The organism is Parafrankia elaeagni (assembly GCF_000374165.1).
Classification (GTDB): Bacteria; Actinomycetota; Actinomycetes; order Frankiales; family Frankiaceae; genus Parafrankia; species Parafrankia elaeagni.
Genome location: NZ_KB893694.1, coordinates 1 through 57671 on the forward strand (window position 1 = coordinate 1; position 57671 = coordinate 57671).

Sequence of the window (57671 nt, forward strand, 5' to 3'; positions counted from 1 at the left end):
GCGGTGGAGATCTCGCAGCCGGACGAGGTGTACAACCTGGGCGCGATCTCGTTTGTGGGGCTGTCGTGGAAACAGGCGGAGCTGACCGGCGAGACGACNGGTATGGGTGTGCTGCGGGTGTTGGAGGCGTTGCGGATCGCGGGCGGTAACGATCTGTCGCGGGTGCGTTTCTACCAGGCGTCGTCGTCGGAGATGTTCGGGAAGGTGCGGGAGACGCCGCAGCGGGAGACGACGCCGTTTCATCCGCGTTCGCCGTACGGGGTGGCGAAGACGTTCGGGCATTATCTGACGGTGAACTACCGGGAGTCGTACGGTCTGTTCGCTTGTTCGGGTTTGCTGTTCAATCACGAGTCGCCGCGGCGGGGGATCGAGTTCGTGACGAGGAAGATCTCGCGGGCGGTGTCGCGGATTTCGCTGGGGTTGCAGGAGTCGGTGTCGCTGGGGAATCTCGAGTCGCGGCGGGACTGGGGTTTCGCGGGGGATTATGTGGATGCGATGTGGCGGATGCTGCAGCAGGACTCGCCGGATGACTTCGTGGTGGCGACGGGGGAGACACACAGTATTCGCGAGTTGTTGGACGTCGCGTTCGCGCGGGTGGGGATCGAGGACTGGTCAGGGTATGTGCGGACCGACCCGCGGTTCTTCCGGCCGGCGGAGGTCGATGTGCTGGTAGGTGATGCGTCGAAGGCCCGGGAGGTGCTCGGGTGGAAGCCGCGGGTGGGTTTCCGGGAGCTGGTGGAGATGATGGTGGACGCCGACCTCGCCGCCGAGCGGGCCGAGGCGTCGCGGGCCGATCAGGACGGACTCGGCGGCGCGAAGTACCCGGCCGGTTCGACCGACCTGGCCGCCTCGACCGCCTCGACCGCCCCGGTCGGCCCGGTAGACCCGGCTGGCTCGGGCCGACCGGGCGCGCCGCGGGTGCCGGCCGTGCGCCGGGCGTCCGAGGGCGGGCTGGAGCGCAACGGCACGGCCGCCTCGTGACCCCGTCAGGCCCGCACGCGGTCGTCGTCGCCGGGGCTCGGCCGAACTTCATCAAGGTGAAGCCGGTGCTCGACGCGCTGGAGGCGGCCGGCGTGCGGACCACGCTGGTCCACACCGGGCAGCACTACGACGACGCGATGAGCGGGGTCTTCTTCGCCGACCTGGGTCTGCGTCGACCTGATCACCACCTGGAGGCCGGGTCCGGCTCCCATGCGGTGCAGACCGCCGCGGTGATGACCGCCTTCGAGCCGCTGCTGGACGAGCTGGCCCCCGACGTCGTCGTGGTGGTCGGTGATGTGAACTCGACGCTCGCCTGTGCGCTGGTGGCGGCGAAGTCGGCCGTCCCGGTGGCGCATGTGGAGGCGGGCCTGCGCAGCGGTGACCGCACCATGCCCGAGGAGATCAACCGGATCGTCACCGACCGGCTGTCCGACCTGCTGTTCGCACCCAGCCCCGAGGGTGTCGACCATCTGCTCGCCGAGGGTGCGCGGCCGGAGGACGTGCACCTCGTCGGCAACGTCATGGTCGACACGCTGCTGGCCTGCCGAGAGCGAGCCCACGCGCGGCCCACCCTGGCCGAGCTGGGCCTGCGGCCCGGTGGATACGGCCTGGTGACGCTGCACCGGCCGAGCAATGTGGACGACCCCGCGGTGCTGGAAGGCCTGCTTGCGGCGCTGGGGGAGATCGCCGACCGCTGCCCGCTGGTGTTCCCGGTCCATCCGCGGACCGCCGGGCGGCTGGCCGGACGGCTTCCGGCCGGGGTGCGCGCGCTCGGGCCGGCCGGCTATCTCGACTGTGTCGCCCTGCAGATGGGCGCGCGGCTGGTGCTGACCGACTCCGGCGGGGTGCAGGAGGAGTCGACGGTGCTCGGTGTGCCCTGTCTGACGCTGCGGGAGAGCACCGAGCGTCCGATCACGGTGACTGAGGGTACTAATCGGGTAGTGGGCTGTTCGCGGGCGGCGATCGTCTCCGCCGCGGTCGAATGGCTTGACAGTCCGCCGCCGCCACGGCGTCCCGCGCTGTGGGACGGGCGTGCCGGTGAGCGGATCACCGCGGTCCTGGTGCGCAGTCTCGGTCGCCGGCACGACGGGCAGCTGTCCTCAACCAGGGTCCCGGCAAGCAGGCCGATAGCGGAGCGTGACACGAACCCCTCGGTACATAGCTGAGAGTAGTTGTTGCGCCACACTGTGACTATGACTTCTTCGGGAAAGCTGGTGGTGGTAGGTCAGGGGTATGTCGGCCTCCCGCTTGCGATGCGGGCGGTCGAGAACGGATGGCAGGTGGTGGGCGTCGACGTCGACGCCCGGAGGGTCAAACGGCTGGCGGCCGGCGAGTCCTATGTCGAGGACATCCCGGATCGCCAGCTCCGCGCCGCGCTCGACTCCGGCCGGTACGAGGCAACGGCCGACTACGCCGCCGCGGCGGCCTTCGACGTCGCGGTGGTCACCGTGCCGACCCCGTTGCGGGAGGCCGCACCCGACCTCAGTTTCGTGATTGACGCCGCACGGAGCCTGGCGCCGCTGGTGACGCCCGGCGCGACAATTGTGCTGGAGTCGACCACCTACCCGGGCACGACGGAGGAGCTTTTCGGGCCGTTGCTGGAGGAGGGGTCCGGCCTGAGCGTCGGCAGCGACTTCCGGCTCGGATACTCGCCGGAACGCATTGATCCGGGAAATCGGACCTGGCGGCTGGACAACACGCCGAAAATCGTCTCCGGCGTGGACGCGCACTCGCTCGCGGCGGTCACGGCGTTCTACGACTCGCTGGTGGAGCGGACCGTTCCGGTCGCCTCGACCAGGACCGCGGAGCTCACCAAACTGCTGGAGAACACCTTCCGGCACGTCAACATCGCCCTGGTTAACGAGCTCGCCATGTTCGCCCACGAGCTCGGCGTGGACGTCTGGGAAGCGATTGACGCGGCCTCGACCAAACCGTTCGGCTTCATGCCCTTCCGGCCGGGGCCCGGGGTGGGAGGGCACTGTCTGCCCATCGATCCGTCGTACCTGTCCTGGCGTGTCCGGTCCCGTCTCGGGCGCAGTTTCCGGTTTGTCGAACTGGCGAACGATATCAATGACCATATGCCGGACCATGTCGTGGGCAGGGTCACCGACATTCTCAACCGGCAGGGCTGCGCCGTCCGCGGCAGCCGCGTTCTGCTGCTCGGCCTGGCCTACAAGAAGAACACCGGTGACTGCAGGGAGTCGCCGGCGACCAGGGTGGCTGCCCGGCTGGCTGATCTCGGCGCCGAGGTGCGCGCGGCCGATCCTCATGTCGACGCCGCGCATGTCCCGGGGCGGATCGCGCTTGTCGATGCCGACGCCACCCAGACCGCCGCGGCCGACCTGGTGGTGGTGCTGGTCGACCATGATGCCTTCAGTCGGGAGATCGTGCTCCGCCACGCCGGAGCCGTCCTGGATACCCGGTGCTGGCTGCGGGCGGAGTCGGCGCCGGAGCCGGCACTGGCTCCGACGTCAACACCGGCACCGGCCGGTGCCGGTGTTCCTCGGCAGCGTTCCCCTTCGGGGCCGGTGCTCGTCGAGTCCCTGTGACCGCGGTGGTCGGCGACGCCCCGCCTTTCCGTTCAACCTCCCCAGTGTCCTGACTCTATGTAGTAGAACTCTCTCTGTGTGTTGGAGAAGGTTGCCGGATGTCTGACTGGGAAGCTCAAGGTCTGGTGGCGCGCACGTGTGGTAAACGACTCGGCGGCAGACCGGCAGGTGGCATGCGAATGGGTGGCAGGGGCACGGCAGCGGGCCGGCGCAGGAACTCGACCGGCCTGGTCGACCGGTGACGGCCGGACACACGGTGGGCGGCGAGCAGGCCGCCGGACCGGCCGTCACCGACAGCCCCGGGCTCGGCCCGGCCGCCGGGGACCCCGGCAGGGTCGACCGTTCCCGAGGGACGGAGAGCCGCCGGGAGTCGGCGGCGACAGCCCCGGCCCGGCCCGGCCGCACCAGCCCGGTGACGGTACTCGAAGTGCTCCCGCGGATGGACCGGGCGGGGGAGACGATCCGCGCGGTCAACCTTCTCCGCAGGCTGGACCCGGCGGAGTACCGGCTGCTGTTCTGCGTCACCTCCGCCCACCACGGCTCGATGGACGAGGAGATCCGGGCGCTCGGCGGCGAGGTCTACCACTGCCCCGCCGGCCCGCGGTTCCCACTCGCCTTTCACCGGCTGCTGCGTGAGGTCCGGCCGGACCTCGTCCATGCGGGCGTGGGGGTGTTCTCCGGAGTTGTGCTGGCGGTGGCCCGGGCGGCCGGGGTGCGGCGCCGGGTCGCGCACTTCTTCACCACCACCGACCAGCGCGGTGACACCGTGGGCGGGCGCCTGCGGCGTACCGCCGGGCGGGTGTTGCTCGACGCCTTCGCCACCGACCTGCTCGCGGTCAGCGAGGCGGCCATGCGCGGCCAGTGGCGCGAGAGCTGGCGCCTGGACCCGCGGTGCCGCGTCATCTACAACGGCGTCGAGCTCGAGCCGTTCGGCGTGGCCATCGCGGGCCAGCGCCCCCTGCCCTCCCTCCCCGACCTGGACGACTTCGGGGACGTCGTGACGCAGCCGCTGACCGTCCTGCACATCGCCCGTCCCGACCCGGTCAAGAACCGGTCCCGCGCGGTCGAGATCGTCGCGGCGATGTGCACCCGCGGTTTCGACGCCCGGCTGCGGGTCGTCGGGCGGCAGTCCGAGGAGGAGACCGAGGGGCTGCTGACGCTCGCCCGCGGGCTGGGAGTATCCGACCGTGTCGAGTTCCTCGGGGAGCGCGGCGACGTACCGAAGCTCCTGGTCAACTCGTCGCTGCTGCTGGTGACCTCGCTGCGCGAGGGGCTGCCGAGCGTGGTGCTCGAGGCCTGCGCCGTCGGCACCCCGGTGCTGTCGTCCGACCTCCCGGGCGTGGCGGAGATCGCCCGGGTGCTGCCCGGGATCACCATGCTGCCCCTGAGCACCCCGAACGAGATCTGGGCCAGCACCGCGGCCGATCTCGCCATCGTGCCGCCCACCCTGGACGAGCGTCGGGAGGCGATGCGCCGGCTGCGGCGCTCGCCGTTCACCATGGAGAACTGGCAGCGCGACATCACCGCCGTCTGGTCGGAGCCGCAGTCGCGGCCGTAGCCGAGCGGTAGCGGCGGCCGTCCGACGGTCGTAGCGTGGCCGACGGGGACCGACGGTCAGGTCTGTCCCACCCGTCCAAGGTGGACCCGGCCGGGGTGGGACATCCCACCTTGTGCCGGGGTGCGTTCGGGGCGTGCCGGCAGGATGCCGAACGTCCCGTGCTGCCCGGCCGGTGGGCATGAGGTGCACGTCCGGACGGACCACCTGATATTTTTAGCGTTGCTAACTAAATGGTGACGCGGATGGCCGGGACCGTTTGCCGGTGTCCGGGAGGCGATGGTCACACTCCTGGCGGCCCTTGCTCGAGAGCTACCAGCCGCTCTGGCCGTCGCCGTCACCCCTGGGAGTGCCAGGATGGGGCGAGAGGTGGTCGACCGTGACGAACTCAGGGTCGGGCATCTGTGATCGCTGCTGGTGTCGAACCTCCCCGCCGACGAGAGGTGGGTGAGGTGACGAGGAGGAGACGAAGGCCATGGACAGCTTCGGCAGCACCGGCAGACTCGCGGTAGGTGATCGTACCTACACGATCAGGCGGTTGGACGCGGTGCCCGGGGCGGACCGCCTGCCGTACAGCCTCCGTGTTCTGCTCGAGAACCTGCTGCGCACCGAGGACGGCGCCAACATCACGGCCGACCACGTGCGTGCGCTCGCCGCCTGGGACCCGGCCGCGGAGCCGAGCCAGGAGATCCAGTTCACCCCGGCCCGGGTGATCATGCAGGACTTCACCGGTGTGCCCTGCGTCGTCGACCTCGCCGCCATGCGCGAGGCCGTCGTCGCCCTGGGGGGCGACTCGTCGAAGATCAACCCGCTGGCCCCGGCCGAGATGGTGATCGACCACTCGATCATCGCCGACCACTTCGGCCGGCCGGACGCCTTCGAGCTCAACGCCACCCTGGAGTTCCAGCGCAACCGTGAGCGCTACCAGTTCCTGCGCTGGGGCCAGGCTGCGTTCGACAACTTCACCGTGGTGCCGCCGAACACCGGCATCGTGCACCAGGTCAACGTCGAGCACCTCGCCCGCGTCGTCTTCACGAAGGAGACCGCCGAGGGCACCCTGGCCTACCCCGACACCCTCGTCGGGACGGACAGCCACACCACCATGATCAACGGTCTCGGTGTGCTCGGCTGGGGCGTCGGCGGCATCGAGGCCGAGGCCGCGATGCTCGGCCAGCCGGTCAGCATGCTGATCCCGACCGTCGTGGGCTTCAAGCTCACCGGCGAGATGCCCCCCGGCACCACCGCCACCGACATGGTGCTCACCATCACCGAGCAGCTGCGCAAGCACGGCGTCGTCGGCCGGTTCGTCGAGTTCTACGGCGAGGGCGTGGCGAACGTCCCGCTGGCGAACCGCACCACCATCGGCAACATGAGCCCGGAGTACGGCTCCACCTGCGCGATCTTCCCGATCGACGCCGAGACCCTGTCCTACCTGCGGCTCACCGGCCGGCCCGCCGAGCTCGTCGCGCTGGTCGAGGCGTACGCCAAGGAGCAGGGCCTGTGGCACGACCCGAGCCACGAGGCGAAGTACACCACCACCCTCGAGCTCGATCTGTCGACGGTCGTCCCGTCGCTGGCCGGGCCGAAGCGCCCGCAGGACCGGGTGCCGCTGTCCGTCGCGAAGCCGTCGTTCCGCAGGGCGCTCGCCGACTACGCGAAGCCGACCACGCTGGTGGACGGCGGCGCGGACGCGGCCGACGCCGAGTCCTTCCCGGCCTCCGACTCGGCCGCGGCGTTCGGCGACAAGCCGTCGGACGCGCCGGTCTCGGCCAACGGGGTCGCCGGTGACGTCAGCGGACGTCCGTCCAACCCGACGAGCGTGACCCTGGCCGACGGCACCACCTTCGAGATCGACCACGGGGCGGTCGCGATCGCGGCGATCACCTCCTGCACCAACACGTCGAACCCGCAGGTCATGCTGGGCGCGGCGCTGCTCGCACGGAACGCGGTGGAGAAGGGTCTGACCCGCAAGCCGTGGGTGAAGACCACCTTGGCTCCCGGTTCCAAGGTGGTCATGGACTACTACGAGCGGGCCGGCCTCGTCCCCTACCTGGAGAAGGTCGGCTTCAACCTGGTGGGCTACGGCTGCACCACCTGCATCGGCAACTCGGGCCCCCTGGAGGAGGAGATCTCCGCCGGGATCAACGGCGCCGACCTGGCCGTGGTCAGCGTGCTGTCGGGCAACCGGAACTTCGAGGGCCGGATCAACCCGGACATCAAGATGAACTACCTGGCGTCCCCGCCGCTGGTCGTCGCCTACGCGCTGGCCGGCACGATGGACATCAACCTCGACACCGACCCGCTGGGTACCGACACCGCCGGCGAGCCGGTCTACCTGCGTGACATCTGGCCGAGCGAGGCCGAGGTCGCCGAGGTCGTGAGCAGCTCGATCGCCTCCAAGATGTTCGAGGACGGCTACGGCGACCTCTCCGGTGACGCCCGCTGGCAGGCGCTGCCGATCGGCGACGGCGGCGAGGTCTCCCAGACCTTCGACTGGGTCGAGGACTCCACCTACGTCCGCCACCCCCCGTACTTCGAGGGGATGACCGCCAAGCCGGCGCCGCGCACCGACATCAACGGCGCCCGGGTGCTGGCCTACCTGGGGGACTCGGTCACCACCGACCACATCTCCCCGGCCAGCTCCATCAAGAAGGACTCCCCGGCCGGGCGGTACCTCACCGAGCACGGGGTGGCCCCGTCCGACTTCAACTCCTACGGGTCGCGCCGCGGCAACCACGAGGTGATGATCCGCGGGACGTTCGCCAACATCCGGCTGCGCAACAAGCTGGTGCCGGGCGTGGAGGGCGGCATCACCCGCCACCTGCCCGACGGCGAGCAGTTGGCGATCTACGACGCCGCCCAGAGGTACGCGGCTGACGGTGTGCCGCTGGTGGTCCTCGCCGGCAAGGAGTACGGCTCCGGCTCGTCCCGTGACTGGGCGGCGAAGGGGACCGCGCTGCTGGGCGTGCGGGCGGTCATCGCCGAGTCCTACGAGCGGATCCACCGCTCCAACCTGATCGGGATGGGCGTCCTGCCGCTGCAGTTCCCGGTCGGGCAGTCCGCGGAGTCGCTCGGGCTCACCGGTGAGGAGACCTTCACCATCACCGGCCTGGCCGACATCGACGAGAAGACCCCCACCATCACCGTGCAGGCGGGGGACGTCTCGTTCGAGGCCGTGGTGCGCATCGACACCCCCGGCGAGGCGGAGTACTACCGCCACGGCGGGATCCTGCTCTACGTCCTGCGCTCGCTGATCTGAGTCGCGTGCCGGGTGTGGCCCGGGGAGGCCCGATCAGGCCTCCCCGGGCCCACTCCGGCGCACCCGGGCAGCGGCGTCGTCCGGCGTCCGTGCCCGGGCCGGCCGGGAGTGACGTCAGCGCCGGCCGATGCCGCGGCCGCGTGGGCGGGCGTCCAGCATCCTCGGCTCGCCACCTCTGGGCACGGCCCGGCGGGAATCGACCAGCCTGCGCAGGTAGAACAGCGCCCCGAGGATCACCGCCACGTCGTCGACCAGCCCGACCGGCCCCAGCGGGAACTCGGGGACGGCGTCGACCGGCGAGACCACGTAGACCAGGCTGGTGATCGCCGCGGCCACCCCCTGGATCGGCATCCGGTAGCGCCGCAGCAGGTAGACGGTGCCGACGACCAGCACCACTCCCACCACCGCGATCACCCCGAGGATGACCACGAGCGTCGTGCCGAGACCGTCGCTCATCGACGTGCCGCGGCTCGACGTGCCGCGGGGCCGCGCCCGCGCTCCATGCGGCGCCCGGCGGGCCCGAACAGGCCCGGCCGCCGCCGTGTCCCTGGCTGGTAGGCCATCGTGATGCTCACCGTTCCTCCGTTGGAAGGGGAAGAGTGGGGGATGAGGGTGATCCAGGAGATGCCCGCCAGCACGCAGGTTCGAACATCCGCGGCGCCCCGATCGGATCTCCCGCCCACCTTCCGGCCGTGCCGGCGCGGAGGAGACCCGACGTCGCATCTCGTGGACGGAAACGGCAGACTGCCAGTATGAGCTCCGCCGCGGACGAGAACATCACGGTCAGCCTGCCCGAGGAGGACGCGGAGATCATCCGTTCCGCCGCGGAGGCCGAGGGCCTGAGCCTGAGCATGTTCGCGGCCGAGAGTATGCGACGCCACGCCCGCGACGTGCTGGCCGACCGCCGCCTGTTCCGCGTCTCCGACTCCGCCTGGGCGGAGCTGGAGGCCATGCTGCAGACACCCCCGGCTGACAACCCGCGGCTGCGCCGGCTCCTCGACGAGGAACCCGGCAAGGAGCAGCCTCCCGGCCCGCAGGACGCCTAGGACCGTCAGCGGTACCCGCTCACGCCTGGCGCCTGCTCCCGCGCCGCGCGCCGATACCGGTGCCGTGAGCGGCCAGCTCCACCACCATCTGATCGGCCATGGCTGAAGGGGGAACCGATCCGTGTCGCTCACGAAACCGTCGGCTCTGACGGAGAGTCACGACACGGTCGCGTTTGGCTGCGGCGATCCTGCTGTGGACAGCTGGCTGCGCCACCATGCGAAGGATCACCAGCAGGAACGGATCACCAACACCTTCGTGATCCTCGACGGGTCCACCATCGCCGGCTTCTACTGCCTGGCCACCGGGGCCATCGAACGAGTCTCGACGCCCTCCCGGTGGCGCTCACGCCGCCCTGCCGACCCCGTGCCGCTCATGCTGCTCGGCCGGCTCGCAGTGGACGTCCGTCACCAGGGCCGGGGCGTCGGCGCCCGGCTCGTCCGCGACGCCACGATGCGGGCGCTCACAGTGCGGCGCATGGTGGGCACGCCGCTGCTCGGCGCGCACGCCGTTGCACCCGCGGGCCAGGCCTTCTACCGGCACTTCGGTTTCAGACCCAGCGCCGTGGATCCCTGGCTCACCCTGCTGCCGCTGCAGAACGCCGCCGGCCCGCCGGCCTGACCGCGTCGGTCACCGGCTCCGGGGAGGGCTCGGGCCCACCGGTGACGACAGGACCGTCCACCGGTGACAGGTCAGGCCCGCTCGTTCGCCTGTAGACACATTCTCCGATGCTCCTGCTCGGGCCCCGGCGCGGCTATTGGCACGCCCGGCCCGGACGAAAAGGTGTGCGCGCTTCGTGGGCGCCCGATAGTGGATTTCCGTCGGAGCTTTTCCGTCCGGTTTCCGTGAGCGATATGCGCTTACCCGGGTCCGGGGTTAGACGGTTCTTTGGTGCCACTTCTGCCAAGTTTCCGTGGGTGGCTTTCCCGGCGGGTGGCTGGATTTTCCGCCGAGATGTCGGGTCCGGGTCGTGCGTCTTGACCTTAAAGCTGGTTTCCCACAGAAAACTAGGCGTCGCGTGTGGCTGGGGCGTATCGGGTCGGGGTGTTCTCGTGTCCGTCGGAATACTGCTGAAAGGGCGCTGGAGGAGCCCTGGGACACGCCTGTTTCGTCCTGCGATCGAGACGGCTCAGGACGGCTATGTTGTCCCCGAGTAGCTGAGGAAAATGATCGCCCTGAAAGGTTGAAGAATGACAAACAAGATGGGACGGCGTACTGCTGTTCTGGCCACCTCGGGGATGGTTTCTGTCGCGGTGGTGCTGGGGGCGGGTGCGGGCGTTGCGCAGGCTGCGCCCCAGGGCGCTGTGGCGGGAGTGCACAAACCGGAAGTGAAGAAGGACAGCATATCGATAAGCTACGAGCGCGTCCTGTGGTTCGACAACAAGGACAAGAAGGAGCACCCGAAGGAGAAGGAGTGGCCGTGGTACGACGAGGCGGCCGCCGGTCAGGGCGGTTATGACGACCCGGCCCTCGGCCAAGGGCCGGCCGATCTGGAGGAGCCGGATGCCTTCGTGGACTCGGTGCTCGACTCCGGCCTCGCTCCCGGCATCGGTGAGCCCTCCGCGGACCCGGACCCGAGCGCCACCTACGGCCCGCGGGACGATTACAAGAAGAAGTACAGCGAGATCTCGAAGCGCAAGGACGCCATCAGCTACGAGCGCGTCCTCTGGTTCGCGGATAAGGACAAGAAGGAGCACCCGAAGAAGGAATGGCCCAAGCACGAGAAGGACTACGACGAGGAGGACTACGACGAGAGGGACGGCTGGTCAGAGTTTGACGACGATTCCCTCGGCTACCCGGTCGACGCGGAGGACTCCGGTGCTGGCCTCGGTCCGGCTGCGGTCGAACCTGTCGCGGTCGAGCCGGCTGCCAGCGAGCTCGCTGCCTACGGCCCCGCCGCGTACAGCCCCGCCGCCTACGAGCCGGTCGCGTACAAGCCGGGCTACGACAAGCACGTGAACCTGCTGAAGAAGAAGATCAGGATCACCATCGAGCGGATTCTCTGGTTCGACTCCAAGAAGAAGCACGACAGGCACGACTCCAACCCGTGGAGCGGCCAGCAGTACCCGTACCTGCCTGAGCAGACGTCGACGCCGCTGATCTAGCAGCTGATCTAGCAGCTGAACAGCCGGTTGGGAACACCGGCTTTCGCGGCGCGAGCGCAAACGGGCGCCGCCCTGACCCAGGCGGCGCCTGACTGTGCCACGCCCGTTCCAGGAATACCCCCTCGGGGGCGCCGGACGCAGCTGGGATCGGAACCTGTCCTGCCGGGTTACCGGCCTCGTGCGGCGGGGGCCATCTCGAACTCCGAGGCGCCGCTCCGAGTAGAACCGAGCCTGGCCGCGGCTGTGTGTCGATGGGGTCCGTGTACGGCACGCCGGCACGGGCGGTCGGGCTACCGGGCCCGCCGCCCACGCCGGGTACCGTCTCCGCTGCCAGGGGAAGCGCGAGGGCGCTAGCCCCTGAGCAGGGCGCGGGACATGACGATGCGCTGGATCTGGTTGGTGCCCTCGTAGATCTGGGTGATCTTCGCGTCCCGCATCATCCGCTCGACCGGGAAGTCGCGGGTGTAGCCGGCGCCGCCGAAGAGCTGGACGGCGTCGGTGGTGACCTCCATCGCGACGTCCGAGGCGAAGCACTTCGCGGCGGCGGTGATGAAGCCCAGGTTCGGCTCGCCGCGCTCGGCGCGGGCCGCGGCGACGTAGACCATGTGCCGGGCGGCCTCGATCTTCATCGCCATGTCGGCGAGCATGAACTGGACGGCCTGGTTGTCCGCGATCGCGCGGCCGAACTGGCGGCGCTCCCGCACGTAGTCGAGGGAGGCGTCGAGCGCGCCCTGGGCGATCCCGACGGCCTGAGCGCCGATGGTCGGGCGGGTGTGGTCGAGGGTGGCGAGCGCGGTGCGCAGGCCGCTGCCGGGCTCGCCGATGATCCGGTCCGCCGGGATCGTGCAGTTCACGAGGTGGATCTCGCGGGTGGGGGAGCCCTTGATCCCGAGCTTGCGCTCCTTGGAGCCGACCTCGAAGCCGGGGTCGTCCGCGCGGACGACGAAGGCGGAGATGCCGTTGGCGGGCTTCGCCGCGTCCGGGTCGGTGACGGCCATGACGGTGTACCAGGTGGACTCGCCGGCGTTGGTGATCCAGGTCTTGGTGCCGTTGAGGACCCAGTGGTCCCCGTCGAGACGAGCCCGGGTGCGCATGGACGCGGTGTCGGAGCCGGCCTCGCGCTCGGAGAGGGCGTAGGAGGCGGTCGCCTCGCCGCTGGCGAGGGAGGGCAGGACCAGCTTCTTCAGGTCCTCCGAGCCGGACAGCAGGATCGGCATCGTCCCCAGCTTGTTGACCGCCGGGATGAGGGAGGAGGAGGCACAGACCCGGGCGACCTCCTCGATGACGATGCAGGTCGTCACCGAGTCGGCCCCCTGGCCGCCGTAGATCTCCGGGACGTGGACCGCGTTGAACCCGGAGCGGGTCAGCGCGTCCCGGGCCTCGCTCGGATACCTCTCGCGCTCGTCGACGTCCGCGGCGAACGGGGCGATCTCCTTCTCGGCGAGATCGCGGACCGCCTCACGGACAGCGTCGTGTGTGTCGTTGAGCCGGTAGGCGTCGAAGTTCGGATCCACGGCGGTGTCGTCCTCGTCCTAGGTCGGTCGTGACCGGTCCGGAAGCGTGACCGGTCAGGCGTAGCGGTGGAAGCCGCGGCCGCTCTTCTTCCCGAGCAGCCCGGCGTCGACCATGCGCAGGAGCAGCGGCGGCGGCGAGTACAGGGGCTCCTTGAACTCGTCGTAGAGCGACTCGGCGACGGCCTTGACGGTGTCGAGCCCGATCAGGTCGATGAGCCGCAGCGGGCCCATCGGGTGGGCGCAGCCGAGCACCATGCCCAGGTCGATGTCCTCGGGGGAGGCGAAGCCGGACTCCTGCATCCGGATCGCCGACAGCAGGTAGGGAACGAGAAGGGCGTTCACCACGAAGCCCGCGCGGTCCTGGGAGCGGATCACCTGCTTGCCCAGCGCGGAGGTGACGAACTCCTGCGCCCGGCTGAGGGCGGCCTCCGAGGTGAGGAGGGACGGGACGAGCTCGACCAGCTTCATCACCGGCACCGGGTTGAAGAAGTGCACACCCAGTACCTGCTCCGGGCGGCCGGTCGCCATCCCGAGCTTCATGATCGGGATGGACGAGGTGTTGGACGCGAGGATGGCCGCGGGGTCGACGACGACCTTGTCGAGCGCGGCGAAGATCTCGGTCTTGACCTGCTCGTTCTCCGCGACGGCCTCAACGGTGAACTGGCGGTCGGTGAAGTCGCCGAGGTCGGTGGTGAAGCTCAGCCGGCCCAGCGCAGCGTCCCGGTCGGCCTCGGTGAGCTTGCCGCTGCGGGCGCCGCGGTCGAGCGAGGCGGTGACCCGCTTGCGGCCGGCCTCGACCGCTCCCGCGTCCACCTCCCGGACCAGCACGTCGAGCCCTGCCCGCGCGCAGGCTTCGGCGATGCCGGAGCCCATGAGGCCGCATCCGACCACGCCGACCCGGCGGATCTCGGACGTCGCCTGCTCGGGCGAGGCCTGTACCTGCTGTGTCTCGGCCACCTGGCCGCCTCCGTTCTCGCGCTGCTCGTCACTGCGCCGAACCCCGTGCCGAGTGTCCACGGTCGGCCCGGCGTTTGCGACCCAGCGATACTCGTCCTATCCAACTATAGGACGCCCTTGTAGTTGGTTGCCGGTTCCACGATCCTGCGGGGGCCCACCCGGACGGTCAGGGATGCAGGGGGAGCGACCACAGCGCGAGCGTGCCGACGGACAACGGCACCCCGACGCCGACCAGGAGACTCGGCAGCGGGCGGGCCAGCCCGTACCGGTCGGCGAGGATCGCACCGGCCACCATGGGCGGCATCGCGGTCTCGAACAGCGCGACCCTGACGTCCGGGTCGCCGAACAGTCCGGTGGCCAGGTACACCGCAACCACCAGCGCCGGGGCCACGGCGAGTTTCACGCCCAGCCCCAGGGCCAGCTCCCGCCACCACTCGCGCACCGCGGGCAGTCGCAGCTGCAGACCGACGGAGAACAGCGCCAGCGGCGTCAGGGTGCCGCCGATCGAGGCGAGCGCCTCGTCCAGCCAGACCGGGTACTCGACCGGGCGCAGCGCCAGCGCCAGCACCAGGGCGACGAGGGAGGGGCGGGCGAGCGCCCTGCGGGCCACGGCCAGCGGTGACGTGGCAGTGCCGGCCGCGGCGGTCACCACGACCAGGACCACGGTGTTGAGGACCAGGTACGACCCGAGCTGGTCGGTCAGCAGCGCGATCGGCACCCAGGACTCGCCGAAGAAGGCGGTGACCATCGGGATGCCCACGAACGAGGTGTTCGCCACCGCGGTGGTGGCGATCAGCGCGGCCACGACCTCCCTCGACAGCCGCATCACCCGCGCCGCCACCAGGTAGATCAGCACCGTCACCGCACAGAGCAGGTACGGGGCCGCGACCACGAGCACGATCCTGGACGGGATCTCGACGTCGTGGAGGACGTGCAGGGTCAGGGCGGGCAGCGCGATGTCGAGCAGCCAGATACCCAGCGCCCGCGGGGCGTCCTCGGCGAACCGGTGCGCGCGCTGGGCGGCGATGCCCGCGACAAGACCGACAAGCACCACGACCAGGGCGGACACCGGCGCATCGTTTCAGCCCGGCAGCGCCGCGCCACCCGCCCCGCGACGTCGCCTGCGTCACTCGGCGGGGGCGTCGGGGCCTTCCGGTCGGCTTTGCTGACCTCTGGTGGTGGCTCGTCGCGCGATCCGGGTGCGGTAGAGCCGGTTGAAGGTGATGTGCACCACGAAGAGCAGCCCGGCGACGAGGTAGTTCACGTCGCCGAGCGACCGCTGACCCGGCAGGGGCAGGAGCGTGTAGGTGATCAGGACGGCGGCGGCGAGGAAGAGCGTGCCGATCGTGACGCCGCCGATCCACGGCGGCGCGTCCGTCATCGACCCGTGCGCTCGTGTCGCGGCTCGGGTGGCGCCGGGCGGCGGCTCGGTCTGCGCGGTCACAGGAACCAGTGTGCACCGCGCGGCCGCCACGGGTGAGTGGTGATTCACCGCGTGATGGGCGATTGTTCCTGTCGGTGGTGGGTGTGACACTGCGGTGACAGATCGGAACAGGCCCGGCGCGCCGGTGCCCGGGAGGGGCGTGACCCGCCCGGCATGCGGCCCGCGGCGGGCGGGCGGAAGGGCAACGGGAATGGCTGCACCAGTGCTGGTCGACCAGACCGGAGCGAAATGGCGCGACGGCAAGCGGTACATGTGGCTGACCGCGCTGATCCCCCCGCTCCTGCCGATCGTCTCCTTCGGGCTCTGGCACCGCACCGGCTCCGGCCTGCCGTGGTGGCTGACCCCGCTCTTCGTCTTCGGGCTGCTGCCGCTGCTCGACGCGACGTCCCCGAAGGACCCGGTCAGTGCGCCGGACTGGACGCGCCCGGCGCTGGACACCGACCGCTACTACCGCTGGTGCACCTACCTCTACCTGCCGCTGGCGGGTATAGCCCTGGCTCTCGGCTGTTGGGCGTGGGTGGAGGGCGACCTCTCGCCGGTCGAGCGGGTGGCCGTGGTCCTCGCTCTCGGCATCGTCACCGGGATCGGCATCAACACCGCCCACGAGCTGGGCCACAAGCGGGACCGGCTGGAACGTGTCCTGGCCAAGGCCATGCTCGCGGCCTCCGTCTACGGCCATTTCCATGTGGAGCACAACCGGGGCCATCACGTCCGCGTCGCCACCGCCGCCGACCCGGCGAGCGCCAGGCTGGGGGAGAGCTTCTGGCGGTTCTGGCCGCGCACCGTCGGCGGCAGCCTGCGCTCCGCCTGGGAGCTGGAGGCACGCCGGCTGCGCCTGCGCGGGCGCTCGCCGTGGTCGCGGCACAACGAGGTGCTGAGCTCGTGGGGCTACACCGTGGTGCTCTTCGCCGCACTCGCGGTGGCGTTCGGCGCACCGGCCCTGGTCTTCCTCGCCCTGCAGGCCGTCGTCGGCTTCTCCCTGCTCGAAGCCGTCAACTACATCGAGCACTACGGGCTTGGCCGGGCCCGGCTGGAATCCGGCCGGTACGAAAAGGTCGAGCCCCGGCACAGCTGGAACAGCGACGACGTCATCAGCAACCTGGCGCTCTACCATCTGCCTCGGCACAGTGACCATCATGCGTTTCCGACGGTGCGGTACCAGTCGCTGCGCTCGTTCGATTCCGCGCCGCAGCTGCCGGCTGGCTACGGATCGATGATCCTGGCTGCGCTCGTTCCCCGGTTCTGGTTCCGGGTGATGGACCCGCGGGTCGTCGCGCACTACGGCGGCGATGTCACCAGGGCCAACATCGAGCCCCGCCGGCGGTCACAGCTCCTTGCCCGTCACGGCGGCGCGGGGGCCGAGAACGTCCGTAAGGCCGAGGCCCGCCCGGTCGGCTGACCGCTGTCAACACCCTGCGAGAAAAGCCGGTAACCAGTAGGCACGGTCGCGGTGGATCATTCGACGCGAACGCGCGTAACGCGGTTTCTCGCTGGCCACGCCACCACGTCTGACCGCCGGCGAACGCGTGCCGCTTCTTTCCGCGGACCACCTCAGGATCTTCGTCTGCTGGCTATTCTCGTGTTGGTGGCCTTCACACGCCGCGGAACCTCGCGGTGGGGCGTGCCCACAAACCCGGACCGACGGTCGGTCGGAGTTTCGGGGGCCCGGGCATCCCGGTATCAGGGAGAGGGTCCGGGCCGGGTCCGCGTCACCTTCGCCGATCACAGTGTGCCCGGACGGCACCTGCGCGTCGGCATTCCAGGGCCCGGCTCGGGGGCCGGGCCGAAGGTACTTCGCGGTGGTGGGAGCGGCCGGCCTTGTACACGACAGAAGCGGCGACGATAGTGGCAGCCCCGGTGGCGCCGTTGTCGCATCATTGGTGAACTGCTGGCGGGTGTGCTGGTGGGCCCGTCACTGCGGTGGGCTGGTCACTGCTGTCGGTGGTGTCCACGATGGCCACAACCGGCGTGCGGGGTGGGGACATCGCCTGGCCGGTGCTGAGCGTGCTCGGCGTCATCGCCTTCGCACTGGTCCTGGGCCGGCCGCTGGCCCGGCTGGTGGTCGCGCTGGGAGATCTGGCCCATCAGCCGACCGGCGAGACGGATGAGGCGGGAGGGCGGGCCGCGGCGAATCCGGTGGACCTGGCGGCCGGCGCCGGTTCTCCCCGTGCCAGTGAGGCCGGACCCGCCCCGTCCGCCGGAGTGGCCTCTCCCGTCGGGCCCGCCTCTCCCGTCGAGCCCACACCGACCGCCGGGGCGGCCGGGCTGGTCAAGACCGGCAGCGGGACTGCGTCGGCCAGTGGTTCCCCGTACGGCGTCGCGGTCGCCGTCCTGTTCATCTTCGCCGCGGCGGCGGGAACACATGCGCTCAGGCTGGAGGCGATCCTGGGAGCCTTCGTCGCCGGCATCCTGCTCGGTTCGACGCCGACGATCGACCTCCGCCGGCTCGAACCGTTGCGGCTGGTGGTCGTCGGCGTCCTGGCGCCGATCTTCTTCGCCTCGGCCGGGCTGCGCATCGACCTGACAGCCCTGGCCGAGGCCGAGGTGGCGATCGCCGGAGTCGTCATTCTGGCCCTGGCGATCTTCGGCAAGTTCGCCGGCGCCTACATCGGCGCGCGGATCAGCCGGCTGGGGCACTGGGAGGCGCTGTCCCTCGGCGCCGGCCTCAACGCCCGCGGTGTGATCGAGATCGTCGTGGCCGGCACCGGGCTGCGTCTCGGTGTGCTCTCGCCGGCGATGTACACCGTGATCGTGCTGGTGGCGATCGCCACGTCGATCATGACGCCGCCCATCCTGCGGGCGACCATGCGCCGGGTCGAGCAGACCGCGGAGGAACAGCTGCGGGAGCTGGACCTCGCTGACCGGCGCAGCTTCGCGCCCGGCGGCGTGTAGCCGGCCCGCGTCCGCCCGGGCCCCCGTCCCGGCCTGCCTCGACCTGTCCCGCGGCCTCCGGCGGCCGGTCAGGCGGCCGGCGCCGCCTCGACGCCGAGAACCACCGCCGCGGCGGCGAACTCGTCCCGTAGCCGCCGCTTGCCGGCCTCGTCCAGGAAGGAGTGCTCTACCGCGGCGGCGGCCATCTCGAAGACCTGCTGGCGGGAGAGCCCCAGTGAGCGCAGGGCGTGCAGGTACTCCGTCCGCAGGGTCGTGTTGAACATCGGCGGGTCGTCGCTGTTCAGGTTCACGGCCAGCCCCTGGGCGATCATCTCGGGCAGCGGGTGCACCGCGTAACCGGCGACCGCGCCGGTGCGCAGGTTGGACGTCGGGGAGACCTCCAGCGGGATCCGGTGCCGGCGCAGATGGTCGACCAGGGCCGGGTCCTCCAGCGCACTGGTGCCGTGCCCGATCCGCTCGGCGTGCAGGAACTCCAGAGCGTCCCAGATCGTCCGCGGGCCGGTCGTCTCGCCCGCGTGCGGGATGCAGTGCAGTCCGGCGTCGCGGGCGGCGGTGAACACCGGGCCGAACTGGGGCCGCGGCACGCCCACCTCCGGCCCGCCGAGCCCGAGGGCGATCACACCCTCGCCACCGTGGGCCAACGCGAGCTCCAGGGTGCGCTCGCCGGACGTCACGTTGTCGGTACCCGGCAGCCCGGGGATGTCGGTGATCCAGCGCACCTGGATGCCGGCCTCCCGTTCGGCGTCGAGCCGGCCGGCCTCCACCCCGGCGAACACGGCCGCCGGGTCGACCCCGCGCTGGACGTGCAGCCAGGGCGTGAACGTGATCTCGGCGTAGCGCACCCGCTGCCCGGCCAGGCCGAGCGCGGTCTCGCGGGCCAGCAGGCGGAAGTCCTCCTCGTCCCGCAGCACCTGGACAGCGGCCAGGTAGACCTCGATGAAGTGGTCGAAGTCGCGGAACTCGTAGTAGGCCCGCAGGGCCTCCAGATCGGTCGGCAGATGGTCGAGGTCGTGGCGCCGGGCCAGCTGGAGCAGGGTGCCCGGCCGCATCGACCCTTCCAGGTGGACGTGCAGTTCCACCTTGGGCAGCGCATCGACGAACTCCTCGTCCGTGACCACCGCGCCGGTGTCGCCATCCCTCACGCCGCTCTCCGTTCCGTCGACTCCGCCGGCTCCAGCTCGCAGCCCCGGGCCTCGCAGCCCCGGGCCTCGTCGCCCCGGGCCTTGGCACCCCGGGCCTTGGCGACCCGGCACCAGCCGGTCCGCCAGATCCATCCTGGCGGACCGGGTCAGGGCGTGGGCCGCGCCGGTGGCTCCGGGGCCGACCCGCCGAGGTGGGCGGGCAGCCACCAGGGCGACTCACCGGGCGGCGGGTCCGGGTAGCGGCGCTGGGCGTCGTCCAGGATCTCCCTCACCGTCAGTTCCAGCAGCGCCGTTCCGGCTTGGGCGTCCTGCAGCGCCGAGGCGGGCACCGGCTTCCCGACTGTGATCGACACCGGAGTGCCGACCGCCGCCCGCAGGTTGCGCGGCCGGTCCTTGGTCAGGATCCGCTGGCTGCCCCACACGACCAGCGGGATGACCGGCACGTCGGCCTCGGCGGCCATCCGGGCCGCGCCCGACTTGAACGGCGCCAGGCAGTAGCTCGGGTTGATCGTGGCCTCGGGGAACACCCCGACCAGCTCCCCGTCGCCCAGCGCGCGGACCGCGGCGCGCAGTGACCCGGCGCCGGCCGCCCGGTCCACCGGGATGTGGTGCATGCCGCGCATCAGCGGCCCGCTCACCCGGTGATCGAAGACCTGCTTCTTGGCCATGAACCGGACCATCCGGCGCTGGGACCACCAGAAGGGCACCCCGGCCAGGGCGAAGTCCAGGTACGAGACGTGGTTGATCAGGACGACGCCGCCGCCGGACGCCGGCACGTTCTCCTCGCCGCGCACGTCCAGCTGCAGCCGCAGCGCGCGGAAGAGACCGAGCGCCGTGTGCAGCACCGGCCGATACACGTATTCCGCCATACCGCGGATTCCTCCCCATCGGGTGCCTCGCCGTCGCGCCGTCCCGGTCAGGATGTCACCGGCGGGCGCGGGAGCACCGTCCGCGCCGGCCGGCGGTGGACGCCGGACCATCGTGCGCCAGTCAGCGGCCCGAGTCGTGCATTCGTCCCCGAGACCGTGCTCATCGAACTGCCCCGCCTCCGCCACGGTGTCGCCCGCCGGGAGGGAAATGCGGGATTATCGGGACGCCCACCAACGAGCCCACCCGGCCGTGGGTGCGGCGACACCCGACGGCCGAGCCCACCCGGCCGTGGGTGCGGCGACACCCGATGACGCAAGACGAGGGAAGGGGCAGCCACGTCCGATCTGCTGAGCCGGAGTTTCGACGCGCAGCCGGCCCCTGCCCACTGGATCCTCGTGGTGACCGGCGTCGTCGCGCTGCTCACCGTCGCCAGCGACCGCGTCTGGCCGACCGCGCGGCATGTGGTGACGATCGCGCACGAGGGCGGGCACGCCCTCGTCGCCGTCGCCACCGGACGCCGCCTCACCGGAGTCCGGCTGCACTCCGACACCTCGGGGGTGACGGTCTCGTCGGGCCGCCCGACCGGGCCGGGCGTGATCCTGACCGTCGCCGCCGGTTACACCACCCCGTCACTGCTCGGGCTGGGGGCGGCGGGCCTGCTCGCCACCGGGCGGGTCACCCTGCTGCTCCAGCTTCTGGTCGCGTTGCTGCTGACCATGCTGGTCGTGGTCCGCAACGGGTTCGGCGTGCTGTCGGTGCTGGTCAGCACAGCTGTGGTGCTCGGTGTCTCGTGGTTCGCCGCGGACGACGTCCAGGCCGGCTTCGCCGCCTACGCCACCTGGTTCCTGCTGGTGGGTGCCGTGCGGCCGATCGTCGAGGTGCAGCGCCAACGCCGTCGCCGGCGGGCGTGGGACTCCGACCCCGACCAGCTGGCGCGCCTCACCGGTCTGCCGGGCACGTTCTGGGTCGGCGCGTTCGGCGCGGTGTCCCTGGGCTGCCTCGCGGCGGCCGCCGCCGCCCTCGTCGTCTGACAGGTCGTCCCACCGCGCGGGTCGTCCCACCGCGGTCGGCGGGAACTGTCGCACCCGGCTGCGAGACTGGGGCCATGTGCGGGAGGTACACCCAGACGCTGAACGCCGACGACCTCGCCACGGCGATGTCCGCGGTGGACGAGACGGGCGGCCGGCTGCGGGAGAGCTACAACGTGGCCCCGACCACCGAGATGCCGATCGTGGTGGTCCCGCGGCATCCACGCCCCGAGGGTGAGGACGAAGGCGCGAACAGGGGAGGGGGCGGCGCGAGCGGGCGCGGCGCCGGGAACGAGCCCGGGCGGGTGGTGCGGCTGGCCACGTGGGGCCTGGTGCCGTCCTGGGCGAAGGATCGGGCGATCGGCAGTCGCCTGATCAACGCACGGGCCGAGTCGGTCGCCTCCAAACCGGCGTTCCGGGCGGCTTTCGCCGCCCGGCGCTGCCTGGTCCCGGCCACCGGCTTCTACGAGTGGCTGCGGATCGGCGGATCCCGCAGGGGCCAGCCCTACTACATCCACCCCGCCGGCCACCCCGCCGCCGACGGCCTGTTCGCCTTCGCCGGCCTCTACGAGGTCTGGCGACACGGCGAGCGGCCGCTGACAACGTTCACCATCATCACCACCGACGCCGCCCCGGGCCTGGAGTTCATCCACGACCGGTCACCGGTCGTGGTGCCACGGTCGGCCTGGTCCCGGTGGATCGATCCGGCGGTGCGCGACCCGGCCGCGCTGGCCGGTGTCCTGCGCCCGGCGCCGGCCGGTGTCTTCACCGCCCACCCCGTGGCCACCGCCGTCGGCAGCGTCCGCAACGACGCCCCGGCGCTGATCGAACCGGTGGAGGTGTCCGACGACCTGGCCGCGCTGGCCGCGGCTTCCGGTTCCGGCAGCGGTGGGAACTCCGTCCCACCGCATGAGGCCCCCCTCGTCAGCGAGGATGATGCCAGGTCACACGCGCGGCGGTGAACGACACCGCGGGACCCGCCCCCGCGTGACGGTGCGTCAAGACGGTCGGAGGGGCAGCGGATGGAAACAGGCGAGATTCCCACGGAGCGGTTGGCCAACCTGCGTGACATCGGCGGGATGGCCACCACCTCGGGCCAGCTGATCAGAGCCGGCGTGCTCTACCGCAGCGACATGCCCCGCGTGGACGACGAGCGCCCCGACGTCTCCTTCACCTGGCCTCCGCCGACGGTGGTGGATCTGCGGGCGTCGATGGAACGGGGTGACGCACCCCATCCGCTCTCCCTGCTCGGCTCGGAGATCCACGTCAAGCCGCTGATCGGTGAGGGCGGGAACACCGTGAGCGAGTCCGTGACCGCGGAGGTCCGCGCGGGTGGCCTGCGCATGCTCTACCCGGTGATCCTCGACGTCGCCGCACCGAGCCTGGTCGAGATCCTCGACCTGGCCGCGGAGGCCCCGGGCCCACTGCTCGTGCACTGCGCCGCGGGCAAGGACCGCACCGGAATCGTCGTCGCGCTCCTGCTGCGCCTCGCCGGTGTCGTCCCGGAGGCGGTGGTCGCCGACTACATGGCGACCGGGCCCAACATGCCCGGTATCGTGCGGCGGCTCAGGGGGCAGGCACTCCTGCCCGGCGCGCGCACCGGGGAGCGCCGCGCGAGCGAGGTCTCGGCGGACGCGGTCGGCGCGGTGTTGGAGATCATCGACGGGCACCCGGCCGGGGTCGAGGGCTGGCTGCTCGACCGCGGGGCGAGCCCCGACTCCATCAGGCACTGGCGCAAGCGCATCGTGGACTGACCGGCCGGTCCGCTGCGGTCCGCCGCGGTCCGCTCGTCAGGGCCGCAGCGCGAGCCCGAGGATGACTTCGGTCACCCCGGTCACGATGAGCTGGATGCCGAACAGGACGGCCAGCACCACGACCGTCGCCGACGGCCAGGCGACCGCCAGGATGCCGAGGACCACGGCAAGGCCCGCGATCAACAGCCCCCGGGCGGGCCCGGAGGCGCCGCCGGCGCGGCGGGACCGGCTCGACAGGATCAGCAGCGCCCGGATGACGCCCGCGATGATCAGGGCCGCACCCACGATGAGAGCGATGGCGTGCAGCGTCACATTCGGCCACACGAGAATCACCACGCCGGCTGCCGCGGTCAGGACCCCGTAAAGAACGGTCGTGGTGCCCTGGTCGGCACGGGCCGCCGACACGATCTCGCCGATACCTGACACCAGCAGAGCCACCCCGGCCAGCACGGCCAGCGCGCCCGCCGTGCTGAAGGGGTTGATGATCAGTAGCAGGCCGAGCACGGTGGCGGCGATACCGAGCACGACCAGGCTTGACCACAGTGCGCTGGGGCGGTGCGTCTCGCGTTGCTGCCGGTACGTCGTTGTCATGGTGACCTCCCGTGTCCGGAGCATTGGCCGCCGTGCACCGGCGGCCGTGTCCGTGACCTGGGGAAAGACATACCCGCCACCGGGTGGGGACGCACGTCGCCCGGGGGAGTCACGGCGGGTGGCCCGGGACGCCCGCCGACCCCGGGGCCGCGGCCCGTACCCTGGAGAGCATGACCTCTGCCGCGTCGTGAGGCAGGCGATCCCCGGTTCCCCCGAATACCCGGTACCTGCTGCCCGGTACGCGGCCCCCGGGGGCCAGTGCCCGCGGCGGCTCCCCGCTGACACCTGATGCCCGCACGAAGCCGATGTACGAAAGAGGCCGACCCTCATGATCATTGTGTCCGAGCTGGAGCTCCGGGCCGGAGCCCGCACACTGATCGAGCCGGTCTCCTTCCGGGTACAGCCCGGCGATCGCATCGGGCTCGTGGGCCGCAACGGCGCCGGCAAGACCACGCTGCTGAAGACGCTCGCCGGAGAGAACCTGCCGTTCGCCGGCAAGGTCGACCTCCGTGGTGAGCTGGGCTACCTCCCTCAGGACCCACGCACCGGCGACCTCGCCGACACCGCGCGTGACCGGGTGCTCGCCGCCCGTGGCCTCGACGTGATCCTCCGCGAGATGGAGAAGCTCCAGGTCGAGATGGCCGAACTCGTCGACGAGTCGGCCCGCGACGGCGCGGTCCGCCGGTACGGCCGGCTGGAGGAGCGGTTCGGCATGCTGGGGGGCTACGCCGCCGAGGCGGAGGCGGCGCGGATCTGTTCGTCGCTCGGCCTGCCCGACCGCGTGCTCGCGCAGCCCATCGGAACTCTCTCCGGCGGCCAGCGCCGCCGGGTCGAGCTGGCCCGGATCCTGTTCGCCGGGTCGGGCAACTCCGATGCGACGCTGCTTCTCGACGAGCCCACCAACCACCTCGACGCGGACTCGATCACCTGGCTGCGCGACTTCCTGCGCGCCCACTCCGGTGGCCTGATCGTGATCAGCCACGATGTGGACCTGCTCGACAAGAGCGTGAACAAGGTCTTCCACCTCGACGCCAACCGCGCCGCCCTCGACGTCTACAACGTCAACTGGAAGACCTATCTCACCCAGCGCGAGCAGGACGAACGTCGTCGCAAGCGCGAACGCGCCAACGCCGAGAAGAAGATCGACTCGCTGCGGGCCCAGGCCGACAAGATGCGCGCCAAGGCGACCAAGGCGCGGGCGGCCCACCAGATGGACCGCCGCGCCGAGCGCCTGGCTGCCGGCCTCGCCGATGTCCGGGTCGCCGACCGGGTGGCCAAGCTGCGCTTTCCCGATCCGGCTCCGTGCGGGCGCACCCCGCTCACGGCGACCGGTCTGTCGAAGTCGTACGGCTCGCTGGAGGTGTTTACCGGAGTCGACCTGGCGATCGACCGTGGCACCCGGGTCGTGGTCCTGGGTCTCAACGGAGCCGGCAAGACGACCCTGCTGCGGATGCTCGCCGGCCAGGAGCCGCCGGATGCCGGCGAGGTGCACCCGGGGCACGGCCTGCGGCTGGGCTACTACGCCCAGGAACACGAGACGCTCGACACCTCCCGCTCGGTCCTCGACAACATGCGGGCGGCCGCACCCACCGCGTCCGACGTGGATCTGCGCCGCATCCTGGGCGCCTTCCTGTTCAGTGGCGACACCGTCGAGCAGCTCGCCGAGACGCTCTCCGGCGGCGAGAAGACGCGGCTGGCGCTCGCCGGGCTGGTGTGCAGCTCCGCCAACGTGCTGCTGCTGGACGAGCCGACGAACAACCTCGACCCGGCGTCGCGGGACGAGGTCCTGAGCGCACTGCGCACCTACCGGGGCTCGGTGGTGCTGGTCACGCACGACCCGGGCGCGGTCGAGGCACTGAACCCCGACAAGGTCCTCATGCTGCCGGACGGCGTCGAGGACACGTGGTCACCCGATCTCGCCGACCTCGTCACCCTGGCCTGACCGATCCTGGCCTGACCGCCGGCTGCGGGGAGCCGGCCCGCGCCGCCATCCGGTGTGGCACCCGCCGCAGCCTCCGGGGCGGTGTGTTGACAGACTGGGCGGTCAGTCAGTCCGGCTGCCGTTGCGGCCAGCCGGCCCCAGGCATGGCTATCGAGACGAGAGCGGGGGCGTGTGAGCGCGGAAGGCAGCACCAAGGCGGTCGTGGCGGCGTTGGTCGCGAACCTTGGCATCGCGGTCGCGAAGTTCGTGGCGTTCCTGTTCACCCGGTCGTCCTCGATGCTGGCCGAGTCGATCCACTCGGTCGCCGACTCCGGTAACCAGGCCCTGCTGCTCCTCGGCCAGCGGAAGGCCAGGCAGCCCGCGGACGAGGAGCACCCGTTCGGCTACGGCCGATCCCGCTACATCGCCGGGTTCCTGGTCGGGATCGTGCTGTTCAGCGTCGGCGGGTTGTTCTCCGTCTACGAGGGTGTCGAGAAGCTGCGCCACCCGCACGAGCTGGAAAGCGGTGTGGTCGCCATCGTGGTCCTCGCGTTCGCGATCGTTCTCGAGAGCTTCTCCTTCCGGACGGCGATCCGGGAGTCGCGGCATGCCAAGGGCCCGCTGACCTGGTGGCGCTTCGTCCGCGAGGCCCGTTCGCCGGAGCTCCCGGTCGTTCTGCTCGAGGATCTCGCCGCGCTCTGCGGGCTGTTTCTCGCGCTCGGTGGCGTCGGCCTCACCCTGCTGCTCGACGAGCCGCTGTGGGACGCCGCGGGCACCCTCGCCATCGGCATCCTGCTGCTGGTCGTCGCGGTGATCGTCGCGATCGAGACCTACGGGATGCTCGTCGGGGAGGCAGCCGCCCCGCAGACCGTGGAGACGATCCGGCGGGCGCTGGCCTCCGCGCCCGCGGTCACCGCCGTGATCCACATGCGCACCCTTCACCTCGGCCCGGACGAGCTGCTGGTCGCAGCCAAGATCGGGATCGAGCCCGACCTGACCGCGGCCCAGGTCGCCGGTGCGATCGACGAGGCCGAGGCGCTTCTCCGGCAGGCGGTGCCCGCGGCGCGCCGGGTCTACCTGGAACCCGACATCCTGCGGGTCGCCGCCGGCCAGCCAGCCGTCCCCGGCGCCGGAGTGTCCCCGGCCCCGGAGGGGAGCGCGTAGCCCGCGGGCGTCGCGGGTTCAGGTGCTGCTCAGGCACATCCGCAGGACCACCGCGACCAGCGCACCCGCGCCGACCAGGAGCAGGGGGAGATCGCCCGCGCGGATGGTGTCCCCCGGCCCGTCCGGGCGCGGTCGGGGCGCCAGTGCCGCGACCGCCAGCCAGGGCGCCAGCGGCAGCCAGGACAGTTCCGTCCCGCCCCAGGCCAGCCCCGCGCACAGGCTGAACAAGGCCGCCGCCGCAGCCCCGACGAGGAACGGCCACCCGGGCGTCAGCCGGAGCCGGCGCAGCGCCCGGACCAGCACCGGCCCGCCGGCGAGCAGCACCACGACGACGTCCAGGGCGAGCCAGGCCAGCATGGTGGCGATCCCGGGGTCGACCCGGGCCGCGGCCAGGCCGTCCGACCAGGAGAAGCCCCAGGCGAGGAAGAGCCAGAACGGCAGGAGTGCGCCGAGGCCGGTGAGGACGTTCATCAGCGGTCGCCGGCGGACGAAGTACGCGGCCGCGACACCGACACCCAGCCAGACCGCCGGGTAGTCGAACAGGCTGGTGACACCCAGCAACAGCCCGGAGGCCAGCGCCCACAGCAGGCGCCACCGCCGGCCCGGCTCGCACCCGACCACGCCGACGGCCAGCGCCGCCGCCGCGGGCAGGACGGTCACCGCGTGGGGGGAGGCCGCGGCCCACAGTGCCCACGGTGTCAGAACGAGGACGGGCACGGCTCGCCGCGCCGCCGTCTCGTGGCACAGCGAGCGCACCGCGATCGCCACCAGCGGGACACTGAGCGCCGTCAGCGCGGTGAGGGCCAGCCCGAGTGCGGTCGCGCCGCTGATGCCGAGCCGGTCCAACGCCCACACCAACAGCACCGGGCCGGGTGGATGGCCGGTGAGCCGACTGCCGGCACCGCCCGTCGCTCCTGATCCGTCCAGGCCCGGCCCCAGGTCGGAGACCTGGGACGTCCAGCTGGCCAGGTAGGTGAGGGGATCGTCGCCGACGGCGTCGGCGGCGCCGAGGTAGGAGGCCGGTGGCCGCAGCCCACCGGCGAGGCCGGGGCCGGCCGCGGTGGCCAGCGCGAGGCTCCAGCCGAGCGATCCGGCGAAGCTGCCGACGAGCAGGGCCGACCAGCGGAGGTGGGCGCTCCGACCGGCGAGCAGCAGGGTGACGACGGCCACGAGGATCGGGAGGAGCACGGCCGGCGCGACGGCGGGGGCGCGCCAGGCCTGCTGGAACGGTGCGGCGGCGTGGTCGGGTCGGGCGCCGAGGTCCACCCCGCTCGTGGTGATCAGCGCTGTCAGGAGCAGGCCCGCTGCCGCCGCGGCGGCCCAGATCCCGAGGTCGACGGCCTGTGCGCGGGTGGCGGGCCCCCACGTGCCGCGGCGCGGCACCGTGAGAGCGCGCGGAGGCGTGACCGGGCCGGGGCGTGCGCGGGGGGGTGCCGTCCGCGTCGGCCGGCCGTTGACCATGCATGCACCGTAACCAGTCTTTGCGGGCTGTGGATCCACGTGGGTAGGCCGATGTGGATGTACCGTCGGTAACGATGTTCGCCACGGTGCGCGGGAGTCCGCGTGTCGTCCCGCGCCGTTGTCCCGGAGGTGCCCTGTCCCGGCGCCAGATCCGTTTGCTGGGCGTGGATTTGCAGGTCAGGGGCTATGAGTCCGGGTGGGGGCGTGGCCGGGGCCATGGTGACGGACGCGTGCGAGGCTGTCCCGGCGACGGCTGAACCGCGTGTGATGGATCACATGGGCTTCGAGTGGCGCTGACACCGAAGCTGGGTGAAGATCGGTTCGCAGATCATCGAACACGGAGGGGGCCACATTGGCCGAGCTTAGGAAAGGAACCCGGATCACCGGGGCGGAGCGGGACAAGCTCGCTGCCGAACTTCGGAAGAAGTACGAGTCTGGACAGAGCATTCGTCTGCTGGCCGAGTCGTCGGGTCGTTCGTACGGGTTTGTCCATCGGATCCTGTCCGAATCGGGAACGACGCTGCGCGGGCGCGGTGGTGCGACGCGAGGCACCAAGAAGAAAAGCGCCTGACCATGAGCGTGCCGGCCGCCGCTGCGTCCGTCGCGGCGGCGGTCGGGCTGGTCGTGGAAGTGGCCGGCCCCTGTATTTCGTTCACACTGCGTGATGGCTCGGCGGTTGGTGGTGTCGCGCGTGGTTCGGGCGCCGGGTCCGGCTCGCCGGACCTGGCCGCGGCCATGGAGGACTGCCTGCGCGGGCTGCCGGGGGACGTCCGCATCGTCCTGCTCCATGACCTGCACCAGCTGCACGAGCTGCACGAGCTGCACGAGCACCTTGACTCCGGCGAGCTCGGGCGGTGGTCGCGGGTGGCCCGGCGGCTGTCCGAACGGGCGGATCTGCTCAGTGTCGCCCTGCTCGCCGGGCGGACGTCCGGCCTCGGGCTCGCTCTCGCTCTCGCCTGTGACCTGCGGGTGATGGCCGACGACGCCGCACTCCGCCTCGCCGACACCAGGGCGGGTCGCGTCCCGGTCCTGGGCACCGCGAGTGCCCTCGTCGGTGCCGTCGGTTATGCCAACGCGCTCTGGCTGTGTCTCACCGGGGAGCCGGTGACCGCGGCCGAGGCCGCCCGCCTTGGTCTCGTCGCCCGCGTCGTCCCGGCGCGTGAGCTCGACGCCGAGGCCGATCGACTGACGGCCCACCTGCTCGCCGGCCCGCGGGACGCCGTGACGGAGACGAAGGCACTGCTGGCCGGTGTGGCCGCCAGGAGCGGGCCCGCCGCCGTGCGACAGCACGAGGCGGAGACGGACGCCCTCACCCGGCTGCTCGGCACATCCGCACGGAATGCCGGGTAGCAACCCAGCGCTTACACCGTTGCATGAGAACAGCCGCGGGCCAGAACTGGTCCACCATGCGGTCCTTCCAACGGGACCGCTCCGTCACCCAGGCCCGCCTGCGGCCCGGCACCGTGCGGCGGATCGTCGGCTTCGCCCGCCCGTACCACCGGTTGCTGACCGGCTTCGGCGTCCTCATCGTGCTCAGCGCGGCGACCGGCGCCGTCACCCCCCTGCTACTCAAAGCGATCATCGACGACGGTGTCGTCCCCGGCCGTACCGGCGTCGTGCAGGTTCTGGCGGGGGTCGTGGCCGGTCTGGCCGTCGTCGAGGCGCTCCTCGGCCTGGCCCAGCGCTGGTTCAGCGCCCGTGTCGGCGAGGGACTCATCTACGAGATGCGCTCGCAGGTCTTCGACCACGTCCAGCGCCAGCCGCTCGCCTTCTTCGCCCGGACCCAGACCGGCGCGCTGATCACCAGGCTGAACAACGACGTCCTCGGAGCGCAGTCGGCGTTCACCAACACGCTGTCGGCGGTGCTGTCGAACATCCTCTCGGTCGGGTTCGTGCTGGCGGCGATGCTCAGCCTGTCCTGGCAGATCACCGTGGTCGCGCTGGTGCTGCTGCCGGTCTTCGTGGTGCCCGCGCGACTGCTCGCGCCGCGACTCGCCGCGCTCACCCGGGAGAGCTACGGGCTGAACGCCGAGATGAACACACTGATGACGGAGCGGTTCAACGTCGCCGGGGCTCTGCTCACCAAGCTCCACGGCGAGCCGGACCGTGAGGCGGCGGCCTTCCGTGGCCGGGCCGGGCGGGTGCGTGACATCGGGATCACACAGGCGATGTTCGGACGGATCTTCTTCGTCTCCCTGACGCTGGTCGCCTCACTGGCGACGGCGATCGTCTACGGCTTCGGTGGGACGTTCGCCGCGCAGGGAACCCTGCAGGTCGGGACGATCGTGGCGCTCACCGCCTATCTGACCCGCCTGTACGGCCCGTTGACCCAGCTCTCGAACGTGCACGTCGACGTGATGACGGCGCTGGTCTCCTTCGAGCGGGTCTTCGAGGTGCTGGACCTGCGGCCGGCGATCGAGGACGCGGCGGACGCCGTCGATCTGCCAGCCGGGCCGCTGGCCGTCGAGTTCGACCACGTCGGGTTCCGCTACCCGGCCGCGGCCGAGGTGTCGCTGGCCTCGCTGGAGTCGACGGCAGTGCTGGAGACCCGGGCCAGCGAGCCGGTGCTGCACGACATCACGTTCCGGGTCGGCCCCGGCGAGCTGGTCGCGCTCGTCGGCCCGTCCGGCGCGGGAAAGACCACGATCAGCCACCTCGTCGGGCGTATCTACGACGCGACCGACGGTGCCGTCCGGGTCGGCGGGGTGGACGTCCGCCAGGCCCGCGGGCGCTCACTGCGGGCCGGGGTCGGCATCGTCACGCAGGACGCCCATCTCTTCCACGACACGATCCGGGCCAACCTGCTGTTCGCCCGGCCGGACGCCACCGAGGACGACATGTGGGCGGCCCTGGACGCGGCGCAGATCGGCACGTCGGTGCGGGGCCTGCCGGGAGGCCTGGACACGGTCGTCGGTGACCGTGGCTACCGGCTGTCCGGCGGTGAGAAGCAACGCCTGGCTCTCGCCCGGCTCCTGCTCGCCGCGCCGGCGGTCGTCGTTCTGGACGAGGCCACCGCCCATCTGGACAGCGAGTCGGAGGCGGCGGTGCAGCGCGCGCTGACCGCGGCGCTCGCCGGGCGCACGTCGCTGGTGATCGCGCACCGGCTCTCCACGATCCGCTCGGCCGACCGGATCCTGGTGGTCGACGGCGGGCGGATCGCCGAGGCGGGCACGCACGAGGAGCTGATCGCATGCGACGGGCTCTACGCCGAGCTTCACCGCACGCAGTTCGCCTCCGAGACCGACGCCACCCCTCCCCAGGCTGACGCCGCGCCGGCCGCGAGTGAGACCGCCGACGACGGGGGTGAGGGTGCCGCGCACGGCGACGCCGGCGCTCCCGAAGTGGACTGGAGCGCCGGCGTCACCCTGGCGACTGTTCAGGCAGCCTCCGGGACGGCGGCCACACCGGCGGCCACACCCCCCGGTCCGGCCAGTACGGATGTCCCCCCGGCGAGCCCGGCGCCGGGCACGTCGCCCGCCGGATCCGGACCGTCGTGGGGGACGGCGATGTCGATGTCACCGGAAGCGCGCCGGTGAATTGCGGGATTGTTGGTCATGGCCGGGCTCCAGGTTGTTTCAGGGCGGTTCTGGACCGCTGTCTGGATGTCCGGGATCGTTCGGCGCCGTTGCCAGCTTTCCCGTACCTGTCTGTTCGGCCCCACTTGCGGGCCGCCCCTGCGAAGGTACGCCCGGGGTGCCGTTGCGCGCAGCAGGTATCGGGACGCCCGGGTCGGAAACGGTCATGGACCCTGCTCGGGCCAAGCGGTGCAGAACCGGCGTGGCGGGGGTGTCACCAGGGGCCGCGGCCAATCCCGTGCGTTCGTTACCTAGGCTTTGACCGTGCCACGAAGAGCCAAGATAGTTTGCACCCTCGGTCCGGCCACCAACTCGCCTGAGATGGTCCGGGCCCTCGTCGACGCCGGAATGGACATTGCCCGGCTCAACTTCTCGCACGGAACGCACGAGCAGCACGCCGCCACCTACGCCCTGGTCCGGGAGGCGGCCGAGGCCGCCGGACGCAGCGTCGGCGCGCTGGCCGACCTGCAGGGCCCGAAGATCCGTCTCGGCAAGTTCGCCGACGGCGGAGTCACGCTGCTGCCCGGCCAGCACTTCACCGTCACGATCCGCGACGTCCTGGGTGATCAGGAGCAGGTAGGCACCACCTACACGGGCCTGCCCCGGGATGTCGCGGCCGGCGACACGATCCTCGTCGACGACGGCCGGCTCAACCTGCGCATCGAGGGCGTCGAGGACACCGACGTCCGCACCACCGTCGTGATCGGCGGCAAGGTCAGCGACCACAAGGGCATGAACATCCCGAACGCCGCCCTGACCGTGCCGGCGCTGTCCGAGAAGGACGCCGCGGACCTGCGCTTCGCCCTGGAGCTGGGCGTCGACATGATCGCGCTGTCGTTCGTCCGGTCGGCGGAGGACTACCAGGCGGTCCGTTCGATCATGGAGGACGTCGGGGTCAGGGTCCCGGTCCTGGCGAAGATCGAGAAGCCGCAGGCGGTGGACGAGCTCGACGGCATCATCGAGGCCTTCGACGGCCTCATGATCGCCCGTGGTGACCTCGGTGTCGAGCTCCCGCTCGAGGACGTCCCGCTGGTTCAGAAGCGGGCCGTCAGCCAGGCCCGCGAGCGGGCGAAGCCGGTCATCGTCGCCACCCAGGTCCTCGAGTCGATGGTCAGCGCGCCGCGCCCGACGCGTGCGGAGGCGAGCGACTGCGCCAACGCCGTGCTGGACGGCGCCGATGCCATCATGCTGTCGGCCGAGACCAGCGTGGGGTCCTACCCCATCGAGGCGACCGCCACGATGGGCCGGATCATCGAGACCGCCGAGGCGGATCTCGGCCGGATCCCGCCGCTGCGCACCCAGCCGCGGACGCTGGGCGGAGCGATCGCCCAGGCCGCGGTGAGCGTCGGGGAGGCGGTGGGCGCGCGGTACCTCGTCGCGCACACCCTGAGCGGGGACACCGCCCGCCGCCTCATCCGCTACCGCAGCTCCGTGCCCGTCCTCGCGTTCACGCCGCTGCCCGCGGTGCGTAACCAGATGTCGCTGTTCTGGGGCGTCGAGACCATCCTGGTGCCGTTCGCGGAGAGCACCGACGAGATGGTCCGGCAGGTCGACACGGCGCTGCGCAAGAACGGCTACTGCCAGCCGGGCGAGCTGGTGGTCGTCGTCGCCGGGACGCCGCCCGGCGTCGCGGGCATGACCAACGCGATGCGGGTGCACCGCATCGGTGAGGCGGTCTGACCGCCGAGCCAGGCCGGCCCCCGCGCCCCGATGGTGGTGGGGCCGGCCGTGGCGGTGCCGACAACGCTCACGGCCCGGCCCCACAGGTGCCGGCCGCGGGCGCTGTCCCCGGCGCGTTGTCGAACTGCAGCTTCGGCGGCGGGCACGACGACAACTGTTCAGCGGCACCGGCCGCGGGCCGGCACGCCCGGGTGGCAGCGCCCTGGTCGCGTGCGACGGTCAGCCCGCCGACCCGAGGTCGATCACGCGCCGTGGGTCGTCCGGATGGTTGATCTCGTCGAACAGGGTCCACCGGTGGACCCGGATCTCGTAGAGCCGGTGCGCGTCGGCGTCCTCGCGCCACCGCTCGACACTGGCCAGCGAGGCGCCGGCCGGCCACCGCCGGTGGTAGATCGGGAGCAGGTCGTCGGCGGCGTCCTCGGGTACCTGCCGTGCCGTCCCCGCGAAGCTCACCCCCTGGACCTCCTGGCCGAGCCCGTCGAGCTCGATGGTCAGGACGGCGCCGCCCACCCGCCGGTCGGCCCGGATGTTCTGGCAGTGCACCCGGTCGGGGCGCGAGATGAACAGGAGCCGATCGGGGTCGAACGAGCTCGCGTACCAGAGGTTGCAGACCACCGGTTCGCCGTCCGCCGCCAGTGTCGCGATCTGCATCACCTTTCCGTCCCGGACGTAGTCCCGGGTCAGGGTCAGATCGGCGGAGACTGCGTTGGATGTGGACGTTGACACGGGAATCCTCCCAATCGTCGGGTGTGCCCTGCAACGTGAACAGCACTCCCGCCGGCTGGAACCGAAGTCCCGCCGGCGGGCGGCCAACTGGCTGACCGTCGTTCAGGAATTTCTTCCGATCTTCGCTTTTTGATCACAAGCTGAAATCAGTAAACGCTTTTATGGTGGACGTGTCCTCCGTCACACCTGCCGTCGACTTCGCGTGCTATCTCCTCGCTGCTCGGCGCGGCCGGGGCTCGTGGAGTGAAGGGGAAAATCGAATCGGGAGCTGCGAAAACGCCGGAGCCGGCCGTGTCGGCAGCATGTCTGTCACCAGTTGGAAACATGCTGTGCGGGTATGGTAATTGCCGCCCCAGTGTCGATGCCCTGTGTAGTTGGTCCCGCACAATGGGCCGGATGGCCGCCGGAGCGCGGCGTGCGCCCTGCTCCGTTGATGGCACGGAGGTGGGTGCGGGTCCGGCGGTGGTTGTCGCCGCTGGCCTCATCCGCTACCGTCGGCGCGCCTGGCCGTCCCAGTGATGTTGGTGAGCCCCGTGGGCCCGGTCCTCGCCGGGGGCTGCTGATCCGCGATCCGCGCCGAACCCGGCGGGCTCGGTGTCCGCGCTGCCGGGCGGCGGCTCGGGCGTTCGCATACTTAGGGGACGTTTTGTCCAGCCCGCGTGCTGGCGGCGGGCACAGGACGGATACCGTCGCCCGGTTCGCCGGTGAGCCGTCAGGACCGCCGGATGGAAGCACCGCGCGTCAGGAGTGAGTGCATTGGCCGACCAGGGCGACCCGGCGGAAGGCGCAACGCCCGACAGCGGCACCGGGAAGGGCGAAACCGCCGGTTCTGGTCGTTCCCGCCCCACCGACCCCGCCCCGCCGGCGAGTGCCCGGAGGGAGGCGCCCTCCACCGCCGCGGAGGCCGCGAGGAAGGAGCGCGGCGGCACGGCCGCCGGCGGCCGTGCCGCCGGCCCCGCATCCGCTGCATCCGCCTCGGCCGCCTCGGCCGCGCCCGGAGGCGGCTCCAGCCCCGCAGCCCCGGCCCGGCCGGTGGCACGGACACGGCCCGGAGTGCTGCCACCGCCGGGCGGGGGGGCGGCAGGAACGTCGTCGCCCGGGCCCGCCGGCCGGCCCGCCACGCCGGCTGCCCCCGCCACGTCCCCGAGTGCCGCACCGTCCTCCACCCCACGATCGACTGCCGCGCCGTCCGCCGGGGCGGCACCGTCCGGTAAGGCGTCACCTGCCGGGTCATCCCGCCCGGCGTCATCGGCACCCGGCACCACCGGCGGACCGGCGCGTTCCGGCACGCCTGGGGCGCCCGGTGCGCCGACCCGCCCGGCGGCCCCCGTCCGTCCGGCTTCACCGGCACCGGGAAGGCCCGGGGCCGCGGCGCGGGCGCAACCGGCCGCCCCGGCCGCCCCGGCTGCGCCTGGGCGGACGTCCGAGGTCACTCCGTCGCCTGCCTCCGGTGCACCCGCCTCGCCAGCCGCGGGAACCGCAGGGTCGACGCCGCCGGCCGCGTCCCGGCCGGCATCCGGCCCGGCGGCCCGCGGCGGCCCGCCCCGAGGTGGGCCCGGCGCCGCGGCGGCGGGCACCGGGGACAAGGCCGGTGTGACATCACCGCCGGCCGCGGGCACCCGGGGCGTGGCCAGGACCGAGCCGGAGCAGGCGGCCGGCGCGGGGAGACCCGGCGCTGCCACCGCCAAGCCGGGGAGTGGCGGTGGGCAGCCGGGGAGCGGCGCGGCGCAGCAGAGGAGTAGTGCGGCGCGGCAGAGAGGTGGTGCGGCGGATCCGGCCGGCGGCACGGCGTCGCCGGGGGGCGGCAGCAGGCAGGGTGGTCAGGGGGCCCCCTCGGGCGCGGTGCGGCCCGGGTCCACCGCGAAGCCGGAGGGCCCGGCCAGGGCGGCGTCACGCGGCGAACCGGCCTCCCCCGCCCCCGCTGCCAAGGCGCCGGGCGCGACGCCACTGCGGCCCGCGGGCCCGTCAGACGCCTCCGCCCGGCGGAGCCCGTCCCCGTGGCCCTCGCCGCTGCGCCCGCAGCAGGGGCAGGCGTCCGCGCCGGCCGGTGGATCCGCCGCGCCGACGGCGTTCCCTCCACGGCCGGGTTCCTCGTCCGCCGGGGGGCAGTCCGCCGGGACCGCCGGTCGGTCCGGCGGGCGCGGTGACGCCCAGCGGCCGCCATCACTGTTCAACCCGCGCGGCGCTGCCTCCGCTCCACCCCAGACCTCCCGACCGGAGCAGACCTCCCGACCGGAGCAGACCTCCCGACCGGAGCAGTCCGGACAGCCGGCACCGTCCGCCCGTCCCGCCAGCCCGGCCAGCCCTGGCGGCCCGGCCAGCTCCGGCGGCGCCACGGGCTCACCCGCGCCGCCGCCGGGCCGGTCGCCGGCTGCCGATCGGGCGACCTGGTTCGAGCGGACCGCCGAGGGCGCCCCCGGACCTGGCGCCGGCGAGGGGACGGACGCCGTCACCGGCCACACTCCGGCCGTCTCCCGCACCCCGACGAGCCCGCCGTTGGCGCCGCTCGCTCCTTACACGCCGCTCCCACCGCTCCCACCGCTCCCGCCCTACAGGCCGGCCGCGGCGGCGGGCACGGGCAGGGAAACCGGCCAGCCTGGCCCGTCCGCACCGCCGGCGCCGGCGCCTTCCGCTCGTCCACCGGCACAGAGTCGAAGTGCGCCTCGGCCGGACGGCCCGCCGCGTGGCGGGCCGGCGGAGCCGTTCACACCACCCGAGCCGTTCACACCGTCCGCCGCGGTGGATCCGCCGACCATGCGGGTGGACCTGCGCCGGGCTGCGACCCGCCGGGCGCCGGCCGGCGACGACGGCGACGCTGGTGCGCTCCCGTTGCCCGAGCAGAGCAGCCACCGCCCGTTCGTCACCGGTACCAGAGGCGAAGGCGGCACCAAGGGCCCGGGCGGCAACACGACCGGGGGCGGTGGAGGTGGAGCCGCGCCGGACGCGCCACCGACCACGGGGGTGCCGCGGCCGGCGGCCGGCAGGGAGGGCGAGAGGACCGCCCGCCCGCACCGGGAGCCGGTCCCGGCCCGGGGGGAGTCCGCCCCGCCGCCTGCCGCGGCGGAACCGGTACAGCTGCCAGAGGCAGAGCTGGATCCGATACCGGTGCAGGAGCCGGAACCGGCGCTGCCCCCGGAACCGGCGCTGCCCCCGGGAGCGGGAGCGGCTCCCGGTGCGGGCCCGGCCGCCAGACCGCGGCCGCGTCGGCGTGACGCCGCTCTGCTGGCGCTCTCCGGAGGCGCGGCCGTGATCGCCGCCTTCCTGCCGTGGAGCACTCTGACCAGTGGCGACGAGACCCGTACGTTCACCGGTCTGACGGTGGGCGACGGGCGGTTGACGCTCGTGGCCGGTCTGGTCCTGCTCGCCGCCGGCCTGGCCGGGCTGCGCGGCTCGGCCGGCGATGCTGCCCGGCGGCCGGGAGGTGGGGTACTGGCCGGGGGAACGGCGGCCAGGCTGTCCGCCGTCCTGCTGGTCGTGCTGTCGGGCTTCGACCTCGCGTTCGGTCCACCGCCGCTGTCGTCCTTCCGCGCCATCTCGGCGGACGTCTTCGAACTCCGGCCCGAGGCGGGGGTCGTGGTCACCCTGGCGGCCGGTGCCGTGGCGCTCTACGCGGCGAGCCGTGGCGGGCGGGCGGGGCACCACTGACGACCCGGCGACCCGGCGGTCCGGCGTCGTCCGGACCGCCTCCGCCTGGTCCGTGCGGGCGGTGAGCGGCATGCGGTCGGTGTCCGGGCGTGGTACGACCGTCACGGGACGTCCGAGGAGCGGGGTTGGCTGGAGCCGGCGGCCCCGGGCATGCGGTGGCGGGAGGAACGGGTGGGGGAGCAGCGGAGCCCGTGGGCCCGGCCGGTCGGCAGGGAGGACGCCGCGCCGGTTGGTCCGGCCGGGAACGCGGGTGACCTGACCGCCTGGCGGGCGGCTGCCGCCGCCACCGCGGATCCCCGCTGGTCCCGGTCGCCGATGGCGGACGGGCGCACCGGTGGCGCGTCACCGTGGGCCGCGGACGGGTCAGCTGATGACGACGGCGGCTGGGGCCGGGGACGGCACCAGCCCTGGGACCCCTGGGAGGATCCGGGCGACGGGCCCGGCCCGACCGCCAACGGGCAGACCGGCTCCGACCCGGTGGAGGTCGCGGTGGGCCCGCCCGCGCGCGCCGGGGAGCAGCCGGAGGCACAGCCGGACGGTGGCGCGCGCCGGAGTCTGGCGGTGCTCGTCCCGCCGCTGGTCGTGCTGGCCGGCGGCGCGGCCGTCATCGGCTCGACGATGACGTGGGCGACGGTCCGCGCGTACGGCCTGATGGAGTTCGCCGTCCGGGGGACGGATCCGGATCAGCACGGCCATCTGACCATGGTCCTCGGCCTGCTCGCGATGGTGGCCGGCCTGCTGCTGGCCGGCCGGCGGGTCGACTGGGGGCGGGTGCTCGCCGTGGTGGCGGGCCTGATGCTCGTTCTGACGGCGGTGGTGGATCTGGCCCGCCTGCACCGCGACGGCCTGCTGATCGGGTCGGGCCTCGATGCCACGACGGACATCGGCCCCGGGCTGTGGGTCATCGGGGTCAGCGGCGCCGTCCTCCTCCTGGCGGGTGTCCTGGTGCGCTTCACCGCCCTTGTGGGGCCTGGGCCCCGCTGAGCGGGACCGGACGGAGACCGGGTGAGGCCTCGGTATCCGCGGTGGCACCGAGGCGGAGGTGAATGTGGCGGCGCCTCGGACGGAGCGGCGGGAGCCCGGACAACGGGCCCGAGAACAGGAATGGAAAGCACCGGAGGGAATGGGTCGGGGCAACCGCCTTGAGACCACACTGGAGACCACGGCTGAAGGATGTCCGAGTAGTTACCCCTGCGGGTTCGCCCTTACCGGCATGACCCCCGAACAGGGGACTGCCGGTGGCTGTATTTGGGTCATGACGTACGGAGATGCGCCGTGCAGACTGTGCTCATGGCACGCGGGTGACGGGGGACCGGACGTTCGGACCGGGGGGATACCGGACGGCCGACGACACCCGCGGGCCCCGGGCGCGCACTCTGTCGGGCACAGGGGGGCGCGAGGCATGCGCCGGACGCGGGGATCCGGCGTGCGCCAGGTGGTGGGTACCAACTGTCCGAGCTGGTACCCACCACGAATCCTGCCCGCCACGCCCGCCACGCCCGCCGAAGGCGGGCACATCGGCAGACGCGGGCACATCGGCGGACCGGGCCTCGGCCCGGGTGCGGACCAGGGGGGGACGGCTGGCCAGATCACCCCAGCAGAGGGTGGTGGGATCAGTCGAGGAGTCCGTCCTCGACCGCCCGCCGGTAAAGATCGATCTTGGTGTCGGCTTCCCGCCCGGCCCTGCGGTACTTCACCCGGACCCGCTCGATGTACTGCTTCGCGGTCTCCGGGGAGACCTCCATCTTCCGGGCGACGGTCTTGAGGGCCATGCCGGTGGCGTAGAGGCGCAGTGCCTCCATCTCCTGCGGCGAGAGCTGCGGGCGGTCCGGTGCCTTGTCGGTGAGCAGAACGAAGGCCAGGTGGGGTGAGACCCAGCCGTTGCCCGCGCTGGCCGCCCGGATCGCCGTCCCCAGCTCGTCCACGTCGTCGGTCTTGGTGACGAAGCCGCAGGCTCCCGCGCGCATCGCGCCGCGGACGGCCTCCGGTTCGCCGAGCGCGCTGAAGACGATCACGGAGGATCCGGCCTCGGTGAGGGCCTGGATGTTGCCGGGTGCCTCCGATCCGTCGCCCAGATCGAGGTCGAGCAGGGTGACCTGGGCCTGCCGGCCCGGCCCGGCCAGCAGCGCGCGGATCGAGGTGGCGGTCGCGACGAGCTCGATGCCGTCCAGGCCCGCGAGGACGTCGGTGAGCCCGCGCAGCACGATGGGGTGATCGTCGACCGCGGCGACCGAAATGATCGTTGTCACCGGCTCGTGGACTCCCGCTTTGCCGCTCTGTCGGTCACGGCTCTCCACCGTTTCTGCCCGCTCCCGGGCATAGGTATGACGTGTCCGCCCCCCACTGGAACGCCACCGGGCACGATGCCCGTAAGGGAGTTATTTCAGCAGATCCACGCCGGCGGTCACCAAGAGGCATCGGACGGGCGTCGATAATCACTCGCTTTTGCAGGCCTTGATAGTAATTTATGACTATTTTCTGGTGATGCTTGGTTCGGGTAAAGGCGGAGATCGGAGTCCGTCCCGCGCGTACGGATCAGGTGGGCCGGGCACCCGGCCGCCCCCACCGGTCGAGCGCCTCCGCGAGCAGGTCGAACTCGCCCGGGGTGGCGTAGACGTGCGGGCTGACCCGCAGCACCGGCCCGGTCAGCTCCGGTGCCCGACCGGCCGGGATCGGGCTGGTCAGGATTCCCGCCTCCTGGTAGAGCGCCCGGGAGACGGCGAGCGGGTCGACGTCACCGGGCGGGCACAGCGTCACGATCCCGCAGGGTGAGTCCGGCTCCTCGCCCAGCCGCCAGCCGGCGACGCCGCCGACGGCCCGCCGGGCGAGACGGGCGAGCGCGGTGATCCGGGCCCGCACCATCGCGGTGTCCTCGGCCGCCAGCTCCGCCAGCGCGGTGGCGAGCCCCACCCGGCTCGCCACCGAGGCCTCCCCGACCGACAGCCGGGCCGGCCCCGCCAGCGGCCGGACGGCGGCCCCGTCCCGTCCCGCCGTCCCGCTGGCCGGTGGACGCAGCTCGACCGGGTGCGCCGAGTAGAGGCTGGGCGCCCCGACCCCCAGGCGATCGATGACGTCGGGGCGCACCGCGACGAAGCCCGCCCCGCGCGGGCCGCACAGCCATTTGCGCGCGGTGCCGACCCAGGCGGACGCCGTGATCGCGCCGACGTCGACCTGGCCGAGGGCCTGGGCGACGTCGAGAACCAGATCAACCCCGGCCGCCGCGCACCGGGCCGCCACCTCGGCCGCCGGCTGCACGACCCCCCGCTGGCTGGGCACGTGGGGGAAGACCGCCAGCGCCAGGTTCTCCAGGCCGACACCGCGAGCCGGCGCAGGCGTCCCGCGGTGGCTGCCGAGCGGCAGCATCCCCTCGCGGTCGAGGCGGACGATGTCGATGCGCCCCAGCCGGTCGACCGGGAACTCGACGAGGTCGAGTTCGCTCCGGGACGCCAGCAGCAGCAGGTTCGCGCCGTAGTCGCCGGGCACGATGCCGACCCTGGCCCCCGCCGGCAGGGGCCAGGCGGCCAACAGGGCCGCGAACCCGGCGGTGGCCGAGTACTGGAACACCACGTCGTCTCCGGTCAGCTCCGGCCCGATGAGAGCCGCGAGGCGGGAACGTGCGCCGGCGACGGCGTCGGCCGCCTCCAGCTCGGCGACGTAGGCCCCGGCACGGGCCTCCCGCTGGAGATGGTCGGCCTGCGCGGCGACCGTCGCGACCGTCGGGCGGCCCGCCGCCGCGGCGTCCAGATGGACGACGCCGTCGTCGATCCGGGCAGCGCGCCAGCGCCGGCCGATCTCCACCCCCGGAACCGCGGGGTCGCCGCCGGGCGGCGGGACGGCGTCACCAGCCGCGACAACGCGGTCGCCCGTGCCGTGATCCACCAGCTCAGTCTCGCAGCGGGGCGGGCGGGAGCAAAGCTGATTCCCCGCGCCGCCGGCGGGCCGGTCGCCGGGGTCGCTGGTCGGACCCTCCTGGCAGGCTTGGCACATGGCTGTGTCTCCCAGCGCCGTTCCCGACCATGACGCAGCGGTGTTCCGAGGGCGGGTGGCCGGGCCCACCGACCCGGCCGAGCACGTCCGGCCGGCCCGGGTCGCGGTCGTCGGCGCGGGAGCCGTCGGCGCCTACCTGGCCGCCCGGGCCGGGCAGGCGGGCGCCGAGGTGGTGCTGTGCGTGCGCCGCGGCGCCTACGACCGGATCCGGGTGGTCAGGGACGAGTCGGCGGGCGGAAGCTTCGAGACGCCGTTGCGGGTGATCACCGACCCGGCCCGGCTGGACGCCCCGCTCGACTGGGTCGTGATGGCCACCAAGGCCCACCAGACCCCCGCCGCGATGGGCTGGCTGCACGCCGCCCTCGCCGCCTCGTCGGAGGGGCTGGGCGTCGTCGTCGCGCAGAACGGGGTGCGCCAGACCGAGCGGATCAGCCCACCGGTGCCGCGGGCCGCCGTCCTGCCGGCCGTGGTGTACATCAACGCCGAGCTGTCCGAGCCCGGTGTCGTACGCCACCTGGCGTACGGCGTGCTGCAGATCCCCGACAGCCCGCTCGGCGAGCGGTTCGCCCGGGTGCTGCCGCCCGGGGACATCCGCCTCGTGGACGACTTCGTGACGGCCGCGTGGTCGAAGCTGCTGAGCAACAGCGCGGCCAACTCGGTGACCGCGCTCACCGGGCGAGGCCTGGAGGTGCTGGGCCGTGCGGACGTCGCCGGGCTGGCGCTGGCCGTCATGCGCGAGACCGCCGCGGTCGGTCGCGCGGACGGTGCCCGGCTGCCCGACGACGCCCCGGAGCGCACTCTGGAACGGCTGCGCCGCCAGCCGCCCGGCGCCGGCACGTCGATGCTGCGCGACCGCCTCGCGGGCCGGCCGCTGGAACACGAGGCGCTGATCGGCACGGTGGTCCGCCTCGGGCAGCGGGCCGGGGTGGCGACGCCGGCCAGCGCGGCGCTGCTGCCGCTGCTGGCCGCCCTCAACGACGACCACGCCGGGTGAGACCGGAGACCGGAGGACGGATCAGGAGGCGCGTTCGGGCACCACGTCGGCCACGATGTGCTCGGCGATCGCCAGGGACGCGGTGGCGCCCGGCGAGGGCGCGTTGCGCACGTGCACGACCCGTCCGCGCACGGCGAGCACGAAGTCGTCGACGAGGCTGCCGTCCCGCGCGACAGCCTGGGCGCGGACGCCGGCGGGCCCCCGAACCACGTCGGCGGCGCGCAGCTCGGGGACGTAGCGCCGGGCCTCGGCGACGAACGCCCGCTTGCTGGCGGTGCGCAGCATCTCCTTGGCGCCGGTGCGCCAGTGCGTCTTCGCCATTGAGCGGAACCCCGGCCAGGCCAGGGTCTGCCGCAGGTCACCGCGGTCGAGGGTGCCCACGGTGTAACCCTCCCGCGCGGTGGCGAGCACGGCGTTGGGGCCGACGAGGATCTCGCCGTCCACCCGCTTGGTGAGGTGGATGCCCAGGAACGGGTAGCGCGGGTCCGGCACGGGATAGATGAGGCCGCGGACGAGGCTGCGGCGCTCGGGCCGCAGCAGCCAGTAGTCACCGCGGAACGGGATGATCCGCGGGGAGCTGTCCTCCCCGGTGAGCGCGGCGACCTGGTCCGAGTGCAGGCCGGCGCACGAGATCAGCAGGTCGAACGGGCCGACGGACTCGGAGACGGCGTGCACCAGACCGCCGTCCACCGACGATGTCCGGTGCGAGCCGTTGGGCCGGACCGCCGCCTGGCCGCGGACCCGCACCCGCAGCCGGACGCCCTCCTTGTCGTCGTCGACGCCGATCACCTCGGCGCCGGTGCGGACGGCGCCGCCCGCGTCGAGGATGTCGGCGCGCATCGCCCGCGCGACAGCCGGGTAGTCGACGATCGCGGTGGTGGGGGAGTGCAGCGCGGCGACGCCGCGGGCATGGGGCTCGATGGCGCGCAGCTCGGCGGCGTCGAGCATGCGGGTGTCGGGCACCCCGTTGGCGTCCGCCCGGTGGGCGATGTCGGCGAGGCGGTCGAGCTCGCTGTCGTCGACGGCGACGACGACCTTGCCGCACTCGTCGTAGCGGATGCCGCGCGCCTCGCAGTACTCGCGGAGCAGGCCGACCCCACGGCGGCACAGTGTCGCCTTCAGCGAGCCGGGCTTGTAGTACAGCCCGGCGTGTACGACGCCGCTGTTGCGCCCGGTCTGGTGCTGGGCGATGTCCGGTTCCTTCTCGAACACGGTGACCGTCGACCCGGGCATGACCTGCCCGAGCCGGCGGGCCACCGCCAGCCCCAGGATGCCGCCGCCGACGACCGCGATGTGCTCCGGCACCCGTGCCTCCTCCGCTTGTCCCGGTTGTTCCGGACCGGGCCCACAGACCGGTTCCACAGACCGGGCCCCTGATCCGGGGACCAGTATCCCGGCGGTGCCGGTCAGCCGAAGAAGTGGCCCGGGGGGTGCGCCCGGTCCGCCCGGGAGCGGGGGCGCCCGCGCAGGGCCTCGGTGAGCGTGCGGGCGGTGTTGACGAGCGGGACGTGGCTGAACGCCTGCGGGAAGTTCCCGGTCATCCGGCCCAGCTTCGGGTCGTACTCCTCGGCGAGCAGCCCGACGTCGTTGCGCAGCGCGAGCAGGCGTTCGAACAGTTCCTGCGCCTCGTGCACCCGGCCGGACAGCGCGTAGTTGTCGGCGAGCCAGAAGGTGCAGGCCAGGAAGGCACCCTCACCGGCCGGCAGGCCGTCGACGGCGCCGTCCTCGGCGGTCGGATAGCGCAGGACGAACCCGTCCTCCATCAGCTCCCGCTCGATCGCCGCGACGGTGCCGACCACCCGCGGGTCCGTCGCGGGAAGGAAGCCGACCAGCGACATGTAGAGCAGCGCGGCGTCGAGCTCCTTCGAGCCGTAGTACTGGGTGAACGTGTTGCGCTCACTGTCGAAGCCGCGCGCGCACACCTCGCGGTGGATCTCGTCGCGCAGCGCGGACCACCGCTCGACGGGGCCGGGCAGCCCGGACTCGACGATGCCGCGCACCGCCCGGTCGGCGGCGACCCAGGCCATCACCTTCGAGTGGACGAAGTGCCGGCGCGGGCCGCGGACCTCCCAGATGCCCTCGTCGGACTTGCGCCAGCCGGTCTCCAGGAAGTCCATCAGCTTGGTCTGCAACGGCCACGAGTCGTCCCCGCCGTTGTCCTCGGGGGCGTGGATCCCGGAGCGGAACAGGTCGCGGGCCGCGCCGTTGCGGCGGTTGGCGACGGCCACCCGGGCCACGTGCAGGGCGTCCAGGACCTCGCCGTAGACGTCCAGCTGGAACTGGTCGACGGCGGCGTTGCCCACCCGGACGGGGGAGGAGTTCTCGTAGCCCGGCAGCCACGGGACCTCGTACTCGGGCAGCCGGCGCTCGCCCGCCACGCCGTACATGATCTGCACCCGGGACGGGTCACCCGCCACCGCCCGCAGCAGCCACTCCCGCCAGGCGGTCGCCTCGCTGGTGAAACCCGCGTCGAGCAGGGCCAGCAGGGTGATGGTGGCGTCGCGCAGCCAGCAGTAGCGGTAGTCCCAGTTGCGGACGCCGCCGATGTGCTCGGGCAGTGAGGTGGTGACGGCCGCGACGATGCCGCCGGTCGGCGCGTAGGTGAGCGCCTTCAGGGTGATCAGTGAGCGGCGCACCGCCGGCTGCCACTGGCCGTCGTAGGTGCAGCCGGCCATCCAGTCCGACCACCAGGCCTCGGTCTGGCTGATCATCCGGCGGATGTCCTGCGGCGCGGGAGCCGGCTCGTGCGAGGGCCGCCAGGTCAGCGAGAACGGCACCGACTGCCCGGCGGACACGCTGAACTCGGCGTAGGTGGCCATGTCGTGCCCCTCCATCGGGGCGGTGGTCCACAGCGTCACCGAGTCGGGGCCGGCGACCGCCGCGACGGAGTGCTCGTCGAGCCGGCGCACCCACGGCACGATCGAGCCGTAGTCGAACCGGAACCGGGTCTCGGAGCGCATCCGGACCGAGCCCTGGAGGCACTCCACCAGCCGCAGCACGACATGGGCGCCGGCCCGGGGGAACATCGCGTCGACGATGCGCACGGTGCCCGAGGCCGTGGTCATGTCGGTCTCCAGCACCAGGGTGTCACCCCGGTAACGGCGGCTGACCCCGAGTACCGGCTCCACCGGCGCGATCTTCCAGTGGCCCGACTCGTCGTCCCCGAGCAGCGCGGCGAAGCAGGCCGGGGAGTCGAAGCGAGGCAGGCACAGCCAGTCGATCGAGCCGTTGCGCGAGACGAGCGCCGCAGAGTGGGTGTCGCCGATCAGCGCGTAGTCCTCGATCAGGGATGGCACGGCGTTCTGGTCTCCTCGCTCGAATCAGTACCATGTATCTCTGACAGTGATGCGCAGATCACACCGGGTGGTGCCGGTGGGCTCCTCGTGCTACGCCGCGCAAGGCCGTTCACCTTACGGACCCGCTGGACGGAATACGTTGACAGTGCCGGTGTCCGCCGCGGCGAGACGCCCACCGGACCAGATTTCGTGCCCCGCTGTGACAGGAATCGCCTGATGACGACGACCTCGCGTGCCCCCTGGCTGGGCCAGGCGCTGCGCTACCTGGCTGAACCGCGCCGTCGGGCGGCGGTGGTCCTGGGCGCCCTGGCGACCGTCGGCCTGGTCGTGTTCGGTGTCTACGCCGTCCTGGCGGGCCCTCCGCCGAAGATGGAGGCCGTAGTGGTCTTCGCCCCCGAGGCGACCACCGCGGAGAAGGAGGCCGTGCGCGCCGCCTGCCCGACAGTCGGGAACGCCCGGCAGGAGCCGCCCGACACCAGCGGCCTGGCCACCAGCCGCGCCTACCCGCTGCGTTACGACATCGCGCAGGCGTCGTCGGCGGACCGCGCGGCGATCTACCGCTGCGTGCAGGGCCAGCCGAAGGTGGTGGGCGTGAGCGAGTTCACGCAGGGCCAGTAGCCCGCCCGACGGGAGCGGGCGCGCCGCGGTCAGTGCCGCGGTCAGCGCTGCCGCTCGTGCGCGCGCGCCCGCTCCTCCTCCGCCTGGTGCTCCTGCTCCTCGCGCTGCTCCAGCAGCTCGGCCGGGGTGGGCAGGCCGGCTTCGCGGGCCTGCCTGGCCTGCCAGAGGCTGACGAACATCGTCGCCAGCACCACCAGGCCGGAGAAGATCAGGCTGCCGCCCGACCAGGGGGACGAGGCGGGCAGCGTGTCGACCACGATCCAGGCGACCCCGGCCGCGATCATGCCGAGCCCGAAGACGATGGTGAACGCCGTGGAGAACGGGTTCGCGGCGGCCTGGTCCGCCAGGTCGGCAGCCTTCTGACGGGCCTGTTCGAACCGGTGCCGGGCCCACTCGTACTCGAGGCTGAGAATGAAGAAGCCCAGCGCGATGATGAGGAAGCCCGGCCCCGGCAGGGCCAGCATCGCGATGCCCAGCCCGAGAACGGCCAGCCCGAGCACGGTGAGAACGATCCGTCGGGCGAGCCGGGCGCTTCGATTGAGCACGGTGTCGTCTTCCCGGCCCTGGACGGGCCTTGGGTCTCGCGCCCGGCGTGCGGGCCGCTGTCGGTCGGCTGCATCGGCGGGCCGGTGACTGCCGCGGGTGGCATGCGCCGTCTTCCGAACGGCTCAACGCCCTGTGCTGCGCGGGACGTTCCCACCTGGCCGGCGGGTGAACCGGCAGGTGGTGGACGTCCCCCTGCAGTGTGCGTGATGTGTCCCCGGTCGGGAGGCGGAACGCCTGTCGCCGTCGCGTCAGCACTCGGCCCGACCCGGGCCTATCGGTCGACCGGGCTAGGGTGGCGGGAAAGGGTGGCGGGAAGCGGAACCGGGCGGGCCGCGCCGACGTCACAATGGGCGGGCCACCCGGTATGCCGGTGGTGTCGTGGATGCGTCGGACATCGCGGATGCCCGGCGTCACGGGTGAGCCTCAGGGGTCGAATGCCGCCCTGGGCGCCGGGTTGTCCCGGAACCGGAGCGTCAGCGCTGACGGAGGATGTGAAGTGGACCTCGAGGAGACCCCGCTGCCCGGAATCGGGCTGCGGCACGACTTCAGCACCCGTTCGGGGCGCCGGCTCGGTGTGGTGAGCCGGCACGACGGGCGCCGGGACCTGGTCATCTACGACGCGGAGGATCCGGACGCATCCCGCGAATCGATTACGCTGACCCCGGAGGAAGGGGACGTGCTCTCCGAACTGCTCGGAGCCCCGCACATCGTGCAGCGGCTCGCGGACATCTCGCGGGCCTTCGCCGGGCTTGTCGGGGAGCAGATCGAGATCGCCGCCGGGTCGCCGTACGCGGACCGGCTGCTGGCTGCCACCCAGGCGCGTACCCGCACGGGCGCGTCGATCGTGGCGGTCGTGCGGGACCACCAGGTGCTCGCCTCTCCCCGACCGGACTTCCGGTTCCGCGCCGGCGACATCGTCGTCGTCGTGGGCACCCCGGAGAACACCGCCGCGGTCGGCCGGCTGCTCCGCGACGGCTGACCGGCCTGACAGAAGGAGCGACCGGACACCGGTGCACGACACAGCGACGACCTTTCTGGAGCTTGGCGCCGTCCTGTTCGTGCTGGGGGTGCTCGGTCACCTGGCGTCACGGGTCGCCATCTCGCCGATCCCCCTGTATCTCCTGGCCGGCCTCGCCTTCGGGCATGGTGGCGTCATTCCCCTCGGCGCGAGCGAGGAGTTCATCGAGATCGGCGCCGAGATCGGCGTCATCCTCCTGCTGCTCACGCTGGGGCTCGAGTACACCGCCGAGGAGCTCCTGCACGGCCTGCGCAGACAGGCGCCCGCCGGCGCGCTCGACCTGACGCTGAACGCCCTGCCCGGGGTGGTCGCCGCGCTCGTGCTCGGGTGGGGGCCGCTCGCCGCGGTGGTCATGGGCGGCGTGACGGCGATCTCCTCGTCCGGGATCATCGCCAAGGTGCTGGGCGACCTCGGCCGCCTCGGTAACCGCGAGACCCCGGTGGTGCTGTCGGTGCTGGTCCTCGAGGACCTCGCGATGGCCGTCTACCTGCCGGTGCTCACCGCGATGCTGGCCCACCACACCGTCGCCCGCGGCTCGCTGACCGTCGCGATCGCGCTCGGCGCGCTCGTTCTCGTCCTCTACATCGCGCTGAAGCACAGCGCGAAGGTCACCCTCCTCGTCTACAACGCCCGTTCGGACCGCAACGACGAGGTGCTGCTGCTGCGCTCGCTGGGCCTCACGCTCTTCGTGGCCGGCGTGGCGCAGCGGATGCAGGTCTCCGCCGCGGTCGGAGCGTTCCTCGTCGGTATCGCGCTGTCCGGGCCGGTGGCGGAGGGCGCCCGCGAGGTGCTGACCCCGCTGCGGGACCTGTTCGCCGCGGTCTTCTTCGTCTTCTTCGGGCTGCAGACCGACCCCGTCGACATCCCACCGGCGCTGCTCACCGCCTCCCTGCTCGCGATCGCCGGCGTCATCACCAAGGTCGCCACCGGCTGGTGGGCGGCCCGCCGGGCGGGCATCGCGACGATGGGCCGCTTCCGGGCCGGCGCGGCGCTGGTCGCCCGCGGGGAGTTCTCCATCGTCATCGCCGGGCTCGCCGTCGCCGCGGGCGTCAACCCGCGGCTCGGCCCGCTGGCCGCCTGCTACGTCCTGCTGATGGCCGTGCTCGGCCCGCTCGCGGCGCGATTCGTGGAACCGATCGTGCGGACGGTGCGCAACTGGTGGCGGTCCCGGCGGCCGCCGGAGGCCATGACTCCGCGGGACGCCTGAAAGCCGGGCCGCGAATCTGCGCCCCGGTGGCGGGAATCACCCGCGATGTTTGGCAGGATGACGCTCCATGAGCGGACTTCTCGAAGGCAAGCGCGTTCTCGTCACCGGCGTCCTGACCGAGGCGTCCATCGCGTTCAGCGTTGCCCGTATCGCGCAGGAACAGGGCGCCTCGGTGGTCCTCACCGGGTTCGGCCGTGGCCTGTCGCTCACCCGCCGCATCGCCCGCCGCCTGCCGACCGAGGCCCCGGTCGTCGAGCTCGACGTCACCGACGAGGAGCACCTGGCCGGCCTGGCCGCCAAGGTCCTCGAGCACGTCGACGGGCTGGACGGGGTGCTGCACGCGATCGGTTTCGCGCCGGAGTCCGTGCTGGGTGGCAAGCCGTTCGTCGAGGCCGCGTGGTCCGAGGTCGGCACCGCGCTGCAGGTCTCCACCTGGTCACTGGCGTCGCTGACCCGGGCCACCCTGCCGTTGTTCGGCGAGCGCGCCAGCGTCGTCGGGCTCGACTTCGACGCCACCGTCGCCTGGCCGTCCTACGACTGGATGGGCGTCGCCAAGGCCGGACTGGCGTCGGCGGCCCGCTACCTGGCCCGTGACCTCGGCCCGCGCGGAGTCCGGGTCAACCTCGTCTCGGCCGGCCCGCTGCGGACCATGGCGGCCAAGTCCATCCCCGGTTTCGGGCAGTTCGAGGAGGTCTGGGGCACCCGCGCGCCGCTCGGCTGGGACATGCAGGACACCGCGCCGGCCGCCCAGGCCTGCGTCGCCCTGTTGTCGGAGTGGTTTCCCGCCACGACCGGCGAGATCGTGCACGTCGACGGCGGGTTCCACGCCATCGGGGCGTGAGCGCCGCCCCGGTGCGGTGCGGGCCGGGGCCTTACCCGGCCCGCACCGGCCGCAGCCGGGCGGGCGCCCTGCGGGCGGGCTGGGTCAGCCGTGCCGGGCAGCGGCGGACGCGGTGCCGAGCCAGGTGTGGGGGTTGCCCTCCCAGCACCATCCCAGCTTCGGCGCCCGGCCGGAGATCCACATCGCCGGCACCCGGCGGTCACCCCGCCGTGATCCGGAGAGCATGAAGCAGTTGTTCTTCTCCAGCGCCTCCGGGAAGTGGGTGACCACGGCGATCCCCTCGTGGATCGTCAGCGGCGAGCGCCCCCGCTCGAGGACCGCGGGCAGCGCGTCCGCGGGACGGATCCCGCGGAACTCCTCCCCGCGTTCGATGTCGGTCAGCAGATACACCCCGGCGTGGGGCAGGTTGAGAATCGGCAGCGGCTGGTAGGGCCTGAGCCCGTCCTCACCGTGGTTGCGGTCGACGATCCCGGCGTCGGCGCGGCCGACGAGGGTGAGCAGCGGAACGAGGTCCTCAGCCCGGACAAGCTCCCCCGACACGACCAGGACGAACGGCATCCAGGACCGCGTCGCGGGCCGGTAGGGGCCGGGCAGGGCGGAGTGGGCCACCGCGCGCAGCGGCTCGCAGAGCGCCTCGAACTGCGCGGCGTCCATCCCCGCCAGCGCCGGGTATCCCAGTCGCACCAGGCCCGCGACCTGCCGGTCGAAGGCCAGATCGAGCGGATCGGCCCAGGCCGCGGGTTCCTGCCCGCCCGGCCCGAACTCGGTGCTTCGCGCGGCGGTGCCCAATGTCGCGGCGCGGCTCGGCATGCGGCATCCCCTCGGTTTCCTGGACGAAGTGTGGTTGTGCGACGTGCGACGTGCGACGTGCGACTGTGCGACGTGTGGCTGTGCGTGACCCCGGCCCTCGGCGCAGGACCGCGCCGTGGGCCGGACGTCCCCACCTCAACGGCGCATGGTTCCGGTGGGTTCCGGTGACTGTCGGGTCGGGCAGCCACGGAAAGGGGTGGTGCCGCTTCAGCCAGTTGACGGTTCAGGGGGCCGCCGCGTCGTCAGGTAGCTTTTCCGGCTGGTCACCGCTGCGCCTGGTAGCGATGGCCCTGCGATCGCAGCCGCGGTCGGTGGCGGCTCCGGCGACTGCCGTTTCGGGCGGGGAGGGCCACCCGGCGCAGGCGGTGGCCGCCTCAGCCGCCGGCGGACTCGTCGATCAGGTCGAGGGCCGCGCCGACGATGGTCGCCGCGTCCACCGGTACCCGCTCGCCCGCGGCCGGCGGCGGTGCCGGCGTGGATGCCGGGCCGCCCGTCGGCCCCGGAGCGGCCGAACCGAGCGTGGTGATGTGCGCCCCGTGCACTCCCGCCAGGAAGCCCAGCGCGCGCGGGTCACCGTCCACCACCGTCAGCAGCGGTCCGCGCCGGCCGGGCGGGAACAGCTCGGCCAGGATGGCCTCGTCGGCGTCGGCCAGCCCCCGGCGGGCCTGCAGCGCGTCGAACAACAGATCGGGGGATGTCACGCAGACCACGCCGATCTCCTGGCGCAGCCCCGCGCTGAGCTCGTCCGCGGCGCGTAGCACCTCCGGCATGACCGCACCCATGCCGACCAGGGTCACGGGTGCCGTCGGCTCGCCGCCGCGCAGCCGGTAGCCGCCCGCGAGCACGGCTGCGCGCCGCCGCCACCAGGCGGCCGTGTCGGTGGGCAGGGCTGCCAGCCGCTGGTCGACCGGCCGGGCACTCAGCCTGATCAGGCTGGACGCCCCGTCGACCCGGCCGAGCCGGTCCAGCGCCGCGAACAGGCACCAGACGAGGTCCTGCGCGAAGGCCGGCTCCCAGCCGGTGATCCCGGGCACGCTGACCTGGCCGTGCCGCCAGCCACCCGGGCGGGCCGGGTCGACCCCGGTGTCCGCGACGGCGAGCAGCGACCGCCCGTCGCCGGCGCCGCTGCTCGCCCAGCCGGGCAGCACCCGGGGAACAGCCATCTCGTCGGCGACGCCGATCGGCAGCAGCGGCAGCCCGAGCCGGCTCCAGGCGACGCCGAGCGACGCCAGCACGCCACCGAACGCACTCGCCGACAGCCCGCTGGCGACGTGGCGCCCGCCGTCGGCCGCTGGACCGTCCAGCTCCGAGGGGACCGCCTCCGCGGCGTCGTCGATCCAGCCGCGGAGGACCCGGTCGCAGTCCCGGGTGGAGATCGTCACGACCGCCGGGGCCGCCTCCGGGACGAGCGCGGACAGCTCCCGCAACGCGGTGCCGAAGATCTCCTGGGTCGACCGGAACCCCTGATAGGCATGCCCGGTGTGGGCCGGCAGGGGAGCGGGTGCGGCGAGGGCCAGTGGTGCCCGGTCAAGGTAGGACGCCACATGCCGGGCGAGCCGCCCGCCGGGCGAGGCCACGGGCAGCGGCGCCGCCCAGCGGTCGCCGGTGCGCCGCACCAGCTCGTGCCCCGGGGGAAGCACGGATTCCGCGGATCCCGTGGGCGGTGCGGACGGTGTGGCCCGCCCGGGGCCGCTGGTGGGCAGCCCGGCAGCGGCAGCGGCTGTCCCCGGGGCCGGGGCCGGGCCGGGGGTCTGCTCGGTCAGCTGGTGATCCCCGGAGTCCGGCGCTGGTGGCCCGGGGAGCGGGCCGGTGTAGGCGAACAGCACCGTGGGGCGGTCCGCGGCCACCTCGTCGAACGCGTCGATGACCAGCGGCAGGTCGTGGCCGCCCAGGTCGCGCAGTGCCGCGTGGATCTCGTCGTCGGTCAGACCGTCGAGCAGGCGGCTCACCCCGATCCCGGCGGCGCCCGGACCAGCGAGCCGGCGCCGCAGCTCCGGTCCGTCCAGGTGGAGCAGCGAGAGGTACTCGGCCGGCGCCATCGCGTCGAGCCGGGCGCGCAGCGCGACGCCGCCGGGTGCACCGAACAGGGCGTTGAGCCGGCGGCCGTACCGCAGGGTCAGCACCTGCCAGCCGGCGGCCTCGAACATCCGAGCCGCCCGGGCGGGCGACCCGACCCCGCCCGGTGGGACGCCGGCCGGGCCGGCCGCCTCGCCCGGCACGGCGCCGGTGACCAGGACCACCCAGAAGAGCTCGCCCAGATGCGAGACCCGTTCGTCGGTCACGGCCTCCCAGACGGTGGAGTCACGCAGCTCGGCGAAGTCGATGAGGCAGATCTGCCGGCCGTGCGGCGCCCGGTCGAACCGCGTGCCGGCGAACCGGCCGGCCAGCGCCGACCAGATCGTCCCCGTCGGCCCGACGTTGCCCGCCCCGGTCGCCCGCGGGGGCCGCCGCCGCGCCGCGCCGGCCGCGCCAGCCAGGTCGGTGCCGGCGGTGCCGGCGGAGGCGAGCGTCGTCGCCGCGCCGCCTGCCCATGTTCCTGTTCCCGGCCCTGTTCCTGGCGGTGGTGACGCGTCCGGTACGGGTGTGTCCGGGGCGAGTGCGTCCGGCGTGCCGGGAGCCGGCCCAAGCCCCTCGGCGGCGGTGCGCAGCACCTGGTGGACGGCACCGAGCAGCGGGCCCGCGTGCGGCGTGACCAGGACCCTGTCCTCGACCCGCAGCGTGTCGAACCACAGCGCGGCGGCGACGGTCGAGGCCGCCGCGCACATCGCCCGGTCGGCGTCGGCGTTCCGCGGGGCGCGTGCCCCGGTGGACTCCGCGTGGTCGATACCGGCCGCGGCGATCGCGCGCAGCCGGCCCTCGACCGCGGCGAGCGCACCCAGATCGAGCACGCCACCGGGCGGTCCCGGAACGATCTCGGCGGCAGGGGGCTCGCCGGGGAGGCGATCGACGCTGTCACCGACGGGCGGCGTGACCTCACCCGTCGTTCCGTCCCCGCCCACGCTCTCGGCGCCGCCGAGCTGGTCCGGGGCGCCTGCCCTGGCTGCCGGGCCGGCGCCGCGGCTCGGGTCCGCGATGCCCATGGGGCCGGCGCCGCCGGGCGCCACCTCGTCCACCGCGGGCCGCGGGCCCGGTCCGGTCCCGCCGGTGGGGTCTGGCGGCCCGGTCGTCAGTTCGTCACGTCGCCCATGACCGCCCGGTACGTACTCGCCCCCGGCGCGGATGTCCGTCCTGCGCACTCCCCGTCTCCGTCCCATCGCGCCGCCGAACTACCGGGAGTCCAGACGTGCGGACGGGGCGGAATGTTGCGCGAGCGCCGCGAGCCGGGGTGCGAGGACGTCCGGCGGTGCGTCGACCTCCACGAACTTGACCTTTCCGATCGAGCGGCTGAGCGTGACGTCCGCCCGCCGCACTCCCAGCGCCGCCGCGAGCGCACGCAGCGCAGCCTCGTTGGCGCGCCCGGCGACCGCGGGCTCCCGCACGCGCACCACCAGCAGCTGACCGTGGGTGGGATCGGCCGTTGTCGGCCCCACCGCGGTCCGGTCGGACGCGGGACGCACCCGGATCGCAACGCGCATCCCACTATCGTCCCTGACGTGTCGAGGCGCCGGGCCGGCGAGTGTCACGGGTGCCTGCGTTCCTTGTGGTGCGTCCGGCCGCTACGATCCCGGCCATGGTCGAGAACGAGGGTCGAGTGGCGCTGGTGACGGGTGGCAACCGAGGGATCGGGGCAGCCTGCGCGGCCGCGCTCGCCGCCTCGGGGGACCGGGTCGCCGTGGCCAGCCGCGGCGGCGAGGCGCCGGCCGGGATGCTCGGGGTGCGGCTCGACGTGACCAGCGCCGACAGCGTCGACAAGGCGTTCGCCGAGGTCGAGGCGGAGCTCGGGCCGGTCGAGATCGTCGTCTCCAACGCCGGGGTCGTTCGCGACACCCTGCTGCCGATGATGTCGGAGGACGCCTTCCAGGAGGTCGTCGACACGAACCTGCTCGGCGCCTACCGGGTGGCCAAGCGTGCGTCCCGCTCGATGATCCGCCGCCGGACCGGGCGGTTGATCTTCGTCTCGTCGGTGGTGGGGCTTTCCGGCGGGCCGGGGCAGTCGAACTACGCCGCGTCCAAGGCGGGTCTGGTGGGCTTCGCCCGGTCGCTGGCGCGGGAGCTCGGCGGGCGCGGAATCACGTCCAACGTGGTCGCGCCGGGGCCCATCCGCACCGACATGACCGACGCGCTGACCGACGCGCAGCGGGAGTACCTGATCTCGCACGCGCCCGCGGGACGGATGGGTGACCCGGCCGAGGTCGCCGCCGCCGTGGTCTTTCTCGCCTCGCCCGGCGCCGCCTACGTCAACGGCGCGGTGCTCCCGGTCGACGGCGGCGCGGGCATGGGCCACTGACGGGGCGTGCCGCCCGCGGTCGACGTGGCAGGCGCGGTGGGCCACGGTAGAACCGGCGGGCAGCCAGGCGCCCGTCACCGGTGCGCCGTGTCCGGCGGCGTGCGGGCTGCTCGGAGGTGGCTGCGGTGAGCATGATCAGGGTTGAGTCACACGGAGGCCGCGACTTCGCGGTGGAGGTCGCGGAGGAGACGGCACCGGGGGCGACAGCACTCACGTTCTCCTACCGGGTGCGGGTGGACGACGCCGTGATCGCCGCCCTGGAGCTGGACCCCGACGACGACGCGGGCCTGAGCGCGCTGGTCCGGGAGTCGTTCGGCTACCTGCTCGCCCGCGAGCCGGCGAGTTCGATCCTGCCGGACTTCGACCTCTCCACGATCTCCCGGTACTTCCCGGGATACCTGGACGAGATCCGCTCCCGGGTGCCGCGCTGACCCGGCCCGCTCCACCCGTCCGCCCGGTCCACCCGCCCGAGCCGTGCGCGGAGGTGCCACCGCGGCCGGGACGCTGGCCGGCCGGGCGGGACGGGGGGAACACGTCCGGCGATACCGCGAGGAGAATCAGGGCGAATCGGGCACGCGAGGGGAACGAGGGGAGGGGGCGCCGGTGACCGCCGACTCCGCACCGGCCGGCCACGGGGTCGACGTGGACGCGCTGCTCCTGGTGTCGTTCGGCGGCCCCGAGGGCCCGCAGGACGTCCTGCCGTTCCTGCGCAACGTCACCCGCGGTCGCAACGTGCCCGACGAGCGTCTCGCCGAGGTCGCCGCGCACTACGACCACTTCGGGGGCCGCAGCCCGATCAACGACCAGAACCGGGCGCTGCTGCGTGCGCTGCGTGAGCGGCTCGCGCCGCTGCCCGTCTACTGGGGCAACCGCAACTGGGCGCCGTACCTGACCGACACGGTGGCCCGGATGCGGGCGGACGGAGTGCGTCGCGCTGCCTGCTTCGTCACGGCGGCGTTCGCCTCCTACTCGGGATGCCGGCAGTACCGGGAGGACCTCGCGGCCGCCCTGGGCGAGGCCGGTCCGGGTGCACCCGACCTCGTCAAGCTGCGGCTGTTCTTCGACCATCCCGGCTTCGTCGAGCCGATGGTCGACCACTGCGTGCGGGCGCTCGGCGAGCTGCCGGAGCCGGTCCGCGCCGGTGCGCCGCTGGTGTTCACCGCGCACGCGCTCCCGCTGGCGCAGGCAGTGGCGAGCGGGCCGGACGGCGGCGCCTACGAGCGTCAGCTGCGCGCCGCCGCCGCGGTGATCGCGGAGCGGGTCGGGCGGCGGGTGGGCGGGCGGCATCCGTGGCAGCTCGCCTACTGCAGCCGCAGCGGCCCACCGCACGTCCCCTGGCTCGAGCCCGACGTCAACGACGCCCTGGTGGCACTGGCCACCGGCGGAGCCGGGTCCGCGGTGATCGTGCCGGTCGGTTTCGTCAGTGACCACATGGAGGTCGTCTACGACCTGGACGTCGAGGCGGCGGGAACCGCCCGGCGCCACGGCCTGGCAGTGGCCCGGGCAGGCACGGTCGGCACCGATCCCCGCTTCGTCGACATGGTGGCGGACCTGCTCGCCGAGCGCCGGTTCCCCGGCTGGGAACGACCGGCGCTGAGCACCGAGGGGCCTGCCCACGACGTCTGCCCGCTGCACTGCTGTGATCCCGCGCGCCCGGACCCGGGTACCGGTACGGCAGCCGCGGGTGGGACCGGGGCGGGCGGCACCCGCGGGCCGGGCGGGCCGGGCGGGAGGCGCCCGGCCGCAGCCGGTGTGCCCGCCGACCTGCACGTGCACGGCCCGGGGTGACCAGGCGTGCCGGGGTGGGGAACCGGCCCCTGGCAGCGGTTCCGCCGGTCCCGGGATGGTGAACCCGGTGACGAAGCGACGATACTGGTTGAGGAGCGGGCAAGCGTGTCGCGGCCCGTATCCCCATCCGCAGGCGAATCAGACGGAGCGATCCGAGACATGCAGCGATTTGTGTTCGACCCGCCGGAGCGGTTCGTGGTCGGAACCGTCGGGCAGCCCGGGGACCGTTCGTTCTTCCTACAGGCCGCGGCCCGCGGCCAGCTCGTGACGGTCGGTCTGGAGAAGACCGAGGTGACCGCGCTCGCCGAGGGCCTCACGGCCC

General features: G+C 72.8%; 47 protein-coding genes and 2 pseudogenes (1 of these 49 running past the window's edge). 30 read left to right on the forward strand and 19 right to left on the reverse strand.

All coding sequences use genetic code 11. From position 1 onward, the window contains the following. The 5 genes and pseudogenes from B207_RS32640 to acnA form a co-directional block, all read left to right on the forward strand. Window positions 1-792, forward strand: a pseudogene (locus tag B207_RS32640) (GDP-mannose 4,6-dehydratase); the annotation flags it as partial. A 185-nt stretch (window positions 793-977) separates the two neighbouring features. Further along, window positions 978-2147, forward strand: coding sequence for a non-hydrolyzing UDP-N-acetylglucosamine 2-epimerase (wecB, locus tag B207_RS32645; RefSeq protein ID WP_018635480.1), 1170 nt, complete (start codon window positions 978-980; stop codon window positions 2145-2147). Between the two features lie 27 nt (window positions 2148-2174). After that, a complete protein-coding gene (locus B207_RS32650; protein WP_035740029.1) occupies window positions 2175-3530 on the forward strand; it encodes a nucleotide sugar dehydrogenase in 1356 nt (451 codons plus the stop codon). A 238-nt stretch (window positions 3531-3768) separates the two neighbouring features. After that, window positions 3769-5088: a glycosyltransferase gene (locus B207_RS32655; protein ID WP_018635482.1), complete on the forward strand. Its 1320-nt coding sequence runs from the start codon at window positions 3769-3771 to the stop codon at window positions 5086-5088. 472 nt (window positions 5089-5560) lie between these two features. After that, entirely contained in the window at window positions 5561-8344 is a 2784-nt protein-coding gene (gene acnA, locus B207_RS0105275; protein ID WP_018635483.1) for an aconitate hydratase, read from the forward strand. A gap of 114 nt (window positions 8345-8458) precedes the next feature. Here the strand turns inward: acnA and B207_RS0105280 are convergent, their stop codons facing one another. Continuing rightward, the gene (locus B207_RS0105280) at window positions 8459-8800 is read right to left on the reverse strand and encodes a YkvA family protein (protein WP_018635484.1); all 342 of its coding nucleotides are present in this window, start codon (window positions 8798-8800) and stop codon (window positions 8459-8461) included. A gap of 296 nt (window positions 8801-9096) precedes the next feature. Between B207_RS0105280 and B207_RS0105285 the strand changes: the two genes are divergently transcribed. The 3 genes from B207_RS0105285 (at window position 9097) to B207_RS0105300 (ending at window position 11493) form a co-directional block, all read left to right on the forward strand. Beyond that, window positions 9097-9390 (forward strand): type II toxin-antitoxin system TacA family antitoxin, encoded by a 294-nt coding sequence (locus B207_RS0105285; protein WP_018635485.1) that lies wholly within the window; start codon window positions 9097-9099, stop codon window positions 9388-9390. Between the two features lie 121 nt (window positions 9391-9511). Then, window positions 9512-10009 (forward strand): GNAT family N-acetyltransferase, encoded by a 498-nt coding sequence (locus B207_RS0105295; RefSeq protein WP_026310702.1) that lies wholly within the window; start codon window positions 9512-9514, stop codon window positions 10007-10009. Between the two features lie 569 nt (window positions 10010-10578). Then, complete coding sequence (locus B207_RS0105300; RefSeq protein WP_154675164.1) at window positions 10579-11493, forward strand: hypothetical protein; 915 nt, start codon at window positions 10579-10581, stop codon at window positions 11491-11493. A 350-nt stretch (window positions 11494-11843) separates the two neighbouring features. Here the strand turns inward: B207_RS0105300 and B207_RS0105305 are convergent, their stop codons facing one another. The 4 genes from B207_RS0105305 to B207_RS0105320 all read right to left on the reverse strand — a co-directional run bounded on the left by B207_RS0105305 (window position 11844) and on the right by B207_RS0105320 (window position 15408). Further along, window positions 11844-13007, reverse strand: a complete 1164-nt coding sequence (locus B207_RS0105305; RefSeq protein ID WP_018635488.1) for an acyl-CoA dehydrogenase family protein — start codon at window positions 13005-13007, stop codon at window positions 11844-11846. Between the two features lie 54 nt (window positions 13008-13061). Next, window positions 13062-13964 (reverse strand): 3-hydroxybutyryl-CoA dehydrogenase, encoded by a 903-nt coding sequence (locus B207_RS0105310; protein ID WP_026310703.1) that lies wholly within the window; start codon window positions 13962-13964, stop codon window positions 13062-13064. Between the two features lie 166 nt (window positions 13965-14130). Continuing rightward, window positions 14131-15033, reverse strand: coding sequence for an AEC family transporter (locus B207_RS0105315; RefSeq protein ID WP_018635490.1), 903 nt, complete (start codon window positions 15031-15033; stop codon window positions 14131-14133). Window positions 15034-15090: 57 nt separating this feature from the next. Beyond that, window positions 15091-15408, reverse strand: coding sequence for a hypothetical protein (locus B207_RS0105320; protein ID WP_018635491.1), 318 nt, complete (start codon window positions 15406-15408; stop codon window positions 15091-15093). Between the two features lie 190 nt (window positions 15409-15598). On the opposite strand from B207_RS0105320, the gene B207_RS32660 reads away from it, so the two are divergent. Next, on the forward strand, window positions 15599-16807 hold the full coding sequence (locus tag B207_RS32660) for an alkane 1-monooxygenase (protein ID WP_051102397.1): 1209 nt from the start codon (window positions 15599-15601) through the stop codon (window positions 16805-16807). A gap of 524 nt (window positions 16808-17331) precedes the next feature. Then, window positions 17332-18300, forward strand: a pseudogene (locus B207_RS36695) (cation:proton antiporter); the annotation flags it as partial. Between the two features lie 68 nt (window positions 18301-18368). On the opposite strand, the gene add reads toward B207_RS36695, so the two are convergent. Both add and B207_RS0105340 read right to left on the reverse strand, forming a co-directional pair. After that, complete coding sequence (gene add / locus B207_RS0105335; protein ID WP_018635494.1) at window positions 18369-19442, reverse strand: adenosine deaminase; 1074 nt, start codon at window positions 19440-19442, stop codon at window positions 18369-18371. A 146-nt stretch (window positions 19443-19588) separates the two neighbouring features. After that, entirely contained in the window at window positions 19589-20311 is a 723-nt protein-coding gene (locus tag B207_RS0105340) for a lysophospholipid acyltransferase family protein (protein WP_018635495.1), read from the reverse strand. A 345-nt stretch (window positions 20312-20656) separates the two neighbouring features. Between B207_RS0105340 and B207_RS0105345 the strand changes: the two genes are divergently transcribed. The 3 genes from B207_RS0105345 (at window position 20657) to B207_RS0105355 (ending at window position 23094) form a co-directional block, all read left to right on the forward strand. Continuing rightward, window positions 20657-21343, forward strand: a complete 687-nt coding sequence (locus B207_RS0105345) for a M50 family metallopeptidase (RefSeq protein WP_026310704.1) — start codon at window positions 20657-20659, stop codon at window positions 21341-21343. 74 nt (window positions 21344-21417) lie between these two features. Next, window positions 21418-22302 carry an SOS response-associated peptidase gene (locus B207_RS0105350; protein ID WP_018635497.1) on the forward strand — a complete coding sequence of 295 codons (885 nt, stop codon included), beginning with the start codon at window positions 21418-21420 and terminating at the stop codon, window positions 22300-22302. A gap of 60 nt (window positions 22303-22362) precedes the next feature. Beyond that, window positions 22363-23094 (forward strand): tyrosine-protein phosphatase, encoded by a 732-nt coding sequence (locus tag B207_RS0105355; RefSeq protein WP_018635498.1) that lies wholly within the window; start codon window positions 22363-22365, stop codon window positions 23092-23094. 36 nt (window positions 23095-23130) lie between these two features. Here B207_RS0105355 and B207_RS0105360 read toward each other — a convergent pair whose 3' ends face one another. Next, the gene (locus B207_RS0105360; RefSeq protein WP_026310705.1) at window positions 23131-23685 is read right to left on the reverse strand and encodes an HdeD family acid-resistance protein; all 555 of its coding nucleotides are present in this window, start codon (window positions 23683-23685) and stop codon (window positions 23131-23133) included. A gap of 328 nt (window positions 23686-24013) precedes the next feature. On the opposite strand from B207_RS0105360, the gene B207_RS0105365 reads away from it, so the two are divergent. Beyond that, window positions 24014-25627 (forward strand): ABC-F family ATP-binding cassette domain-containing protein, encoded by a 1614-nt coding sequence (locus B207_RS0105365; RefSeq protein ID WP_018635500.1) that lies wholly within the window; start codon window positions 24014-24016, stop codon window positions 25625-25627. A gap of 171 nt (window positions 25628-25798) precedes the next feature. After that, a complete protein-coding gene (locus B207_RS0105370; protein ID WP_018635501.1) occupies window positions 25799-26770 on the forward strand; it encodes a cation diffusion facilitator family transporter in 972 nt (323 codons plus the stop codon). 18 nt (window positions 26771-26788) lie between these two features. Here B207_RS0105370 and B207_RS0105375 read toward each other — a convergent pair whose 3' ends face one another. Continuing rightward, window positions 26789-28231, reverse strand: coding sequence for a hypothetical protein (locus B207_RS0105375; RefSeq protein ID WP_018635502.1), 1443 nt, complete (start codon window positions 28229-28231; stop codon window positions 26789-26791). Between the two features lie 352 nt (window positions 28232-28583). Between B207_RS0105375 and B207_RS41080 the strand changes: the two genes are divergently transcribed. From B207_RS41080 to pyk, 4 genes are all read left to right on the forward strand, one after another. After that, window positions 28584-28802, forward strand: coding sequence for a helix-turn-helix domain-containing protein (locus tag B207_RS41080; RefSeq protein WP_020459808.1), 219 nt, complete (start codon window positions 28584-28586; stop codon window positions 28800-28802). 2 nt (window positions 28803-28804) lie between these two features. Further along, window positions 28805-29581, forward strand: coding sequence for an enoyl-CoA hydratase/isomerase family protein (locus tag B207_RS0105390; protein ID WP_018635504.1), 777 nt, complete (start codon window positions 28805-28807; stop codon window positions 29579-29581). A 23-nt stretch (window positions 29582-29604) separates the two neighbouring features. Beyond that, complete coding sequence (locus B207_RS0105395; RefSeq protein WP_018635505.1) at window positions 29605-31767, forward strand: ABC transporter ATP-binding protein; 2163 nt, start codon at window positions 29605-29607, stop codon at window positions 31765-31767. A gap of 303 nt (window positions 31768-32070) precedes the next feature. Then, window positions 32071-33486, forward strand: coding sequence for a pyruvate kinase (gene pyk / locus B207_RS0105400; protein WP_026310706.1), 1416 nt, complete (start codon window positions 32071-32073; stop codon window positions 33484-33486). Between the two features lie 219 nt (window positions 33487-33705). Here pyk and B207_RS0105405 read toward each other — a convergent pair whose 3' ends face one another. Together B207_RS0105405 and B207_RS0105410 are read right to left on the reverse strand one after the other, a co-directional pair. Continuing rightward, window positions 33706-34212 carry a pyridoxamine 5'-phosphate oxidase family protein gene (locus B207_RS0105405; RefSeq protein WP_018635507.1) on the reverse strand — a complete coding sequence of 169 codons (507 nt, stop codon included), beginning with the start codon at window positions 34210-34212 and terminating at the stop codon, window positions 33706-33708. 1820 nt (window positions 34213-36032) lie between these two features. After that, window positions 36033-36665, reverse strand: a complete 633-nt coding sequence (locus B207_RS0105410) for a hypothetical protein (protein ID WP_154675165.1) — start codon at window positions 36663-36665, stop codon at window positions 36033-36035. Window positions 36666-36951: 286 nt separating this feature from the next. Here B207_RS0105410 and B207_RS36700 point away from each other — a divergent pair, with 286 nt between their 5' ends. Then, complete coding sequence (locus B207_RS36700) at window positions 36952-37857, forward strand: hypothetical protein (protein ID WP_154675166.1); 906 nt, start codon at window positions 36952-36954, stop codon at window positions 37855-37857. Window positions 37858-38028: 171 nt separating this feature from the next. Beyond that, window positions 38029-38841, forward strand: coding sequence for a DUF308 domain-containing protein (locus tag B207_RS0105425; protein WP_154675167.1), 813 nt, complete (start codon window positions 38029-38031; stop codon window positions 38839-38841). A gap of 629 nt (window positions 38842-39470) precedes the next feature. Here B207_RS0105425 and B207_RS0105430 read toward each other — a convergent pair. Continuing rightward, window positions 39471-40106 carry a response regulator transcription factor gene (locus B207_RS0105430; RefSeq protein WP_018635511.1) on the reverse strand — a complete coding sequence of 212 codons (636 nt, stop codon included), beginning with the start codon at window positions 40104-40106 and terminating at the stop codon, window positions 39471-39473. Window positions 40107-40392: 286 nt separating this feature from the next. Then, a complete protein-coding gene (locus tag B207_RS0105435) occupies window positions 40393-41736 on the reverse strand; it encodes an aminotransferase class V-fold PLP-dependent enzyme (RefSeq protein WP_018635512.1) in 1344 nt (447 codons plus the stop codon). Between the two features lie 106 nt (window positions 41737-41842). On the opposite strand from B207_RS0105435, the gene B207_RS0105440 reads away from it, so the two are divergent. Continuing rightward, the gene (locus tag B207_RS0105440; protein ID WP_084692004.1) at window positions 41843-42838 is read left to right on the forward strand and encodes a 2-dehydropantoate 2-reductase; all 996 of its coding nucleotides are present in this window, start codon (window positions 41843-41845) and stop codon (window positions 42836-42838) included. Window positions 42839-42859: 21 nt separating this feature from the next. On the opposite strand, the gene B207_RS0105445 is transcribed toward B207_RS0105440, so the two are convergent. Both B207_RS0105445 and B207_RS0105450 read right to left on the reverse strand, forming a co-directional pair. Continuing rightward, on the reverse strand, window positions 42860-44143 hold the full coding sequence (locus B207_RS0105445) for an L-2-hydroxyglutarate oxidase (RefSeq protein ID WP_018635514.1): 1284 nt from the start codon (window positions 44141-44143) through the stop codon (window positions 42860-42862). A 101-nt stretch (window positions 44144-44244) separates the two neighbouring features. Next, window positions 44245-46134, reverse strand: a complete 1890-nt coding sequence (locus B207_RS0105450) for a glycoside hydrolase family 15 protein (RefSeq protein WP_018635515.1) — start codon at window positions 46132-46134, stop codon at window positions 44245-44247. Between the two features lie 216 nt (window positions 46135-46350). Between B207_RS0105450 and B207_RS0105455 the strand changes: the two genes are divergently transcribed. Further along, complete coding sequence (locus tag B207_RS0105455) at window positions 46351-46752, forward strand: hypothetical protein (RefSeq protein WP_018635516.1); 402 nt, start codon at window positions 46351-46353, stop codon at window positions 46750-46752. 41 nt (window positions 46753-46793) lie between these two features. Here the strand turns inward: B207_RS0105455 and B207_RS0105460 are convergent, their stop codons facing one another. After that, entirely contained in the window at window positions 46794-47297 is a 504-nt protein-coding gene (locus B207_RS0105460) for a PGPGW domain-containing protein (RefSeq protein WP_018635517.1), read from the reverse strand. 497 nt (window positions 47298-47794) lie between these two features. Between B207_RS0105460 and B207_RS0105465 the strand changes: the two genes are divergently transcribed. The 3 genes from B207_RS0105465 (at window position 47795) to fabI (ending at window position 50364) form a co-directional block, all read left to right on the forward strand. Next, on the forward strand, window positions 47795-48277 hold the full coding sequence (locus B207_RS0105465) for a cation:proton antiporter regulatory subunit (protein ID WP_018635518.1): 483 nt from the start codon (window positions 47795-47797) through the stop codon (window positions 48275-48277). 31 nt (window positions 48278-48308) lie between these two features. Further along, window positions 48309-49523: a cation:proton antiporter gene (locus B207_RS0105470; protein ID WP_018635519.1), complete on the forward strand. Its 1215-nt coding sequence runs from the start codon at window positions 48309-48311 to the stop codon at window positions 49521-49523. A 67-nt stretch (window positions 49524-49590) separates the two neighbouring features. After that, the gene (gene fabI / locus B207_RS0105475) at window positions 49591-50364 is read left to right on the forward strand and encodes an enoyl-ACP reductase FabI (protein WP_018635520.1); all 774 of its coding nucleotides are present in this window, start codon (window positions 49591-49593) and stop codon (window positions 50362-50364) included. 84 nt (window positions 50365-50448) lie between these two features. On the opposite strand, the gene B207_RS0105480 is transcribed toward fabI, so the two are convergent. From B207_RS0105480 to B207_RS0105490, 3 genes are all read right to left on the reverse strand, one after another. Beyond that, entirely contained in the window at window positions 50449-51174 is a 726-nt protein-coding gene (locus tag B207_RS0105480; RefSeq protein WP_018635521.1) for a DUF5701 family protein, read from the reverse strand. 374 nt (window positions 51175-51548) lie between these two features. Further along, window positions 51549-54428, reverse strand: a complete 2880-nt coding sequence (locus B207_RS0105485; RefSeq protein ID WP_084692005.1) for a thiamine pyrophosphate-dependent enzyme — start codon at window positions 54426-54428, stop codon at window positions 51549-51551. Between the two features lie 12 nt (window positions 54429-54440). Further along, window positions 54441-54749 carry a DUF167 domain-containing protein gene (locus B207_RS0105490; RefSeq protein ID WP_018635523.1) on the reverse strand — a complete coding sequence of 103 codons (309 nt, stop codon included), beginning with the start codon at window positions 54747-54749 and terminating at the stop codon, window positions 54441-54443. A gap of 95 nt (window positions 54750-54844) precedes the next feature. Here B207_RS0105490 and fabG point away from each other — a divergent pair, with 95 nt between their 5' ends. The 4 genes from fabG to B207_RS0105510 form a co-directional block, all read left to right on the forward strand. Next, window positions 54845-55561, forward strand: coding sequence for a 3-oxoacyl-ACP reductase FabG (fabG, locus tag B207_RS0105495; protein WP_018635524.1), 717 nt, complete (start codon window positions 54845-54847; stop codon window positions 55559-55561). A 125-nt stretch (window positions 55562-55686) separates the two neighbouring features. Next, window positions 55687-55992 carry a hypothetical protein gene (locus B207_RS0105500; protein ID WP_018635525.1) on the forward strand — a complete coding sequence of 102 codons (306 nt, stop codon included), beginning with the start codon at window positions 55687-55689 and terminating at the stop codon, window positions 55990-55992. A gap of 172 nt (window positions 55993-56164) precedes the next feature. Continuing rightward, the gene (locus B207_RS0105505; protein ID WP_018635526.1) at window positions 56165-57349 is read left to right on the forward strand and encodes a ferrochelatase; all 1185 of its coding nucleotides are present in this window, start codon (window positions 56165-56167) and stop codon (window positions 57347-57349) included. Window positions 57350-57508: 159 nt separating this feature from the next. Beyond that, window positions 57509-57671, forward strand: the 5' end (the start) of a protein-coding gene (locus B207_RS0105510; protein ID WP_026310709.1) for a DUF3090 family protein. 353 nt of this gene lie beyond the right edge of the window; the window shows 163 of its 516 coding nt (coding positions 1-163); its start codon is at window positions 57509-57511; its stop codon lies beyond the right edge, outside the window.

Bases quoted from the DNA above. Each gene is read 5' to 3' on its own strand.
- B207_RS32650 (WP_035740029.1), top strand. From the start codon at position 2,175: ATGACTTCTTCGGGAAAGCTGGTGGTGGTAGGTCAGGGGTATGTCGGC.
- acnA (WP_018635483.1), top strand. From the start codon at position 5,561: ATGGACAGCTTCGGCAGCACCGGCAGACTCGCGGTAGGTGATCGTACC.
- B207_RS0105280 (WP_018635484.1), bottom strand. From the start codon at position 8,800: ATGAGCGACGGTCTCGGCACGACGCTCGTGGTCATCCTCGGGGTGATC.
- B207_RS0105285 (WP_018635485.1), top strand. From the start codon at position 9,097: ATGAGCTCCGCCGCGGACGAGAACATCACGGTCAGCCTGCCCGAGGAG.
- B207_RS0105300 (WP_154675164.1), top strand. From the start codon at position 10,579: ATGACAAACAAGATGGGACGGCGTACTGCTGTTCTGGCCACCTCGGGG.
- B207_RS32660 (WP_051102397.1), top strand. From the start codon at position 15,599: ATGGCTGCACCAGTGCTGGTCGACCAGACCGGAGCGAAATGGCGCGAC.
- B207_RS0105340 (WP_018635495.1), bottom strand. From the start codon at position 20,311: ATGGCGGAATACGTGTATCGGCCGGTGCTGCACACGGCGCTCGGTCTC.
- B207_RS0105350 (WP_018635497.1), top strand. From the start codon at position 21,418: ATGTGCGGGAGGTACACCCAGACGCTGAACGCCGACGACCTCGCCACG.
- B207_RS0105355 (WP_018635498.1), top strand. From the start codon at position 22,363: ATGGAAACAGGCGAGATTCCCACGGAGCGGTTGGCCAACCTGCGTGAC.
- B207_RS0105360 (WP_026310705.1), bottom strand. From the start codon at position 23,685: ATGACAACGACGTACCGGCAGCAACGCGAGACGCACCGCCCCAGCGCA.
- B207_RS0105365 (WP_018635500.1), top strand. From the start codon at position 24,014: ATGATCATTGTGTCCGAGCTGGAGCTCCGGGCCGGAGCCCGCACACTG.
- B207_RS0105375 (WP_018635502.1), bottom strand. From the start codon at position 28,231: ATGGTCAACGGCCGGCCGACGCGGACGGCACCCCCCCGCGCACGCCCC.
- B207_RS0105390 (WP_018635504.1), top strand. From the start codon at position 28,805: ATGAGCGTGCCGGCCGCCGCTGCGTCCGTCGCGGCGGCGGTCGGGCTG.
- B207_RS0105395 (WP_018635505.1), top strand. From the start codon at position 29,605: ATGAGAACAGCCGCGGGCCAGAACTGGTCCACCATGCGGTCCTTCCAA.
- B207_RS0105440 (WP_084692004.1), top strand. From the start codon at position 41,843: ATGGCTGTGTCTCCCAGCGCCGTTCCCGACCATGACGCAGCGGTGTTC.
- B207_RS0105455 (WP_018635516.1), top strand. From the start codon at position 46,351: ATGACGACGACCTCGCGTGCCCCCTGGCTGGGCCAGGCGCTGCGCTAC.
- fabI (WP_018635520.1), top strand. From the start codon at position 49,591: ATGAGCGGACTTCTCGAAGGCAAGCGCGTTCTCGTCACCGGCGTCCTG.
- B207_RS0105480 (WP_018635521.1), bottom strand. From the start codon at position 51,174: ATGCCGAGCCGCGCCGCGACATTGGGCACCGCCGCGCGAAGCACCGAG.
- B207_RS0105485 (WP_084692005.1), bottom strand. From the start codon at position 54,428: ATGGGACGGAGACGGGGAGTGCGCAGGACGGACATCCGCGCCGGGGGC.
- B207_RS0105490 (WP_018635523.1), bottom strand. From the start codon at position 54,749: ATGCGCGTTGCGATCCGGGTGCGTCCCGCGTCCGACCGGACCGCGGTG.
- fabG (WP_018635524.1), top strand. From the start codon at position 54,845: ATGGTCGAGAACGAGGGTCGAGTGGCGCTGGTGACGGGTGGCAACCGA.